At 48.7% G+C, this 57,497-nt stretch carries 55 protein-coding genes and 1 tRNA gene (2 of these 56 cut by a window edge); 28 read left to right on the forward strand and 28 right to left on the reverse strand.

From position 1 onward, the window contains the following. On the forward strand, positions 1 to 283 hold the 3' portion of the coding sequence (locus J0A65_RS09265; protein WP_206593890.1) for a DUF2867 domain-containing protein. It extends 233 nt beyond the left edge of the window; only the last 283 of its 516 coding nucleotides appear in the window; the start codon falls outside the window, past its left edge; its stop codon occupies positions 281 to 283. Here the strand turns inward: J0A65_RS09265 and J0A65_RS09270 are convergent. Beyond that, positions 273 to 1,595 (reverse strand): LysM peptidoglycan-binding domain-containing protein, encoded by a 1,323-nt coding sequence (locus J0A65_RS09270; protein WP_206593891.1) that lies wholly within the window; start codon positions 1,593 to 1,595, stop codon positions 273 to 275. The two genes, J0A65_RS09265 and J0A65_RS09270, sit on opposite strands and share 11 nt — an antisense overlap. A 162-nt stretch (positions 1,596 to 1,757) precedes the next feature. On the opposite strand from J0A65_RS09270, the gene J0A65_RS09275 reads away from it, so the two are divergent. From J0A65_RS09275 to J0A65_RS09285, 3 genes are all read left to right on the forward strand, one after another. Then, a complete protein-coding gene (locus J0A65_RS09275; protein ID WP_206593892.1) occupies positions 1,758 to 3,212 on the forward strand; it encodes an amidohydrolase family protein in 1,455 nt (484 codons plus the stop codon). A gap of 27 nt (positions 3,213 to 3,239) precedes the next feature. Further along, on the forward strand, positions 3,240 to 3,986 hold the full coding sequence (locus J0A65_RS09280; protein WP_206593893.1) for an SDR family oxidoreductase: 747 nt from the start codon (positions 3,240 to 3,242) through the stop codon (positions 3,984 to 3,986). Positions 3,987 to 4,137: 151 nt separating this feature from the next. Beyond that, a complete protein-coding gene (locus J0A65_RS09285; protein WP_206593894.1) occupies positions 4,138 to 4,881 on the forward strand; it encodes a carbon-nitrogen hydrolase family protein in 744 nt (247 codons plus the stop codon). A 220-nt stretch (positions 4,882 to 5,101) separates the two neighbouring features. On the opposite strand, the gene J0A65_RS09290 is transcribed toward J0A65_RS09285, so the two are convergent. Together J0A65_RS09290 and J0A65_RS09295 are read right to left on the reverse strand one after the other, a co-directional pair. Then, on the reverse strand, positions 5,102 to 5,761 hold the full coding sequence (locus tag J0A65_RS09290; protein WP_206593895.1) for a Bax inhibitor-1/YccA family protein: 660 nt from the start codon (positions 5,759 to 5,761) through the stop codon (positions 5,102 to 5,104). Between the two features lie 9 nt (positions 5,762 to 5,770). Next, positions 5,771 to 6,145, reverse strand: coding sequence for a hypothetical protein (locus tag J0A65_RS09295; protein ID WP_206593896.1), 375 nt, complete (start codon positions 6,143 to 6,145; stop codon positions 5,771 to 5,773). Positions 6,146 to 6,283: 138 nt separating this feature from the next. Here J0A65_RS09295 and J0A65_RS09300 point away from each other — a divergent pair, with 138 nt between their 5' ends. Next, positions 6,284 to 7,177: a LysR family transcriptional regulator gene (locus J0A65_RS09300; RefSeq protein WP_206593897.1), complete on the forward strand. Its 894-nt coding sequence runs from the start codon at positions 6,284 to 6,286 to the stop codon at positions 7,175 to 7,177. A 58-nt stretch (positions 7,178 to 7,235) separates the two neighbouring features. Here J0A65_RS09300 and J0A65_RS09305 read toward each other — a convergent pair whose 3' ends face one another. From J0A65_RS09305 to J0A65_RS09315, 3 genes are read right to left on the reverse strand one after another with little or no spacing between them, the layout of a single operon-like run. Beyond that, the gene (locus J0A65_RS09305) at positions 7,236 to 7,439 is read right to left on the reverse strand and encodes a 2-hydroxymuconate tautomerase family protein (RefSeq protein ID WP_206593898.1); all 204 of its coding nucleotides are present in this window, start codon (positions 7,437 to 7,439) and stop codon (positions 7,236 to 7,238) included. A 2-nt stretch (positions 7,440 to 7,441) separates the two neighbouring features. Beyond that, positions 7,442 to 7,834 (reverse strand): nuclear transport factor 2 family protein, encoded by a 393-nt coding sequence (locus tag J0A65_RS09310; protein WP_206593899.1) that lies wholly within the window; start codon positions 7,832 to 7,834, stop codon positions 7,442 to 7,444. After that, positions 7,834 to 8,436 carry a glutathione S-transferase family protein gene (locus J0A65_RS09315; RefSeq protein WP_206593900.1) on the reverse strand — a complete coding sequence of 201 codons (603 nt, stop codon included), beginning with the start codon at positions 8,434 to 8,436 and terminating at the stop codon, positions 7,834 to 7,836. Before J0A65_RS09315 ends, J0A65_RS09310 begins: the two co-directional genes overlap by 1 nt. Positions 8,437 to 8,550: 114 nt before the next feature. Between J0A65_RS09315 and J0A65_RS09320 the strand changes: the two genes are divergently transcribed. Then, a complete protein-coding gene (locus tag J0A65_RS09320) occupies positions 8,551 to 9,438 on the forward strand; it encodes a LysR family transcriptional regulator (protein WP_206593901.1) in 888 nt (295 codons plus the stop codon). A 33-nt stretch (positions 9,439 to 9,471) separates the two neighbouring features. Here J0A65_RS09320 and J0A65_RS09325 read toward each other — a convergent pair whose 3' ends face one another. The 3 genes from J0A65_RS09325 to J0A65_RS09335 all read right to left on the reverse strand — a co-directional run bounded on the left by J0A65_RS09325 (position 9,472) and on the right by J0A65_RS09335 (position 15,119). Beyond that, positions 9,472 to 10,944, reverse strand: a complete 1,473-nt coding sequence (locus J0A65_RS09325) for a DUF3360 family protein (protein WP_206593902.1) — start codon at positions 10,942 to 10,944, stop codon at positions 9,472 to 9,474. A gap of 344 nt (positions 10,945 to 11,288) precedes the next feature. Continuing rightward, positions 11,289 to 13,814, reverse strand: a complete 2,526-nt coding sequence (locus J0A65_RS09330) for a TIR domain-containing protein (RefSeq protein WP_206593903.1) — start codon at positions 13,812 to 13,814, stop codon at positions 11,289 to 11,291. A gap of 540 nt (positions 13,815 to 14,354) precedes the next feature. Next, a complete protein-coding gene (locus tag J0A65_RS09335) occupies positions 14,355 to 15,119 on the reverse strand; it encodes a hypothetical protein (RefSeq protein WP_206593904.1) in 765 nt (254 codons plus the stop codon). A 551-nt stretch (positions 15,120 to 15,670) separates the two neighbouring features. Between J0A65_RS09335 and J0A65_RS09345 the strand changes: the two genes are divergently transcribed. Further along, complete coding sequence (locus J0A65_RS09345; protein WP_206593905.1) at positions 15,671 to 16,057, forward strand: hypothetical protein; 387 nt, start codon at positions 15,671 to 15,673, stop codon at positions 16,055 to 16,057. A 294-nt stretch (positions 16,058 to 16,351) separates the two neighbouring features. Here J0A65_RS09345 and J0A65_RS09350 read toward each other — a convergent pair whose 3' ends face one another. The 7 genes from J0A65_RS09350 to J0A65_RS09380 form a co-directional block, all read right to left on the reverse strand. Further along, complete coding sequence (locus J0A65_RS09350) at positions 16,352 to 17,800, reverse strand: serine hydrolase domain-containing protein (RefSeq protein WP_206593906.1); 1,449 nt, start codon at positions 17,798 to 17,800, stop codon at positions 16,352 to 16,354. A gap of 269 nt (positions 17,801 to 18,069) precedes the next feature. Then, entirely contained in the window at positions 18,070 to 19,035 is a 966-nt protein-coding gene (gene lipA / locus J0A65_RS09355) for a lipoyl synthase (RefSeq protein ID WP_206593907.1), read from the reverse strand. Further along, entirely contained in the window at positions 19,028 to 19,612 is a 585-nt protein-coding gene (gene lipB / locus J0A65_RS09360; protein ID WP_232849851.1) for a lipoyl(octanoyl) transferase LipB, read from the reverse strand. The genes lipA and lipB overlap by 8 nt, the downstream gene beginning before the upstream one ends. A gap of 69 nt (positions 19,613 to 19,681) precedes the next feature. Next, positions 19,682 to 19,945: a DUF493 family protein YbeD gene (ybeD, locus tag J0A65_RS09365; RefSeq protein WP_206593909.1), complete on the reverse strand. Its 264-nt coding sequence runs from the start codon at positions 19,943 to 19,945 to the stop codon at positions 19,682 to 19,684. 214 nt (positions 19,946 to 20,159) lie between these two features. Beyond that, the gene (locus J0A65_RS09370) at positions 20,160 to 21,770 is read right to left on the reverse strand and encodes an FMN-binding glutamate synthase family protein (protein ID WP_206593910.1); all 1,611 of its coding nucleotides are present in this window, start codon (positions 21,768 to 21,770) and stop codon (positions 20,160 to 20,162) included. A 350-nt stretch (positions 21,771 to 22,120) separates the two neighbouring features. After that, entirely contained in the window at positions 22,121 to 23,797 is a 1,677-nt protein-coding gene (asnB, locus tag J0A65_RS09375; RefSeq protein WP_206593911.1) for an asparagine synthase B, read from the reverse strand. A 317-nt stretch (positions 23,798 to 24,114) separates the two neighbouring features. After that, on the reverse strand, positions 24,115 to 24,564 hold the full coding sequence (locus J0A65_RS09380) for an OsmC family protein (RefSeq protein WP_206593912.1): 450 nt from the start codon (positions 24,562 to 24,564) through the stop codon (positions 24,115 to 24,117). Between the two features lie 84 nt (positions 24,565 to 24,648). On the opposite strand from J0A65_RS09380, the gene J0A65_RS09385 reads away from it, so the two are divergent. Then, positions 24,649 to 25,230 (forward strand): Tll0287-like domain-containing protein, encoded by a 582-nt coding sequence (locus J0A65_RS09385; RefSeq protein WP_206593913.1) that lies wholly within the window; start codon positions 24,649 to 24,651, stop codon positions 25,228 to 25,230. A 277-nt stretch (positions 25,231 to 25,507) separates the two neighbouring features. Further along, the gene (gene katG, locus J0A65_RS09390; protein ID WP_206593914.1) at positions 25,508 to 27,697 is read left to right on the forward strand and encodes a catalase/peroxidase HPI; all 2,190 of its coding nucleotides are present in this window, start codon (positions 25,508 to 25,510) and stop codon (positions 27,695 to 27,697) included. 48 nt (positions 27,698 to 27,745) lie between these two features. On the opposite strand, the gene J0A65_RS09395 is transcribed toward katG, so the two are convergent. Both J0A65_RS09395 and J0A65_RS09400 read right to left on the reverse strand, forming a co-directional pair. After that, positions 27,746 to 28,423, reverse strand: coding sequence for a diguanylate cyclase domain-containing protein (locus J0A65_RS09395; protein WP_206593915.1), 678 nt, complete (start codon positions 28,421 to 28,423; stop codon positions 27,746 to 27,748). Between the two features lie 155 nt (positions 28,424 to 28,578). Beyond that, positions 28,579 to 30,207 (reverse strand): M28 family metallopeptidase, encoded by a 1,629-nt coding sequence (locus J0A65_RS09400; protein WP_416135305.1) that lies wholly within the window; start codon positions 30,205 to 30,207, stop codon positions 28,579 to 28,581. 73 nt (positions 30,208 to 30,280) lie between these two features. On the opposite strand from J0A65_RS09400, the gene J0A65_RS09405 reads away from it, so the two are divergent. From J0A65_RS09405 to J0A65_RS09420, 4 genes are all read left to right on the forward strand, one after another. Further along, the gene (locus J0A65_RS09405; protein ID WP_206593917.1) at positions 30,281 to 31,135 is read left to right on the forward strand and encodes a DUF3025 domain-containing protein; all 855 of its coding nucleotides are present in this window, start codon (positions 30,281 to 30,283) and stop codon (positions 31,133 to 31,135) included. A gap of 109 nt (positions 31,136 to 31,244) precedes the next feature. After that, the gene (locus J0A65_RS09410) at positions 31,245 to 32,024 is read left to right on the forward strand and encodes an ATP-binding cassette domain-containing protein (protein WP_206593918.1); all 780 of its coding nucleotides are present in this window, start codon (positions 31,245 to 31,247) and stop codon (positions 32,022 to 32,024) included. Further along, positions 32,024 to 33,220, forward strand: coding sequence for an ABC transporter permease (locus tag J0A65_RS09415; RefSeq protein WP_206593919.1), 1,197 nt, complete (start codon positions 32,024 to 32,026; stop codon positions 33,218 to 33,220). The genes J0A65_RS09410 and J0A65_RS09415 overlap by 1 nt, the downstream gene beginning before the upstream one ends. Positions 33,221 to 33,426: 206 nt before the next feature. Beyond that, on the forward strand, positions 33,427 to 34,731 hold the full coding sequence (locus J0A65_RS09420; protein WP_206593920.1) for a diguanylate cyclase domain-containing protein: 1,305 nt from the start codon (positions 33,427 to 33,429) through the stop codon (positions 34,729 to 34,731). Here the strand turns inward: J0A65_RS09420 and J0A65_RS09425 are convergent. The 4 genes from J0A65_RS09425 to gloB all read right to left on the reverse strand — a co-directional run bounded on the left by J0A65_RS09425 (position 34,726) and on the right by gloB (position 38,670). Beyond that, a complete protein-coding gene (locus tag J0A65_RS09425; protein ID WP_232849841.1) occupies positions 34,726 to 35,646 on the reverse strand; it encodes an ion transporter in 921 nt (306 codons plus the stop codon). The two genes, J0A65_RS09420 and J0A65_RS09425, sit on opposite strands and share 6 nt — an antisense overlap. Positions 35,647 to 35,735: 89 nt before the next feature. Beyond that, positions 35,736 to 36,101, reverse strand: coding sequence for a four helix bundle protein (locus tag J0A65_RS09430; protein WP_332874323.1), 366 nt, complete (start codon positions 36,099 to 36,101; stop codon positions 35,736 to 35,738). A 7-nt stretch (positions 36,102 to 36,108) separates the two neighbouring features. Next, entirely contained in the window at positions 36,109 to 37,767 is a 1,659-nt protein-coding gene (locus J0A65_RS09435) for a lytic transglycosylase (protein ID WP_206593923.1), read from the reverse strand. A gap of 123 nt (positions 37,768 to 37,890) precedes the next feature. After that, the gene (gene gloB / locus J0A65_RS09440) at positions 37,891 to 38,670 is read right to left on the reverse strand and encodes a hydroxyacylglutathione hydrolase (RefSeq protein ID WP_232849842.1); all 780 of its coding nucleotides are present in this window, start codon (positions 38,668 to 38,670) and stop codon (positions 37,891 to 37,893) included. A 97-nt stretch (positions 38,671 to 38,767) separates the two neighbouring features. Here gloB and J0A65_RS09445 point away from each other — a divergent pair, with 97 nt between their 5' ends. Next, positions 38,768 to 39,490, forward strand: a complete 723-nt coding sequence (locus J0A65_RS09445; protein ID WP_206593924.1) for a class I SAM-dependent methyltransferase — start codon at positions 38,768 to 38,770, stop codon at positions 39,488 to 39,490. Positions 39,491 to 39,516: 26 nt separating this feature from the next. On the opposite strand, the gene metG is transcribed toward J0A65_RS09445, so the two are convergent. Next, a complete protein-coding gene (metG, locus tag J0A65_RS09450) occupies positions 39,517 to 41,547 on the reverse strand; it encodes a methionine--tRNA ligase (protein ID WP_206593925.1) in 2,031 nt (676 codons plus the stop codon). A 108-nt stretch (positions 41,548 to 41,655) separates the two neighbouring features. Here metG and apbC point away from each other — a divergent pair, with 108 nt between their 5' ends. The 7 genes from apbC (at position 41,656) to J0A65_RS09485 (ending at position 47,658) form a co-directional block, all read left to right on the forward strand. Then, entirely contained in the window at positions 41,656 to 42,720 is a 1,065-nt protein-coding gene (gene apbC, locus J0A65_RS09455; protein ID WP_206593926.1) for an iron-sulfur cluster carrier protein ApbC, read from the forward strand. Between the two features lie 85 nt (positions 42,721 to 42,805). Then, on the forward strand, positions 42,806 to 43,399 hold the full coding sequence (gene dcd, locus J0A65_RS09460; RefSeq protein WP_206593927.1) for a dCTP deaminase: 594 nt from the start codon (positions 42,806 to 42,808) through the stop codon (positions 43,397 to 43,399). Positions 43,400 to 43,526: 127 nt separating this feature from the next. After that, a tRNA-Pro gene (locus J0A65_RS09465) sits at positions 43,527 to 43,603 on the forward strand. Positions 43,604 to 44,056: 453 nt separating this feature from the next. Further along, positions 44,057 to 44,797, forward strand: a complete 741-nt coding sequence (locus J0A65_RS09470; RefSeq protein ID WP_206593928.1) for a hypothetical protein — start codon at positions 44,057 to 44,059, stop codon at positions 44,795 to 44,797. 19 nt (positions 44,798 to 44,816) lie between these two features. Next, positions 44,817 to 45,590: a flagellar basal body L-ring protein FlgH gene (locus J0A65_RS09475; RefSeq protein WP_206593929.1), complete on the forward strand. Its 774-nt coding sequence runs from the start codon at positions 44,817 to 44,819 to the stop codon at positions 45,588 to 45,590. A gap of 10 nt (positions 45,591 to 45,600) precedes the next feature. Continuing rightward, positions 45,601 to 46,836, forward strand: a complete 1,236-nt coding sequence (locus J0A65_RS09480; RefSeq protein WP_206593930.1) for a flagellar assembly protein T N-terminal domain-containing protein — start codon at positions 45,601 to 45,603, stop codon at positions 46,834 to 46,836. 225 nt (positions 46,837 to 47,061) lie between these two features. Further along, positions 47,062 to 47,658 (forward strand): TetR/AcrR family transcriptional regulator, encoded by a 597-nt coding sequence (locus tag J0A65_RS09485; protein ID WP_206593931.1) that lies wholly within the window; start codon positions 47,062 to 47,064, stop codon positions 47,656 to 47,658. Between the two features lie 49 nt (positions 47,659 to 47,707). Here J0A65_RS09485 and J0A65_RS27820 read toward each other — a convergent pair whose 3' ends face one another. Next, positions 47,708 to 47,836: a hypothetical protein gene (locus tag J0A65_RS27820; protein WP_332874325.1), complete on the reverse strand. Its 129-nt coding sequence runs from the start codon at positions 47,834 to 47,836 to the stop codon at positions 47,708 to 47,710. Between the two features lie 80 nt (positions 47,837 to 47,916). Continuing rightward, the gene (locus tag J0A65_RS09490) at positions 47,917 to 48,822 is read right to left on the reverse strand and encodes a LysR family transcriptional regulator (protein WP_206593932.1); all 906 of its coding nucleotides are present in this window, start codon (positions 48,820 to 48,822) and stop codon (positions 47,917 to 47,919) included. Between the two features lie 106 nt (positions 48,823 to 48,928). On the opposite strand from J0A65_RS09490, the gene J0A65_RS09495 reads away from it, so the two are divergent. Both J0A65_RS09495 and J0A65_RS09500 read left to right on the forward strand, forming a co-directional pair. Further along, entirely contained in the window at positions 48,929 to 49,378 is a 450-nt protein-coding gene (locus J0A65_RS09495; RefSeq protein WP_206593933.1) for a VOC family protein, read from the forward strand. Next, positions 49,365 to 49,970 carry a glutathione S-transferase family protein gene (locus J0A65_RS09500; protein ID WP_206593934.1) on the forward strand — a complete coding sequence of 202 codons (606 nt, stop codon included), beginning with the start codon at positions 49,365 to 49,367 and terminating at the stop codon, positions 49,968 to 49,970. Before J0A65_RS09495 ends, J0A65_RS09500 begins: the two co-directional genes overlap by 14 nt. 102 nt (positions 49,971 to 50,072) lie before the next feature. On the opposite strand, the gene J0A65_RS09505 is transcribed toward J0A65_RS09500, so the two are convergent. Further along, entirely contained in the window at positions 50,073 to 51,440 is a 1,368-nt protein-coding gene (locus tag J0A65_RS09505; RefSeq protein ID WP_206593935.1) for a class II fumarate hydratase, read from the reverse strand. 719 nt (positions 51,441 to 52,159) lie between these two features. Here J0A65_RS09505 and J0A65_RS09510 point away from each other — a divergent pair. Then, a complete protein-coding gene (locus tag J0A65_RS09510) occupies positions 52,160 to 52,900 on the forward strand; it encodes a substrate-binding periplasmic protein (protein ID WP_206593936.1) in 741 nt (246 codons plus the stop codon). Between the two features lie 182 nt (positions 52,901 to 53,082). Here the strand turns inward: J0A65_RS09510 and J0A65_RS09515 are convergent, their stop codons facing one another. Both J0A65_RS09515 and J0A65_RS09520 read right to left on the reverse strand, forming a co-directional pair. Beyond that, positions 53,083 to 53,775 carry a class I SAM-dependent methyltransferase gene (locus tag J0A65_RS09515; protein WP_206593937.1) on the reverse strand — a complete coding sequence of 231 codons (693 nt, stop codon included), beginning with the start codon at positions 53,773 to 53,775 and terminating at the stop codon, positions 53,083 to 53,085. Between the two features lie 9 nt (positions 53,776 to 53,784). Next, positions 53,785 to 54,693, reverse strand: a complete 909-nt coding sequence (locus J0A65_RS09520; protein WP_206593938.1) for an NAD(P)/FAD-dependent oxidoreductase — start codon at positions 54,691 to 54,693, stop codon at positions 53,785 to 53,787. Between the two features lie 124 nt (positions 54,694 to 54,817). Between J0A65_RS09520 and J0A65_RS09525 the strand changes: the two genes are divergently transcribed. The 4 genes from J0A65_RS09525 to J0A65_RS09540 form a co-directional block, all read left to right on the forward strand. After that, positions 54,818 to 55,240 (forward strand): RrF2 family transcriptional regulator, encoded by a 423-nt coding sequence (locus J0A65_RS09525; protein ID WP_206593939.1) that lies wholly within the window; start codon positions 54,818 to 54,820, stop codon positions 55,238 to 55,240. Between the two features lie 96 nt (positions 55,241 to 55,336). Beyond that, positions 55,337 to 55,969: a CPBP family intramembrane glutamic endopeptidase gene (locus J0A65_RS09530; protein ID WP_332874324.1), complete on the forward strand. Its 633-nt coding sequence runs from the start codon at positions 55,337 to 55,339 to the stop codon at positions 55,967 to 55,969. A gap of 72 nt (positions 55,970 to 56,041) precedes the next feature. Further along, positions 56,042 to 57,097 (forward strand): agmatine deiminase family protein, encoded by a 1,056-nt coding sequence (locus tag J0A65_RS09535; RefSeq protein WP_206593940.1) that lies wholly within the window; start codon positions 56,042 to 56,044, stop codon positions 57,095 to 57,097. Next, positions 57,090 to 57,497, forward strand: partial view of a carbon-nitrogen hydrolase gene (locus J0A65_RS09540; protein ID WP_206593941.1) — the start only. Its footprint extends 480 nt past the window's final position; only the first 408 of its 888 coding nucleotides appear in the window; it begins with the start codon at positions 57,090 to 57,092; its stop codon lies beyond the right edge, outside the window. Before J0A65_RS09535 ends, J0A65_RS09540 begins: the two co-directional genes overlap by 8 nt.

Raw genomic sequence — 57,497 nt, forward strand, 5'->3', positions numbered from 1 at the left:
GAAAGGGCGGGCGGAGGCCGATTATCAGCCAGGTGATCGCGTGGGGATTTTCACGCTTTTGCACAACAGCCATAATGAAGTGCTGCTCACGGATCAGGATAAGCATCTGGATGTCATATTGTCCCTCCACATAAAAGTGGAAGGACAACAAGCCCGGCTGTTTGCCACAACGGTTGTAAATGTACATAACCGACTTGGGCGACTTTACATGTTACCCGTCAGACCCATTCATCGCCTGATCGTGCCACATTCACTCAAAACACTGGCGAACACTATTGCCTGATGACCAATATTTTGCCGGGAGCAATAAGGTCGTTGTCTAGATTATTCCAGCTTTTCAGCAGTTCTAACTTTACGCCGTGGCGACGAGCAATAGTCCATAAACTATCACCTTGCTGTACTTGATACTGCACGCTGCTGGCGAGGCTGGTTTCGGCCGACGCGGTGGCAGGAAGTGGCAGCATTAACGTCTTTCCGGCGCGTATTTGGTTAGTCTTAAGCTGATTCAAGAATTTAATGTCTTCTATTTTCAAGTCATAGCGTTTAGCTATCACGCTTAGGCTGTCGCCAGGTCGAATACGGTATTTAAGCCAGTTGTAGTCTTCCATGGGGGGGAGTTTATCCAATTGGCTGGCAAACAACGCTTGCTTGTCGGCGGGGATCAGTAAATGGTTAGCGCCTTTGGCCATGGCAGGAAAACGCTTGTGGCCAGGGTTCAGCTTGGCCAGCTGTTGATGGCTGATACCCGTCAAGCTGGCTACCACACTGAGATCCAAAGGTTGCGGTAATTCGACTAGCGTCACGGCTTGCTGGTTTTGAATGGGGGGGAAATGCATGCCATAAGACTCGGCATTCTTCAACAATGCTGCTGCGGCTAGCAACTTTGGAACGTAGCGGCGGGTTTCTCTGGGCAGATCCAGGGCAAAAAATTCTGTGGATTTACCCAGACGCTTATTCTTTTCAATGGCGCGGGCAACCCGGCCTTCACCGGCGTTGTAGGCGGCTAAAGCATGCAGCCAATTACCATCGAAACGCTGCTGTAAATAGTCGAAGAAGGCCAACGCGGCCTGAGTGGAGTCCACTACATCCAGGCGGCCGTCATACCACCAGTTAATATCAACATCGTTATGCTTGGCGATTAACGGCGTCAATTGCCACAAGCCACAGGCGCGCTCGCTGGAGCAAGCTTTAATATTAAAGTCGCTTTCAAACAGTGGGATCAGTGCCAGCTCAAGCGGGAATCCACGTTCTTCTACTTTCTCAACAATATGTAATAGGAAGGGGGCGGCACGTTGACTGATCACCTGCATATAGTTTGGATGCTGTAAGTACCAGTCAATACGTGCTTTTACTTTGGGGTGATGTGAAACCGGCATCTGCATTTGCATACGAATACGCTGCCAGACATCATCCACCTCTTGTGGAAGTGCAACGGCAATCTCTGGTTTTCTGCTAACGGGCGTTGGGCTCGGTTCTACAACGGCTGGCGCTGGGACATTGTTTTGCACCAGAGGCGCTTCTGGCGCCTGGGTGTTTTGGCAACCGGTCAGCAGCCAAGTTAGGCCACAGAAAAGGCTTAAGCGTTTGATTAACATGAAAAATTGCACCGCTTTAAAAAACGCGAAGGGCGGACTATAACATGGCTTTAATGTTTAACTGAATACTGAGGGCTTTGGCAATACCTGCTTACATCTGCTCATTTTCCCTGCTTTTGTTATTAAGGTTATGATGTTAATAACAAAAATATGGGAGAAATTATGTTTAAACGCGTTGTTGGCTTGTCTGCCTTGCTACCCTTTTCGGTTCTGTCGCAGTCCCTGCTGATTGAAAATGCCACGCTGATTTCTCCTGAGCAGGATCAGTCTAAACAGTCAGCCTATGTTCGCATTCGAGATGGTCGAATCACCCTGGTGTCTTTTTCGCCTTTAGCTGCGGAAGCTGGCGAGCAAAGACTGGATGCAACAGGCAAGTTTCTTATTCCTGGTTTGATGGACAGCCACGTGCATCTGTCGTTAATGCCGGGTTTACTGCCTAATGGTGAACCTCAGGCGTTGCAGAAGCAGTTTGAGATTCAGCAACCGCGAAGCTATCTGTACTTCGGCGTCACCCAACTGCTCGATCCTGCCCAGTCAGCTGAACAACTTAAGGTTTTTAAAAGCCAGCCACTGCATCCTGATATTTATCATTGCGGCGCTACGCCCATATTAGGTGGCTATCCAACTGTATTTACCGGGCCGGAACAGGCCAGCGAGATGTTCAGCTATATGATCATTCGGGCCGATACAGGAATACCTGTTCCTGAAGGGCTGGATCCAGCTGAGCACACACCAGAGGCGGTGGTAGCCAAGATGGCCAGTGAGGGCGCTAACTGCGTTAAAGTTTTTATCGAGGATGGCTTTGGTGAGCGTAGTGATTGGCCGAATATCAGCGCTGAGTTGCTGAGCAGAGTTAAACAGGCAGCCAAACAGCATGGTCTGCCGGTTCTGGCCCATGCCAATGCCATTGATATGCAAAAAATTGCGGTTGATGCCGGGCTGGATGTGATGGCGCATGGCATGTGGAACTGGAACCAATACCGACAAGCGCAACAAATGCCGGAAGCGATCAGTCAGGTGTTGGATAGGGTGTTGAAAACTGGCATGACCTATCAGGCAACCTTTAATGTGATGGATGGTCTTACCGCGACCATGCTGCCGGAAACACTGAGCGATCCTAACTATGCCAACGTGGTGCCGCGAGACATTCTGAGCTGGTATCAGACTGAACCGGCGCAGTGGTTTAAACAAGAGCTGTTAAGCGACTTTGGGGGTTTGCCGACTGAGCGTATTCGCCAGATTCAACAGAACACCATTGATAATGGCGAACGGGTTATCCAGTACTTGTATGAAAAAGGCCATCCTATGGTGCTTGCCTCAGACACACCCTCTTCGCCGACTTATGCCGCACAGCCCGGGCTTTCTACTTTTAATGAGCTCCAGCATATGCATAAAGTGGGCATTAGCCTGAAGGATATTCTGGCCGCGGCCACCATCAACAATGCTCGTGCCTTTGGGCTTGAGCAAGATTACGGCACCATCGAGCCGGGCAAAATGGCCAATTTACTGTTACTTAATAGTGATCCGCTGAAGAGTATTGAAGCATACGACAGCCTGGATAAAGTGATACTGCGTGGCGAAGTCATAGACAGGCAAAGCTTGGCGGCGTCACAATAACCAATTGGCAACAAACAGGAGCAGGGTTTGCGACCTATTGCATTAATTACCGGCGCTAGTCGCGGAATTGGGGCGGCTACCGCCAGAGTACTGGCTGGGCAGGGCTATGATCTTTGCCTCAACTACCGAAAAGAGACTGCCCTGGCTGAAGCCCTGGCAACCGAGCTGCGGGGTATGGGCGCTCGGGTTTTAACAGTGCAGGCCGATGTGGCTGACGAGGCGCAGGTTGTGGCAATGTTTGGGCAAATTGACCAACAGTTAGGCCCCATCAGTGCGCTGGTCAATAACGTCGGTGTGCTTAAAACCCAAAGTAAACTGGTGGATATGGATGCGGCTCGTATCAATCATATTCTAAGCACAAACGTAACCAGCGCCTTTATATGCTGTCGTGAAGCGGTTAAACGTATGTCCAGCGAGTTTGGCGGAAAAGGCGGTGCTATCGTCAACGTGTCATCAGCCGCCTCAAAATACGGTTCACCCAACGAATACGTGGATTATGCTGCCAGTAAAGGTGCCATGGACACACTCACTGTGGGGCTGGCCGCAGAGGTGGCGGGGCAGGGGATCCGAGTGAATGCAGTGAGACCCGGGTTTATCGATACCGATATTCACGCCGATGGCGGCGAGCCAAACCGTCTTGAGCGGCTAAAAAATGCCATTCCATTAAAGCGTGGTGGACAGGCCATTGAAGTGGCCGAGGTGATTGCATTTTTGCTGGGCGAAGGGGCTTCTTATATGACCGGCAGTTTGCTGGATGTGGCAGGCGGGCGATAAGCTCATTTGGTAAGTAACGAATATATTTACTGCCAATTATGGCTATTTACCTCCTACATTAATCGGGGCTGCTTTAGCTGAGTAATGTCGTGTTTTGAGACTAAGTAGTCTTTATTGAAATTATGTATAAACAGTCTTTTTAAGGAAAACTATGCGTTCTTCAATCCGCATCAGTCTGGCGCAAATCAGCAGTCGGCGCGGGCAGATTGCGGCAAATATGCAAAGCCACCTGCAGGCCATTGAGTTAGCAGCGCAGCATCACGCAGATATCTTAGTGTTTCCAGAGTTGTCCTTGTCTGGCTATGAACTGGATTTAGCCGCTGAGCTGGCACAACAGCAGGCTCACTGCGAAGCCGTGCTGTCTCAGGCCGCCAAAAAGCACAATGTACTAGTGATTGCCGGTTACCCGCTGCCGGGTGAAGATGGTAAGGCTTATATAGGTGCGTTGCTGTGTTTCCCGGATGGAAAGGTCGTTATCTACCGTAAGCAGTATTTGCATGCTGGAGAAGGGCAATATTGTTTAGCCGGGGATTCGCCCTGCTATTTTGATATCAAGGGAAATAAAGTGGCGCTGGCTATTTGTGCTGATTTTGCCAATCCCCGTCATGCTGCGCATGCCAGAATGGCTGATGTTGATATTTATCTGGCGAGTGCCTTGATAACGGCAGGCGGCTACCAAGCCGACAGTCAAATTTTGGCAACTATTGCTAAACAGGGGCAATGCCCGGTGTTACTGGCGAATTTTGTGGGTGAAACCGGCGGCTGGCAGGCTTGTGGGCAAAGCGCCATCTGGAACAGCCAAGGGAAACAGGTTTTTGCCGCCGCTGATAGTGCGTGTCTGGTGCTATGTGATACACGTGATGGACAGACAGAAGCCAGGCTCGTGCCTATTTGATGCGAGCGCAGGGAAGGGGCAGATAAGTGGGGGATGTTATGCGGAGCGGCATATAGGCAGTGATAATCGCGATTGGGCCAAGGCCTCTGAGATTTACACAGGTTATTTTCAACCAACTCTGCGCCCGCAGTGCCTTTGCCGCAGCATAAAAAAGCCCCGCAAAAAAATGCGGGGCAAACTGACGATTGGGAAGTGTCATAACAAGATAGCTTTGCTTGGGCTACTCGGATTGCATAAAGCCCAACAACTGCAGCAGACTGGTGAACAGGTTGAATATGGCCACATACAAAGAGACCGTGGCCATAATGTAGTTGGTTTCACCCCCATGCAGGATATTGCTGGTTTCGTACAGGATAAGGCCCGACATCAGCAGCACAAACAGAGCCGACACGGCCAGTGACAAGGCCGGAATGTCAAACAGCAGCGCGCCAATACCTGCAAGAAAGGCCACTAATATTCCTACAAACAGTGAACTGCCGAGGAACGAGAAGTTTTTGCGGGTGGTCAGCACATAAGCCGACAGCCCGGCAAAAATCGCCCCGGTGGCAAGCAGTGCCTGGCCAACAACCGCAGGGGCGCCAGCCCAGTAACTGCCAAGCAAAGGGCCCAGGGTGTAACCCATAAAACCGGTGAGGGCGAATACACTGACCAGGCCCCAGCCGCTATTGCGGGTTTTTACGGTTAAAAACAACAGACCAAAATAGCCAGCCAGGGTGACTAGCAGGCCCGGATGAGCAACGTTATTGACCATGCTGAACATAGCCACGCCAGCGCTGAACAGTACGGTAAGAGACAGCAGCGCATAGGTGTTGCGCAGTACCTTGTGCGAAACGGATTGGCTACTCTGAGCCGATTGTAAAATGGCGGTATGCTGAGTCATAACACTCTCCTAATTGGACGCAATGATAGCCGGGCTACAAGTTATGTCGGTCAGTGCCTGGCGCGCAGGACGACGGTCAAACTGACGGGCACGTGACAATTTTCGTTTCAATACCATACTTGTCCGCAGGACAGCCTGAGCAATGGCCTGTGTGATGGATGCACGTCTTTCCACCACCAGAATGCTGGGCATGCCATGCATATCAACTTTAAGCTGGCATTGCTTATCGTTACCGCCCTTGGGGCCATTCACATCGGTGATTGATACCTGGATCCGGCGTATTTTCCCCGACAGTTTGGACAAGCCCTTGGCTATCCTGTTACTCAGGGTACGGCGAAGCCGCTTATTAAGATTAAGATTTGACGCGTTGATGATGAGCTGCATAGTCACCTCCAAAAGTGGTTTACGCCTTAGAACGCCAATATGGTCGTCTTGGTCCGTTCCCTTTTGAGTTATAGAGCAGTTTTAATAACAAATAAATTCGAATATATTTGATTTTTAATCAGTTAAAACCTGATAACAATGCAGCTTAACTACCACCATCTTCATTATTTTTACATTATCGCCCGGGAAGGCAGTATCGCCCGCGCGGCGCAATGCCTTAATGTTACCCCACAGACGGTCAGCGGGCAGCTCACCACCTTTGAGCATCAGTTAGGTGGTTTGCTGTTTGAACGAAAGGGTAAACGACTGGTGCTCAATGCCAGGGGCAAAACCGCGTATCAGTATGCGGAGGAAATCTTTAGTCTGGGCGAAGAACTGCAGGGCCAATTACGTTTAAAAAGCCCTGGCACCCTCAATCGCATTACGCTGGCGGTCACCGATGTCATTCCTAAAATTCTGGCATTCGACTTGGTGAAACCCTTGTTCGCCGCGCTGGACAGCACGCGGCTGATTTACCGCGAAGGTGAGCTGGACAGTCTGCTGGCCCAACTGGCGCTAAACCGGGTTGACCTGATATTAGCAGACCGGCCGCTACCGCCAGGTGCCAATGTTAAAGCCTTTAGCCATTTTCTGGGGGAGAGCCCCTTGTGTTTCTTTGCTAAAGCGCAAAGCCCCTATGCCAGGCAGCCATTCCCTGCATGCCTGGAAGGCGCACCTTTGCTGTTATCCGGTGACAAATCCACCATGCGTATCAGTGTTATGGCCTATCTTGAGAATCAGGGAGTCAGGCCTAAAGTGCTGGCTGAAATCGACGATAGCGCGGTACTTAAATTGTTGGGCCAGCAAGGTTATGGGGTGTTCTGTGCTCCGGCTTGTATTGCCGGGCATGTTTGCGCGCAGCATCAGGTTAGTCAGATTGGGGTAGCAGGTAATATTACCGAGCGCTACTACCTGATTACCCCGGAGCGCAAAATTCAAAGTCCACAAGCTCAGCAGATCGCTTTATCTGCAGCTCGCTTTTTTGCTATTTAGCTTGGTTATTGCCGCGCCTGATGTCGGACAGATGTCCGACATACATAACCGTGGCAAATTAGCTGTCGGCCTGGCGCAGTTCAGTCACACTTTGATAACCGATACCCCAATTGTCGGTATTAACCTCTTCAATTAGCACAAAGGTGGTGTTGGGGTTTTTATTCAGCACCTTGACCAACAGCTCAGTCGTCCCTTTAATCAGTTGGCGTTTTTGCTCGCTGGTTACCCCTTCATCGGTAATCTTGATATTAACGTAAGGCATGGTCACTCCTTGTCGTGATATGAGGTAAACGGGTTATCGGCGTACTGTTTAGCCACAATGCGCCAGGTACCTTGCTCCTTTAAGAGGCCGAGATAATCAATAAATTGGCGTCCCAGCAGAGGGCAACTGACTTTGGCCATGGCTTGTTCGCCGCAAAGCTCAATGGCCAAAATCTGATAGTCAAAGGGATGCCCTAATTCACGAGGAACCGGCCGACTGACAACCAGTTCCAGCCACTGCGCTTTGCTGCGGCGCACGCCGGGCGCATATAACCTGGCGTCGGCATCAAAAATGCGTTCCAGTAGCTTGATGTCGGCATTATGCAAACCTTCGAAGTACTGCATCAAAAGGGCTTCGACTTGTTGCCACTCAGACATATGTTGGTCGTTCACCATCAGGCTGCCTGCTGCTCGGCGGCAACAGAGGCCTGGTAGCTGGGAAGAGCACGGATCCGGTCGATCATTGCCTGGCTGCGCGGGCCCAGTTCAATGCTAACCGGGAAGTACTGGCCCCAGCTCTCATACACGGCCAGTAAAATGTCTGCCGCTGACGGACGATAACCACCCAGATAAGGCTGGTTGGCTAATTTTGTTTCTACCCGATTCCAGAGTTTATTGATTTGTTCTGCTGCGGCGTTCAGTGCCTGGGTTTTCGCCTCGCCATCGGGGAGTGCTGAACCAATAAAGAACAATTTGCTGTAGGCCGGATGCACAGTGGCATTGGCAAAAAGCAGGTCCTCTATGGCCTGCTGGCGCGCATCACCAGCCAGGGGCAGTAGCTCGTTAGGGTGCTTATTGAGAAGGTAGAGAATAATCGCAGCGCCTTCGGTCAGAATTTTGTTATCCACCCCCAGAGCCGGGACGGCACCCAGAGGATTCACCTGCTGATAATCAGCCAGTCTGGCTTTGCTCACCAACACCACTGGCAAATTCAGTTCACGTAAAATAACTTGGGTGGCGAGCGAGCAAGCCCCTTGAGAAAAATACAATGTGTACATAGCAAACTCCTTGGTTGTGAATTCCTGCATGTGGGAACGGCTTCACTATAGGACTGTGTATTGAATTGATATATGGCTACAATGTGATAACTCTTTTTCCTGTATGGAAACAATATGGATAAGTTAAAGGCCATGCAGCTTTTTGTGCGCGTGGCAGAGCTGGGCAGTTTTTCGCGGGTCGCGGAACAAAGTGCCAGCAGTAAGTCCATGATAAGCAAGCAAATCAGTAGCCTGGAGGACAGTTTGGGAGCGAGGTTATTGCAGCGCTCCACCCGCCGTTTGCAGCTAACCCAGCTAGGGGAAGATTATCTTGTGCGCTGCCGGGAGATTCTGCGCCAAGTGGAAGACAGCGAAGCTCATATTCAGGAGCAGCAGCAAGAGCCTAAAGGCCGCCTGCGCATCAATGCGGCGATGGCCTTGGGGTTAACTGCATTGGCCCCGGCATTTGCCGAGTTTATGCGCCGCTACCCGCATATAGAGCTGGATATCCAGTTCAGTGACCAGGCGCAGGATCTGCTCGAACATAACTTTGACCTGGGCCTTAGGGTAGCCAGTCAGGCCTTCGACTCTAGTTACGTTGGTAAAACTATTACCCAATTCAGTTACAGCATTTGTGCTGCCCCTGCGTATCTTGCCGCTCATCCCCCCATCCTTAAGCCGGATGACTTGAGCCACCACCAATGCTTTGAATACAGTTATTTTCGGCATAAAAATCACTGGCCGGTGGGGGCTGACGGTGTGGCTATCAGTGGCAATATGAAGGCCAACAGCTCGGTGTTTTTGCTGGATATGATCAAGCAGGGTATGGGCGTAGGCTTTATTCCCCGCTTTATCAGTTACCCGGCTTTGCAAAGTGGTGAGGTGGTAGAGATTTTAACCGAGGCGCCTAAACCCCTGATGACACTTTATGCGTTGTACCCGGTGAGACACTTTACGCCGCCCCGGCTACAGCGCTTTATTAAATTTTTGCAGGATTGGTTTGCACAGCACCCTTATCTTTAATGCGCAGGCCGCTAAGCCCGCGCATCAGTAAAACTAAGGGTGAGCAAAAGATGCCAGAAGCGGCGGAATACCCGGAAACATGCCAATGGCGGCCATCACGGCGCAAAGCACAGCAAAGGTAATACCCGGAATAATCCAACGTCCGGCGTGGCCGAGCTCTTTGCCTCTTTCTTTACAGCCAATCAGGCCCAAATTATCCAGCAGCACCGTGAGTGACCAGCCGAATACCGGGTTAACCAGCGCCGATGAGAAAATCACGATACCGGCCGATTGGGTAGTTTTACCTTCTCGGGTCATTTGCATACCGGCTTCCAGCAAGGGCAAGAATACCCCAACAATCAGCGCAACACTTAGTACCGGTGGCCATACGGCCAGATCCATGGGGTAACCCCACAGCGCAGCAACAATACAGAGTAGGCCGGTTAAAATGGCACCGCCAGGGATAGGGCGACGGGCAATGGCGGCCGGCACTATGTAGGTTCCCCAGGATGAGGCCAGATTACCACCGCCTAAGGTACTGCCGACAATTTGTCTGGTCGAAGCTGACAGCATAGTATCGTCAATATTCATCAGTACTTTGTCGGTTTTTTTCGGATAGCTCAATTGCTGGAATACCCGGTGGCCAAGAAAATCCGGAGACCACATGGCTACCGCCAGCACCGCAAAAGGGGCCACCGCAATAAAGCTTTGTAGATCAGGTAAGCCTAATTGCCAGCCCGTATCTTCTCCCCACCAGTAGGCAGGAGACAGATTAGGAATGCTGGGGCTGGTGGTGAACTCAAAAGGTGCGCCTAAGGCAAAGGCAATTACCGCCGCCAAGCAAGCGCCCAGTGGAATGGCCAGCCAGCGCATTTTGATATGTTCAAGCCAGGCGTACATTAATATGGTGCACAGGATCACCACAAAGGCGATATAGGCCATATCGAAGCTTTCGGCCCAGCTGTATAGCTTGGTGATTTGCGCGGTAATGCCAATAAAACCGAGGTACAGCAGCAGCCCACCACATACCCCGTTACTGGTTAACCTGGCCAGCAAACTGCCGCCCTTGGTTATACCGAGAATAAAACCGAACACCCCAATCAGGATCCCCAGCGCCATGGGATGGCCACCAGAGGCAACAATCAAGGGGATCAAAGGGATCAGTGGGCCATGGGTGCCTGCCAAGTTAGCATTAGGGTTTAGAAAGCCGGATATCAGTACCACAAACAAAATCGCGGCAATCAGCATTTCAAAACGGGCATTCTCAATCACAAATTCCTGCGATAAGCCCAGTGGCCCGGCAAATGCCCCCACCACGGCCGCCACCATAACAATTTTGCCTATAGTCGCGGCCATGGCTGGCACTAAATCTTCAAATTCGAATCGGTAGTCGCGAAAGGGCAGATTGGGCCGCCAGCGACGCGGCGCCATAATTTGCAGTTCATGTTCCAGGTAGTCGCCGCGGGAAGAAAATGTACTGCTGGGTTTATGCCTTGATTGGTAAGACGTACTGCTGCTATCCGTCATGAAAGCATGCCCTCTGAGAAAAAGAAGGCAGTCTAGAAAGTGACGCCGACCAGAACAATCAGACCTTCGGTGTAGGTAGACCAATTACCTTGGTTGTATCGGGGGAGTTTGGATTTATGCGACTCGTTGATTGGATCAGTATCGTAGTTGCAGCAAAGAGCGAAAACCTGACCATCACCATCGCGTAGGCGGTGGTCTGCTTCAGACAAATAGCGGACACTCGGAATTGAGCTTTTCGAATTTCCGATTAGTGCGAGTGCCGTAACCAAGGACTTTGTTTGTTATTTCGGACTCACGCCCAGAGCGGACTAATTAATATACTTATTTTTAGCACATTGATTTAACTAACCTTTGCCTGCTTTCTTCATATCCATCCATCGCTGTCCTTGCACAGATATACAAAGTAGTTCAGACAGCTGTTGCTTTTCTTTATAATCAACTGGAAACAAATATATGTGTTGAATTATCATTTCTTTCAAAATTCGCAAGCAGACCTCATTTCCATGAAGGCTTTTTACACACTCTGATATCTGATCTATATCAATAGATTTATTGAACTGAAGTTCAATGGCTTGTCTTATGAGGTTAAACGCTGGAGTACCAGCACGCTTATCTACTTGTCTGTATACCTCTAAAGCATCTTTAGAGCCAATCGAAGACGCAATTTTTCGTGTAAAAGCATTAATAACTCCGTAAGTTAAATGCAGATATACGTTCTCAGCTTCTTTTTCTATTTCCTTATTGGACAAATTTGGGTGCTCTGCTAACTGTGCAGATATTAGCTTCAAGATTTCATTTTTTGCAGCATCGTTTATTTTAATAAAATAATCTAAAAAACGTAGCCCAGCACTGGCACTGACTTTCGCTAAATCTTCCATCGCTTGTCTTGTGAGCGTAGCGTGTCTATTTCTTATTATCTGTCCAGCGACCTCCATCCCTTTGAATGTTTTATTTATGCTTGCCAGAATGTCCAGTGGTTCAGATTCCTCGATTTCCGTACTTCTTTCAATTCGGTCAAGGTTCTCATTTTGTTCATCTCGTTCTTTTTGAATTTCTCGCTGTTCAACTATGAGTTCTGGAATAGACTTCATAAAGTCGTCCATAAAAGAGAGTTGTTTTTTATCAAGCCTCGCCTCATCCTGTTGCTCAAAAAGCGTTTGTAGAACTGTTTTAATGTTTTTTAAGACCCAAGGCTCTTTAGTATGGTGAGTAATAAAGATTAGTATGTTGGCAAAGTCTTCACGGTGGAGTTTTTTTAATAGCTCTTCAAATTGGTCTCTAGTCTCTAAATTTTCGCTATACGACTCTGCTATTTTTTTTCCAACAAAGAAGTAATAAATATAAGGGTACTTAAAACCAACTGTGAGACCGTTATCTCTTAAAACTGCATGTTCGATGAGCTTTTTTAAAACTTTTTCTCTTTTGACGGGTAAATAAACTTCGTTATATTTTTTAAAAAAAATATCAATTTGGGATAAATTCAGTTCTTCTTGGCTAGTAAATATTTTCCACGCCAACTCGGTAAGCACATTCAAATACTTGTCAAAGTCTTGTTTACTAATATTAGCATTGTCAAATGATTGATAGATGAGTTGCTGATAGCAGTGTCCGAAAGAAGTTAGTTCCAAATCAAGTTTAGAATTGGCTTCAAACATTTGTAGAAGCATCAATACATAGATTGGTTTTGGTGGTACTATATTTTTTTTAATTACAGTGTTGAGATTATTCTTTAATTCGTCACATTTTGAATAAAGTTCTTTTTCTTCAATGCTCTCTTCCACGCCTAACGAAATCCATTTTTGTATAAGTTCTTCTCTTTTTTTATTGCCTAATCCTAATAATTCAACTCGTTCATGTTCATCAAGAGACGGAATATCTCCACTGATATAACTATACGAACTATGGCACGTCACAAATGTGAATTGAGTTATTTTGTTTAATTGATCTAAAAATGCAGATTTGAATTTTTTATTAAGCCCAATTTCATCAATATTATCTACTAGCACCATAATTTCTTTGTGACTTAGAAAAGTATCGTAATCTAAGTTTACATATTGAGACCCCAAACGCTTCTTTATTTCTTCTTCAACCGATGCTTTTTTAACTTCAGGTGCGTTTATGTAAACGGGCAAGTAACCTTTCTTAAGTGAACTGCGATATATATACTTGAGTAAAGACGTTTTTCCCTGTTGTTCTTCACCTGAAATAAGATAGTGGCCCATATGGTTTAACATATAGTTTGCACTTTTAATATTGACTAGGTCATTCGTGCTCTCAAGTTCGACATCAGGTACAACGAATATACCTTCCAGCAGCACTCTATCTACTCTTCTATGAGTCAAGACAATCTCAGTATCTGATAACCATTCTAGGTTTTCTTGTGAAGGTCCTGTTAACACCTCAATTCCGGTTTGTATTTCCAGTTTAGGTTTGAATTCATTGATATGTTTTTTAATCGATTGTACGACGTTTAACCAAGCCTCATCGCGATCTTCCCATCTTGTTATTGGTTTAGCATCCTTAGGTGCAGCTTGGAATTTTGAAAACTCACAGTCTTCCCAATCACAAGGTCGCACCACAATTGAAATAATCTGCGCTGTACCTTCTTTTTGTCGCTCCATAGCTCTTTTGACTTCAACGTCAAAACAGTATTCTGACGCTAAAAAGCTCGGGCTTACAAGAAAGATAATAATATCAGCAGACTCTAAATTCTGGTCAATCTCGTTCTTCCAATCATCGCTGACATGAATCTTCCTATCATGCCAACATTCAATTACACCGTTTCTTTGCATCATCGATAAATGATCACCGAAATCTTCTCTGTGATCTTCGTCACGATGTGAATAACTGATGAAAACCTTTTTACTCATCGTATTTCCTTAAACGAGATTTTGCATTTATCCGTCAATAATTGCTTAACTAGTATGTTTTACTTTTTTTAATCAGTAAGTTGTTGCTGAAGTATTTTAATTTTTGATTTGCAAAATCACTTATAATGCTCATTAGGGTATATTCAAAAATCACAAGAAGGACAACTTTGATTCTGTTTAAATATTTACAGTATCTAATCACAACACTTGTATGATGTTCCTTCGATTTCATAACCACCCAATTTGCCGTTGAGCTCACCTTTTCACACTCACTAATCTTCATTCAATTGGGTATCGTGGTTCGTCCGCTTTGGGGCGAAACTCGACCTTAAATGAGATTATCAAACAGTTTCCGATATGTCTGCAATTTGCTCGTTGATAGAAGTGGGCTTTTTGTAATGCCAAATTCCGCTTTACGTACGGAGCAGCCCAACAGCGAGCACTGAAGGGCATCAAAAGACAAGGAACAGACGTTTAATACCGCGATTTGCGGCAAATGGAGCGCTGTTGAAAAATTGTGCGACAACAGCGTCTTCTTAACTATGTGCATAAAAGATCAAGGTGATGCAGTTTACCTTTCTCTCCTTCATCGTAACCGACACAGGAAAAATTAAACTTCTTAACTAATCTGATGCCGTCTTCGGTGACGGGGCGTGTAAATACGTCTTTTGTACCTTTTTGTTTAAGTATTTCAACTTGATTCAACATTTTATGCAGAACTGCACCTTTAGACTTAAAACCTTTCGCCGCAATAGCACCAACATATACAGACTTTGGATTCCGCTCTTTGCTTATGTGGGTTGTTGTAATTGATTGTCCTGTAATTTGTTCTTCTTTTAGAAGTTTGACTGCGTCTGCCTTGAGGGGAATAATGCAGAAGTATCCTCTTATAGGGTCCCGCTTTCCTTCACCCTTTCTCCTAAGTACCCAAAAGATATTGGGGTTTATTTTATACCAAGCTTTCATTTGATTAACTGAAGACACGCCTCCTTCAAATAGATCCTCACCCATATTGAAAATAAACTTTAACTCCATGCTGGATGCAGGCCTAGCCATATAAATAGGATCTAAAAAATCTGGAAGAGCATCTATTAAGCGGCTGTACAAAAACAAGAACACCCATAAAGCCCATCTTGAAAATATCAGCGCAATTCCAATTATGAATAATATGAAACCTAGATACCCGCACACCTGATCGATGGATAAGCCTACAATTGAAAAGCCTATATCCTTGACTGTTTGCAGGGAAGATGCGCCAAACAGACAACCTGATACTGCCAATAGTCCTAAAGCAAAAGCGGTCATAATATTCCTTATTCGATCTGTCCATAAGAGCTAACAGGTTATTACTGAGATCACATAGTAACAACCTTTTCAACTGAAAAAACATATTCTGTGTTTTTATGGGAAAGATAAAATGTCTGCTTCACGTACACTGGGGCTGCACAGACAGCCCCGTACAGCCTAGACTTCAATAGATTCCGATATTTCCAAAGCGTCGTCCACTTCAATACCTAAGTAGCGGACAGTGCTCTCTAGCTTCTTGCGGCCAAGCAAGAGTTGCACTACCCGAAGATTTTTGTTTTTTATAGATCAGATAGGGTTTGGATCGGTCAGGGTCAGAGTTGTTGAAACTTTGTTTTCCTGAATAGCAATTAACCTGACTTCGTTGATCCCAAAATAGAAGACGGCTATAAGTTAAAATGTGATCACTGTGGAACAGAATATACATTTGAAATGATTCTGCTGGGTATGCCCGTTGGGCAACAAAGTTAACAAGCGCATGTTGTCGGACTGGTTTTCCGCTGCGCTCCAAACCAGCCCCAAACGCGGGCGTTAGAGGGAAGGAGAACGTGATGAGCAAGAAGTCGATTGAACATCTCTCTTGGAAGGATGCAACACCGCCACAGAGGTTGACTTTTTATGCACGAGCGCCGAACTCTCCAGGAATCTATGAGCTTGGCGTGAAGACACAGAGCGAGTTCTCTCCAAAGTACCTTGGCTCAGCCGCCGATCAGAGCCTCAGAGATAGACTTAGCCAGCATTTCCGAAAGAGTCACAACGACAATGTCGAACTTATCAAGACACGAGTGTGGTTTCGGTGCATTCCGACAGTCAGTGGCGAAGAGGCTCGGTATTTGGAGGGGCATTACCTAGCGGCGTTCCGAGGAGATTATCCATGGAACAAACGCCATGAATGGTCACAGATGTTCATACTTGAGGACATTCGTGAATCCCTCTAACTTGGGGATCGGGATGATCAACGGGGTCAGGTTCATTGATATTCCATGCCCGCTGCTTGCTTTGTATGACTTCAGCTTCCAAAACCCGTTCTAGTGTGGCAGTTAGATTAATTTGTAAATTTTTATATTTTTATAAATTGTTGTGTTTAAAGGGTTTTGTTGCATTTTTGGAGGCTTGTATTGAATAATTTGTGCATCGTCAGCGCCTCGCTTACTGAATGCCTACATGATAAACAGAAGGCTCAAATACGAACCTCGGTCCTTCAATATGAAGTCAGCATGACCAGTTGCCAATTAATGTTTCTCAAAAATCAGTTTTTCCCCGCGAAAATCCTGAACTTCCATTTCTTGTACTTGCCCCTGCTCATTCTGGCGGAAGTGCAGCGAAAAAGGGTAGTAATTGCGGCCGCTGAAGCTACCTTTCTCTGGTAGTGGCTCAAGAGGGATTTCTTCCAGACGGAAGTGTCTGAGCCAAAGCTGTGCCCCTTTTAGTTGCACCTCAAAGGTTGAATTTAATTCAGTGCTGTAAAAATGCCCTTGGTATTGAGCTAGGTCTGTTTCAGCCACTGCTTCGGATTTCGTTGCCGGGGGCGTCGGAATAGTGGCCGCCTCTTCGTGAAGAGGGAGCATCTTGTCAGCCACGAGGATTTCTAATAGCTTCATTCCCATCGGGAAGGCGACAAAATGGGGGCTATTGCTTAATACTATGATGCTTAAATCTTCCTGTGGAAATCGCCCGAAAAAGGATCGGAAGAAAGCATCTCCTCCCGTATGAATGTAAGTTTCAATACCACGATAGTTCCGGTAGAACTGTCCCTTAGCATGTTGAATGTTCATATCTTTGGACAGCAGGGCAGGGGTACCGTCGTCGAGGGTGGCAAGTGCATTAAATTTTTGCAACAACGCCGGGTTGCCGATCTTTGGTTTCTGAAAATTGGCGTTCCATTTTGCTAGGTCTTCTGCGGTGGTATAAAGGGCCGTTGAGCCAACATAAGCGGCATTTAGTTTTTCTTTTTTAAACTTGCCATCTTCAAAATCATACGAATAGGCGCGATTTTTTATCAGCCTTTCATTGTCGTCATAAAATTGAGATTGCTGCATGCCAAGCGGCTCAAAAATATTTTTTCGCGTAAAATCGGCAAAGGATTCCCCCGAAACCCGTGCCACAATTTCAGCAAGTAAAACGTAGTTAGCATTAGAGTAACGAAAAGCGCTGCCACTCTCAAAATTCAAAGCAGTTTGTCGGCTCAGTAGCTGAAGCACATGTGCTGTACTGATGTAGTCGTCCATTCGCCAGCCGGCGAAGCTCAGCAAAGCCAGTGGTTCTTTCAAGCCACTGGTGTGGTAACAGAGGTGTTTAATCGTGATGGGCTTACCAAACTTGGGTAGTTCAGGCAGGTAGCGGCGAATATCGTCGTCGAGCGAGAGTTTTCCTTGCTCTGCCAGCAGATAGATCGCAAAAGCCGTGAATTGTTTAGAAACGGATCCAACATTAAACACCGTTTGGGGAGTTATCGGAATACCATATTCTAAGTTTGCCAGACCATAGCCTCTGCGGAAAATCACCTCTCCGTTCCTGACGATGACCACTGCTACTCCGGGAGTGTTGTCAGTGTAACTGGCAAACAAACTATCGATGTCTGTTTCAGGAACCTGAGGCTGAGCTATTACCGGGCAAAGTGGCAGATACAGAAGCGCAAGAAGCGCCATTAACTTAAGCGATGTTGTGATGGCAATGTTCATAAAAACCTTGAGCAGCCTGAATAGGTTACCGCAGAATCTGCGCACGATAATATTGCCATGTTATCGCTCGTCGCTGATTTATTAAACACTTTATGGTTTGCAGACGATCTGCAATTACTGACGCCCCCCGAAGGGCAACTGGCAGGATAATCGAGTGGACTGGCGTCTTACAAAAACAAGAATGTTATTGAAACAACATAGGAAACTGATTATACAGTAAAATCAAAAGGGGCTAAGCGCCTAGCACCTAACCCCTCACACCTAACGATTTATTTAACTTCTTCCCCGGCAGCCTGGCGGTCGGCATGGTAGCTTGAACGTACCATAGGGCCGCAGGCGGCGTGGCTAAAGCCTAGCTCGTAGGCGGTGTCACGCAGGGAGTCGAACTCATCCGGATGGACATAACGTTTCACTGGATAGTGGTGACGACTGGGTTGCAGATACTGGCCCAGGGTCAGCATATCCACCTTATGTTCACGCAGGTCTTTTAGCACTTCGGCCATTTCCTGCTGGTTTTCACCCATCCCCATCATCAGACCCGATTTGGTCATGATTTCTGGGTGCTGCTCTTTAAACTTACGCAGCAGCTCCAGTGACCATTTGTAGTTAGCGCCAGGGCGGCACTCACGGTACAAACGCGGGATGGTTTCCAGGTTGTGGTTAAACACATCCGGTACGCCGCTTTTAAAGATTTCCAACGCGGTATCCATACGGCCGCGGAAGTCCGGCACCAACACTTCAATTTTGGTGCTGGGACTGTGTTTGCGAATGGCATTAATACAGTCGACAAAATGCTGGGCGCCACCGTCACGCAGATCGTCACGGTCTACCGAGGTGATCACCACGTATTTCAGCTTCATTTCGGCAATCGTAGTGGCCAGCTTTTCCGGCTCTTCGGCGCTCGGCGGTAGCGGCTTACCATGGGCCACATCGCAGAACGGGCAACGGCGGGTACAAATATCGCCGAGGATCATAAAAGTGGCAGTGCCGTGGGTAAAACACTCAGACAGGTTAGGGCAGCTGGCCTCTTCACACACCGAGTGCAGGTTGTTCTTACGCATAATGTTTTTAATGCGATCGATACCTTCGGTACTGGAGGGCAGCTTGATTTTGATCCAGTCGGGTTTACGCAGCATCTGTTCCCGTTCGGTGGGGATGATGGTGACAGGAATATGTTTCATCTTGTCTTCGTCGCGCAGTTTTACCCCTGCTTCGACACGTACTGCTTTAGTCATCAAAACCTTCCCGATAGTCAGTCTGTTCGATATGAATAAGTCGGCAAAATGCCTGGCTTAATAGCTTGCCCGCTTCTGGCAGGTTGTCGGGCCCGCCGAGTTGGGCGGAGTGTATCATTTCCAGCCCGGCATAGCCGCATGGATTTATACGCTGAAAAGGCGACAGATCCATATTGATATTTAGCGCCAGACCATGAAATGAGCAACCTTTGCGAATACGCAGACCTACCGAGCAGATTTTACGCCCGTCCACGTATACGCCAGGAGCGTCGGCCTTGGGGTAAGCGTCGATGCCATAAGGTTTGAGCATGTCTACCACACACTGCTCAAGGGCGGTGACCAGCTCCCGTACACCCACTTTCAGGCGCTTAATATTCAGTAGAATATACATCATCTGCTGACCAGGACCGTGGTAGGTAACCTGACCGCCGCGGTCTACTTTAACCACCGGAATATCACCGGGGGCCAGCACATGCTCTTCTTTGCCAGCCTGGCCTTGGGTAAACACCGGGTTATGCTCCACCAACCAGATTTCATCTGGGGTGTCGGCGCTGCGCTGGTCGGTAAATTCCTGCATGGCGTGCCAAATCGGGGCGTAATCTTGTCTGCCCAGTTGGCGGATAATTAGCGGTTGTTCACTCACGGTTTACAGCACCACGCGAACCAGTTCCAGCTTACCCAGTTCGATATAAACGGATTCCATATGCTCCTTGCTGATCACGCGCACATCAATAGATACCGAATGGTAATTGCCCTTAGTGCTGGGACGGATACTGGGACTATAGTCATCCGGGGCCAGTTGCTGCAGGCAGGCTACCACGTCTTCGGGCAGGCGTTCATGAGCAACACCCAGCACTTTAAAGGTTTGGTAGCAGGGGAACTCCAGCAGTTCATCAAAACGGGTTTCCATTAAAGGCTCCAATCAAATCGCAATGGCCTGTAAATGGCGACGCCCAGAGGCTTTATCAAGCCCGGGTATGCCTTTACAGGGAGAGGGAGCGAATTATACCTAAAAGACCTGAATTGGCCCAGCCTGTCTCGCTGAGCCAGATAGGCGTACTGTCAGCTTTGCTTGTCGCCGTTAAGGTTGGATTAGCCTATGTAGGTAATCCTGAATTTCCCGGTTAACAGCGGTGGCAGAGGTAGTTGTCGGGCATAAAGTGCTCGCTGCTGGCTTCCTGTATATAGGGCCGGTAGCTGGAGGGATAGGGCGTTTGTAAAAACGAACCGGCCGTAGGGTAAGGGAATAGCTCATCCAGCCTGGCTACGCGCTGCTGGTCAATACGTCGCTGTACATGACTGCGGTTAACCATAGAGGGGCTGGTAAGCCCTGCAGAAGAGGCAATATCCACCGCAGCGTGCACGGTTTCCTTATGAAAACGCGCTACTCTTTGGCCTTTGTCCTGCACATCCAGCCCTTTCACCAGTTTAGGATTCTGCGTGGTAATGCCGGTAGGGCAGCGGTTGGTATTACATTCCAAAGAGTGCACGCAGCCGAGTGCCAGCATCATGCCGCGGGCGCTATTGCAAAGATCAGCGCCCAGGGCCAGATTGCGCACCAGATGGAAGGCAGAAAACACCTTACCCGAGGCGATAATGCGGATGTCTTCGCGCAGGTTAAAACCAATCAGGCAATCTTCCACAAAGGCAATGGCATCACGCAGCGGCATACCCACAGAGTTGCTGTACTCAAGCGGCGCAGCTCCCGTGCCGCCTTCACCGCCATCCACGGTGATAAAATCCGGCTGAATACCGGTTTGTACCATAGCTTTACACAAGCCGATAAACTCACTCTGGCGGCCAATACACAGCTTGAAACCAACAGGTTTACCACCTGAACGCTCCCGCAACACGCGAATAAAATGCATCATTTCGATAGGGGTGGAAAAAGCGGTGTGTGCCGACGGGGAAATCACATCGCTATGCGCTTGAACATGGCGAATACGGGCAATTTCATCGGTATTCTTACTGGCTGGTAGAATGCCGCCGTGACCGGGTTTTGCGCCCTGGCTCAGCTTGATTTCAATCATTTTGACGCTGGATTGGTTGGCCTTTTCGGCAAATGTATCGGCGCAGAATTTACCTTCACCGTCGCGACAGCCAAAGTAGCCTGTACCAATTTGCCAAACCAGATCGCCGCCATGTTCCAAGTGGTAGTCGGAGATGCCGCCCTCACCGGTGTTATGATAAAAACCACCGATTTTGGCGCCTTTATTTAACGCCCTGACGGCGTTGTTACTTAGTGCCCCAAAGCTCATGGCGGAAATGTTCAGTAAACTGGCGGAATAAGGCTGTAGGCAGTCTTTACCGCCGATTTTTATGCGCGGAGAACAGTCCAGTTCATGAATATTGCGCGCGGCAATGGAATGACTGATCCATTCGTAGCCACTTTCATAGGTGTTGATTTTGGTGCCATAGGGCAGGGTATCCAGATCGCCCTTGGCGCGCTGGTAAACAATGCTACGAAACATGCGGTTAATTGGGGTGCCGTCCAGATCAGACTCAATCAGATACTGACGGGCAAAGGGGCGGAAGCTTTCCATCAGCCAGCGACCCCGGCCAATTAACGGGTAGTTGCGACGAATGCTGTGCTCAGTTTGCAGCATATCGCGCAGGCCTATGGCAAAGGTAATCGCCAAGGGAATTAGTAACCAGACCATCCAGCTCCAGGTTTGGGCCAGCAACAATATGGCCATAGCCATTAGCAAATGGGAGATGACAAAAGCGGTGCGCATGGTCTTTCCGTATAAAGCGTTTTGTTCAGCTTAAACGCCACAGACGCTGGTTGCCAATGACTTATCGGTCAGTAACCTTGATATAAGACAATCAATAGGGTTTTGGAGTGAAGGTTGCTGGCAGAGTGGTTTTTTAGTCCATCCATCCCTGGACATTGCCACTTTTTGGCATCCATGCCACCGTGGCATACAACCGCCACGGATGGTGGAAGTGCAGAAAACGTCGGGAACAGCTTTTCTGCCTTTCATCCATGAACATCGACGACGAATGTTCCCTACAACGTCGTCATACCGTTCATCCATGAACATAAAAGCCCGCGCGAGGCGGGCTTTGGGAAGTGATGGGCGAATTACTTAGCGAGGGCGTCGCTATGTACACCGCGCATGGCACGACCGGATGGGTCAGCATTGCTGGTAAAGCTTTCATCCCAGGCCAGGGCTTCTACTGTGGAGCAGGCAATGGACTTGCCGCTAGGTACACAGCGTGCCGCACTTTCCTGCGGGAAGAAGCTTTCAAAGATAGTGCGGAACAGATAGCCTTCTTTGGTATCCGGTGTGTTTACCGGGAAACGGAAAGCGGCGGTCTGCATCTGCTTGTCAGTGACCTGGCTGGCGGCAAAATCTTTAACCGAATCAATCCAGGAATAGCCTACGCCGTCACTGAACTGTTCTTTCTGACGCCACAATACTTCGGCAGGCAGGTACTCGCCATTATCAAAGGCCGCGCGCAGTACGTGTTTTTCCATCTTGCCGTTGCCGCACATTTTATCTTTTGGATTCAGGCGCATGGCCACATCCATAAATTCCTTATCCAGGAAAGGTACGCGGGCTTCCACACCCCAGGCAGAAGTAGACTTGTTAGCACGTAAGCAGTCGAACATATGCAGACGTTCAAGCTTACGAACGGTCTCTTCGTGCAGCTCTTTGGCGTTTGGAGCCTTATGGAAGTACAGATAACCGCCGAAGATCTCATCCGAGCCTTCACCAGACAGTACCATCTTGATACCCATGGCCTTGATCTTACGTGACATCAGGCTCATTGGCGTGGCAGCACGAATGGTAGTTACATCGTAGGTTTCCAGGTGGTAGATAACATCTTTGATGGCATCCAAACCTTCCTGAATGGTGAAATGAATTTCGTGGTGCACGGTACCAATCATATCGGCCACCTTGCGGGCTGCGACCAGATCCGGCGCGCCTTCCAGGCCTACGGCGAAGGAGTGCAGACGAGGCCACCAGGCTTGCGTTTGGTCGTCATCTTCCACGCGCTTGGCAGCATACTTGGCGGCAATGGCCGATACCAATGACGAGTCCAGACCGCCGGACAGCAGTACCGCATAAGGTACGTCTGACATCAGGTGGCTTTTCACTGATTTTTCAAAAGCGTTTTTCAGATCTTCCAGACTGGTGGTGTTGTCTTTAACATTTTCATAGTCCATCCAGTCACGCTGATAGTACTTGGTCAGCTCACCGGTTTTGCTCCACAAATAGTGGCCCGGAGGGAATTCCTTGATGGTTTTACAAACCGGCGTCAAAGCTTTCATCTCAGAGGCAACGTAGAAGTTGCCGTGCTCATCAAAGCCGGTGTAAAGCGGAATAATACCGATATGGTCACGGGCGATGAGGTACGCGTCTTGCGCTTCGTCATACAGAATAAAGGCGAACATACCTTGCAGGTCGTCGATAAAGTCCACGCCCTTTTGTTGATACAAAGGCAGGATCACCTCACAGTCAGACTTGGTTTTAAACGCGTAAGGCGTTTCTAAACCCGCTTCCAACTGCTTGTGGTTATAAATTTCACCGTTTACGGCCAGGATCTGCTGATTATTATTTGAGATGAGCGGTTGGGCACCATTATCAAGGTCAACGATAGCCAGACGTTCATGGCAGAGGATGGCATTATTATTATTCCAAATCCCTGACCAGTCTGGGCCGCGATGGCGCAATAACTTGGAAAGCTCCAGTGACTTGGAGCGTAGCTCGGTGACATCCGTCTTGATGTCGAGAATACCGAATATACCGCACATAAAAAGAGGTCTCTCCTGGTTAAACAGATTGGTGCCGTTCCACTTGAAACGGCAGATTTTGGGCACATCCTGGCCCTGGCAGCAAACTTCCGTTTTGCCGGTTTTGTTACTAAAACGTGAAAAAACAGGGCGTTAGTAAAAAACTTTTGCCGAAAGCTGTCTTTTTCTGAAACAAAGCTTTCGTCCCCCCGACTGTGCCAGTCTCAGCGGAAAATGCAAGATGATTCTGTAATAAACTTTCTTATAAAGGCATAAACGTCGTGCAATGGACAAAATAAGGCGGGGGAGCGTGTTGCTCCCTGTTGGTCAGTCTCTAGTTAAGCCTGTTTTAATAGGGTTCCATCACTATCCGTGACACTGACGCTTACTTCGATACCTTGACGCACACTTTGGGTGACGACACAGAAGTCTTCAAACTGTGCTAAAGCCCTTTCTAAATGGGGGAGATGCTGAGCTGAATTGCCCAACTGCAACTGCACATCCAGTTTGCCGATTCGCCATCTGCCGTCGTGACGTTCCAAAGCGCCATTTACTGTCGCCGATACCTTACCTGGCTCTTCCTTAAACTTACGAATAGCGAACATCAAACTGGCCGCCAGGCAATTTGCTACCGAAGCGGCAAGCAAGCGCGAAGGATTGGGGCCGTCACCCTCGCCAAGAGGGGCGGGTTCATCGCTGAAGAGCTGGCCAAATTCGCCAAAGTCCACTTCAAATTTATAACCTTGCAGTAAGGTCAAAGAGACAGAAAATTCATGCTGTTCCGCCATAATCCACTCCGTTATCTGATGGTCTTATAGACTGCCTTGGGTGATATCTTATACTAAGGCAGTTAACAGGCTCGGGGAACATGCATGCAAAAATTAATACCAAGACTAGCGGTTGTGGCCATGGCAGGGTTGTCTTTGATGACATTTCAGACGACAGCAAGCGAGGTGGAGGCTTTCGATGAAGCTGCACTGCAGGCTGAAGCAAACGCCCGAATAGGCCAGTTTGCCAAACAACTAAAAGGCACATTGCAGCAAGCCATACAAAGCGGTGGTTTTGTTAAAGGTATCGAAGTATGCAGGGATGAAGCGCCACGTATCGCCAATATCTATGCTACGGACGGCTGGATGTTAGGGCGTACCAGCCACAAAGTGCGCAACCCAGCCAATCAGCCAGATGACTGGGAACAGGCCCAGATAAAAGTGTTTCAGCAAGCCTTGTCTGAGGGGCAATCGGCGGCATCGCTGACAGCCAGCGAGGTACTAAGTGGCCAATTTCGCTTTGCCAAACCCATTGTGACGGAAGGACTATGTCTGGCTTGTCATGGTAGTCAATTAAGTGATGAAGTGCAGGTGGCACTTGATTCTCTCTATCCTCAGGATATGGCAACTGGCTTTAGTGCAGGTGAACTGCGCGGTATCTTTAGCCTAGAGAAAAAACTGCCTTAATAAACCTTTATTTAATTAGGGTTATTTTACAGTCTGGTTATTTTCCTCTTTACTTAAGGCCTGTCGACTTGTCAGGTCTTTTGCGTTTTTTGCCAGGGTTAATTTAACGGAACCCCTTGTGGGCTTGGCAGTCACAACAATAAGACCCCTTTAATCTTTAAAATAGATTAACCTATCTTTATTAATCTGATTTTTAAGATGGTGAGACGCTGCTAAGGTGTATCTATCTGAGATGAACGCTGTTCATCGAACTTTGCAATACGAAGAGGAATCAGACATGGAAAAACATAACCCGTCTTCAGGTGGCCAGTGCCCATTTATGCATGGTGGTAATACCGCCGCTGGCAGCAGTAACATGGCCTGGTGGCCAAACTCGCTGAATCTGGACATTCTGCATCAGCATGACCGCAAAACAAATCCTATGGATGCGGACTTCAATTATGCCGAAGCATTCAGCAAGCTGGACTTAGCCAAGGTGAAAGCTGACTTAAATGCGCTGATGACCGACAGCAAAGACTGGTGGCCTGCTGACTGGGGGCACTATGGTGGCTTGATGATCCGTATGGCCTGGCACGCTGCCGGCTCTTATCGAATTGCCGATGGTCGAGGTGGTGGCGGTACCGGCAACCAGCGTTTTGCGCCGCTGAACAGCTGGCCGGATAACGGCAACCTGGATAAGGCCAGACGTTTGCTGTGGCCGGTGAAGAGGAAGTACGGCAACAGTTTGTCTTGGGCAGATCTGATTATTCTGGCCGGAAATGTGGCCTATGAGTCCATGGGCTTTAAAACCTTCGGCTTTGCCGGTGGACGTGAAGATATCTGGCATCCGGAAAAAGATACCTATTGGGGGTCTGAGAAAGAATGGCTGGCACCATCCGGTAGTGAGAACAGCCGTTACAGTGGTGAACGCGATCTGGAGAATCCCCTGGCCGCGGTGATGATGGGCCTTATTTATGTGAATCCGGAAGGTGTGGACGGCAACCCTGATCCACTGAAAACCGCGCAGGATATGCGTGTAACCTTTGCCCGTATGGCCATGAATGATGAAGAAACCGTTGCTCTCACAGCAGGCGGTCATACTGTAGGTAAAGCACACGGTAACGGTGATGCGGCTAATCTGGGACCAGCACCCGAAGGCGCGGATATTCATGAACAGGGCTTTGGCTGGATGAACCACACATCTCGTGGCGTTGGGCGGGATACTGTCACCAGCGGTATTGAAGGCGCCTGGACGACCAATCCGACTCAGTGGGACAACGGCTACTTTGACATGCTGTTCAACCATGAGTGGGAACTGGTAAAAAGCCCGGCAGGTGCCTGGCAATGGGAGCCAGTAAGTATTCGCGATGAAGATAAGCCGGTGGATGTGGAAGATTCGTCTATTCGTTGCAACCCCATGATGACAGACGCGGATATGGCGCTGAAAGTGGATCCTGAGTATCGCAAGATTTCGGAAAAATTCCGCGCCGACCCTGCTTACTTTAATGAAGTGTTTGCCCGGGCTTGGTTTAAGCTGACACACCGTGATTTAGGTCCTAAAAGTCGCTATCTGGGCCCGGAAGTACCAGCTGAAGATTTAATTTGGCAGGATCCTGTGCCAGCCGTTACCTACACTTTGACTGACGCGGATGTACAATCACTTAAAGCCGAGATCTTGTCCAGTGGCCTGACAACCGGTGAATTGGTAGCGACCGCCTGGGACAGTGCTCGCACTTTCCGCGGCTCTGACTATCGCGGCGGTGCTAACGGTGCGAGGATCCGCCTGGCACCGCAAAAGGACTGGCATGGCAACGAACCGGCCAGGCTGGAGAAGGTGCTGAATGTACTTGAAGAGATTCAAAGTGGCTTTGCTAAACCCGTTAGTATCGCCGATTTGATTGTATTAGGTGGCAGTGCAGCCATTGAAAAGGCAGCGCGAGACGCCGGAGTTAACATCAGTGTGCCTTTTGCGCCAGGCCGTGGTGATGCCACACAGGATATGACCGATGTGGAATCTTTCGCGGTACTAGAACCACTGCATGACGCGTTTCGTAACTACCAGAAGCAGCATTATTCGGTACAACCAGAGGAAATGATGCTGGATCGTGCACAGTTGATGGGCCTGACGGCGCATGAGATGACGGCGCTGATAGGTGGCATGCGGGTGCTGGGCACTAACTTTGGCGGCACAACTCATGGTGTATTCACTGACAGGGTTGGGGTGCTGAGTAACGACTTTTTCGTCAACCTGACCGATATGGATTACCGTTGGGTACCTACGGGGCGTAATTCCTATGACATCAAGCTGCGTAGCAGCGGTGAAGTGAAATGGACAGCAACCCGGGTTGACCTGGTATTCGGTTCTAACTCAATTCTGCGTGCTTACGCTGAGGTGTATGCCCAGGATGACAACCGCGAGAAATTTGTTCGCGACTTTGTCAAAGTCTGGACCAAGGTGATGAACGCCGACAGGTTTGACCTGAAATAAAAAACAAAAAGGCGCCGGTTAGCCGGCGCCTTTTTTTGTCGAAAAGCATCAGTTCTCCCGGATATATCTGGCATGGGACAGGTATAGTGCATCTTCCAATTGTTCTAACCCCAACTGCAACCTTTCCAGGCTTTCAACTACCACGCTGACACAGATAAAGTGGATATCTGCAGGGGCATCGGGCGTTAGGCTAATATGCAGATTGCTAATGGCTTGTTTTAGTTCTCTGCGCCTGTCATCTGAAATAGCAGGAGCGAAGACCATTAATTGTTCACTACTCCAGTGTCCGGTTAGCTCATTATGTTGGAGCTGGGCGCTGACTTGCTGCATGATTTTTTCCTGTAGTTCATCTCCCATAGACAGGCCATAGTTCATGGTGGCTTGTCGTAGTCCCAAGGCATCAATCATTAACAAGGTCAGGGGGAAGTCAGTGTTTCGCAGCTTTCCAAGCAATAATCTATCCAATGCCCGGCGGTTCGGATAGCCGGTAATGCTGTGGCGAAGGGATTGTTCCTCACTCAGGCGCGAAAGGATTTGCACGTCGTGCCAGCGGCGAAAAGAGTAAAAACACAGCGCCATAATTAAGTAGACGCCGCTGGGGACTAGTTCATCCAATTCCCAGGCTTCATGCTGGCGTGATGCATGGTAAATCATCTCCAGCATGTCGACGTTCCCCATCAGAACAAACACGATAAGGGTAGATAGAACAACAAACAGCAAATCCACAAGAAATCGCCGTCTGATTCGTGCCTTGAGTTTTTCGAGGATCACGACAACTACCTCAATGTCGGTTGTGACAGTCCATCGTTAAAGGAGACAGCGGCCTCATGCCATGTCCTGGGTATAATAGGCCGGTTGTTAGCACAACCGGCGTACTCTGGTTAGTTTTTACGCTGGAATTCGCTGGTGGGTAACCACTTAGGCCAATCCCGGCTGTCGGCGATGTCAAAACCCACTGCAAAGAACATACGCGTGTCTTGCTCAACACCACCAAAGTTCCAGCTTTCACGGAACTGATCACACACCTGATGGTAGCAACCACGGGTAATCACCTGTGTGCGTTTACGGTATTGCGCAGTGTCTTCATCCCAACTGTCAATGCCCCCTTTGGCATACAGGGCCGGTACCCCTTTTTTGGCTAGGCTGAAGTGATCAGAGCGGTAATAGTAGCCAGCTTCGGGCCTGTCTTCCTGGGTTAGATAACGTTCCTGGTCTTTAGCGGCCTTATCCAGATAGTTTTCCAATTCGGATTTGCCTTTACCTACAACAGCCACATCCTTGGTTCGCCCCAAAATGTTCATGGCATCCATATTCAGGTTAGCCACAGTTTTGTTTAGCGGAATAACCGGGTGTTCAGCATAGTAGGCCGAGCCCAGCAGACCTTGCTCCTCAGCGGTAACCGCCAGGAAGGTAATGGAACGCTCTGGTGCTTGTTGGAGTGTGGTAAAGGCTTCCGCCATTTCCAATAATGCGGCGGTACCTGTGGCGTTATCGTGGGCACCGTTATAAATATGATCGCCATTGAGGCTTTCGTCTTTGCCCAGGTGATCCCAGTGCGCAGTGTAAATTACATGCTCATCAGCATGAGTGCGACCGGGTAGGGTAGCGATAACATTGTTACTGGTTGAACGTTTCAGGGTGCTGTTAACTGTCACTGACGTGGTCACACCTAAAGGCTGAGCAATAGGGCCTTGTTGAGCCTTGGCTTTCATGTCAGCGAAGTCCATACCGGCTTCGGCAAATAGTTTCTTGGCGGCATCCAGATCGATCCAACCTTCTACGGCGACGCGACCGGCATTACCATCGGCGCTGGCCAAACTGTATTGTGGGCCGCTCCAGCTGTTACCCACTACAGACCAGCCGTAAGAGGCTGGCTCTGTTTCGTGGATAATCAAGGCGCCAGCGGCGCCCTGGCGACTGGCCTCTTCGTACTTATAGGTCCAGCGTCCATAATAGGTCATGGTTTTACCCTGGAACTTGCCGCTATCCGGATTTTCAAAACCGGGGTCGTTGACCAGGATCACTACGGTTTTACCTTTTACATCCAGGCCCGCATAGTCGTTCCAGTCGTATTCAGGTGCATTGACGCCATAACCAACAAACACCAGTTCGGAGTTGTCCAAAGACACGGTTTCCTGCTCACGCTTGGTAGCGACTACCATGTTTTCTTTGTATTTCAGGGTCTGGCTGCCTAACTTCAGGCTAACGTTGGGGTCAGCAGTAATTTCCAGCAAATTAACCGGCTGCAGGTAGCTGTCGCCGTTGCCGGGCTTGAGGCCCAAACGTTTAAATTCACTGACCAGATAGTCAACGGTTTTCTCTTCGCCAATAGTGGTAGGCAAACGTCCTTCAAATTCGTCAGAGGCCAGGGTTTTGGTATGTTGGGCCAGTTCGGCAGCGGTAATGCTGTCATAGGCTTGTGAAAAATTATTCGTCGTCGTTGAGGTAGATGTACAACCAAGCGCCATAAAAAGTGGTGCAATAGCTACAGCCAATAGGTTTTTTTTCATTATCATCTCGTTTTGCATCACGTAAAATCCGGCCCAAGTATAGGTAAATCCCTGGATCAAGACCAGTCAGCCCATGTTGGACATACGCCCAAAATCCGCTCATTTTGCGACCAGCGGTAAGAAAAATACGACCACTACCAGACGTTTTACCCAGCACCTTCCGCAAGAATGGTCCTCAGACGCATTTTTACGCCCACCATTCTCTTGGTTAGACGATCTATATGCTTTGTGCTGCATCAAAACCTGGCCGGATTTCAATTGGTTAAATGCGGACGCATCCTTGCCTGTGCGCTTTGTGTCGCAGCAGATGCTGGATGAGCAAACGCTTTGTTATGAGTCTTTTATCCATACCTATGAGCAGGTGCCTACCCGCCCTCAAAATTGGCACGACCTGTTTAATGCTCTGATCTGGAAGCAATTTCCGCGCAGTAAAAGCGCACTGAATCGCCTACATATGACGGATATTAATGCGGTTGGTTCCAATCAACGTACACCTAGGCGCAATCGTATTACTCATTTTGATGAATGTGGGGTGTTGATGATTTACTCAACCGAAGAGATCCCTAACCTTCTCAAACAGCATGAGTGGCACGCGGCATTTGTTGATCGCCGCAGTGATTGGGGAACTCGTGTTCAGGCGCTGGTATTTGGCCATGCCAACTATGAAATGTTGCTCAAGCCTTATATTGGATTGACCGGCAAGTGGCTGGGAATCCAGGTGCCAAAAGACTATTTTTCCTGGGACAACAAGCAGCAGCTCGCTTATGTTGATGAAAAACTGGTTGAGCGTCTGGAACAACAAAACTGCCTAGGTGAACGGGGAGCGTTGTGGCCTTTGCCTCTGTTAGGCGTGCCTGGCTGGTGGCCGGACAATGAGCACGCCGCGTTCTATGCTAACCAGAATTACTTCATGCCCAAAAGAAAATGAAAAAAATCTGTTATTAAATTCTACCTTGCCAGACTATTGGTTCTGTGTAGCTGATTTCTAGTTACATTCAGAATAATAAGCACTGAAGAGGGAAGGAGCACAGATAAGTATGATTGAAATTAAGGGGCTGGCCAAAAAGTTTGTGGTCGAGAATGTTAAAAAGCTCAGTGATCAGGAAAAGCAAGACCCCAGGCTGAAGGGACGTTTTTTTCATTCCGTAGAGGATGTGAATTTTAACTGCGATAAAGGCCAGGTATTAGGTTTGCTTGGGCCTAATGGAGCAGGTAAAACCACCACCTTACGCATGTTGTCTACCGCTATTAAGCCCACTGCCGGCAGTGTCAGTATAAATGGGGTGGATATTCTGGCTGAACCTTTGATTGCGCGGCGTAAAATAGGTTTTCTATCCGGTTCCACCGGCCTTTACGGGCGTTTGACCGGCCGTGAGAATATCGAATATTTCGGTAGATTACATGGTGTCAGTGAGTCAGACCTTAAGTACCGAATCGATGAGCTGGCCAACCTTCTGGATATGCAGAGTTTTCTGGACAGACGCAGTGAGAGTTTTTCCACTGGCATGAAACAGAAAACCTCTATTGCCAGGGCGGTGATCCACCAACCTGAGGTGGTAATCCTGGATGAGCCAACCACTGGCCTGGACATTATGGCTACCCAAACCGTGCTGGATTTTATTCGCCGCCTCAAGGCGCAAGGCACACCGGTTATCTTCTCTACTCACCACCTGGATGAAGTAGATGAACTTTGTGACAAGGTGACGGTGATTGACAAAGGCCGTACCTGTTTTGATGGTTCTTTGCAGGACTTTAAAGCTTTGTCTGCCGGCTCAATGCACGAGTCGTTCCTGACCACGATAAAAGGAGCAGCATAATGTGGTTGGTATTTAAAAAAGAATTACTGGAGCTGTTACGCGACCGTAAAACCTTGTTTTTTATGATTGCCTTACCTTTGTTGTTGTTTCCGCTGATTTTTGGTGCCTTCGGCTTTTTTGCCAGCAAGGCGGTGAAAGACGCCGAGACCAAAGTGTTGAAGTACGCCATTGTGGGCAGTGAATATGCCCCGGGACTCAGCGCTTCACTTGCTGAGGCCAGCGACAAGTTTGAACGGGTTGAGGTGGCGGCGGATGCAGACTTTAAACAGCTGATCCGTGATGAAACCATCGACTTTGCCCTTAAGGTACCGAGCAACTATGACCAGCCTGTGTTGGAAGGCGGCCAGGCCACTTTGGTGTTGGTGCTGAATGATGCAGGTCTGAATATGGTGCAATCCCGGATTAAGGAACTGATTGATAGTCAGATTGAGGATAAGCGCCGTCAAGCCTTTGATGCCTTGGCACTAAGTGATTTGCAGCAAGCGGGTTTGCTCAAACCCGTGGTTATTGAAAAAGAAGATGTGGCTGACAGCCGCGAGAACTGGGGTGAGAAAATCGGTGGTTTCCTGCCTTATATTTTGTTTTTGCTTTGTTTGCAGGGCGCTATGTACCCGGCCACCGATATGGGCGCAGGAGAGAAAGAACGGGGCACTCTGGAAACCCTGCTTATCTCGCCCACTGAACGATATAAACTGGTACTGGGTAAATTCCTGACTATTGCCTTTGCTGGTGTGACTTGTGCCCTGATGACCATATTGAGTATGGCGGTGTGGGGTGTGGTACTTAGTCAGGGTATGGCCATTAAAGTGGTGGGTGAGTTTATGAGTGCCATCAGCGTGCTGGATTTCATTCTGATGTTCCTGATGCTGGCACCTATTGCTGCTATTTTTGCTGCTTTGTTGCTCAGCTTGTCTATCTATGCCCGCAGTTTTAAAGAAGCGCAAAGCTATATGGGCAGCCTGATTATGGTGGCTATTTTGCCGATTGTGATGGCCATGATGCCCGGTGTAGACCTCAAAGGCGGCTGGGCCTGGGTGCCCATAACCAATGTGGCGCTGGCCATCAAAGAGCTGATTAAAGGCACTATGGATTATGTGTCGTTGTTTGCGATTTTTGGCTCTACTGTTTTGATCGCTGGCGCCCTGATCGCCTTTTGCGTGTACTGGTTTAATCAGGAAAAAGTCCTGTTTAGATAGCTATTGATGGTATTCAGGTAAGCCCCGCAGAGCTTAGTTCGGTGGGGCTTTTTTGTATGAAATGGGGTTGTCGGCACTGATTGTGTGTTTATGGCACTGCAGCGAAGTAATCTGTGCTGAAGGTTTAACTTTAGCAAGGTTCCACTAGGCAACCTCGGTCCAATACGTCATGCTATAGGCCTGTAGTAGTGGTTTTTTGTGACGACGTGACGCAACACATTCAATCTGTTCTGGCTGGCATACTCGATCAACTGATGGATGCAGTTTGCGTGGTAGACGAGCATGGGCAGTTTCTATTCTTAAGTGCCGCCTGCGAAGAGATCCTGGGTTATCAGCAGCATGAATTGGTGGGTAAACCCATGATCGAGCTGGTACACCCTGCTGATCGGCAGCGCACTTTGACGGCAGCCGGTGAGATTATGGCCGGGCAGCCTAAGCGTCATTTTGAAAACCGCTACATACGCAAAGACGGCAAAGTGATCGATATTATGTGGTCGGCCCGCTGGCTGGAAAAAGAACGGGTACGGGTTGCGGTGGCCCGTGATGTCACCCGCATAAAGCAGGCCGAAAGAGTGAGGGAAGCGGTCTACCGCATTACCGAAACCGCCTATGGCGCGCAGGATTTACAATCCATTTATCAGAGCATTCACCAGATGTTATCCGATTTGCTGGATGGCTGCTGTCTAACCTTGTTGCTTAGAGATCCTATTACTCTTCAGACTGACAGAGTGTTTCAGGCCGATAATTGTCAGCCGGTTCTGGCTGATACACTTCAGACGACGGCATTGTTTGAGGTTATCTCCGGCGAACAGGTTGTGCAGCGCAACTGCCAGCAGCCCGATAATCGCCTATGTTGTGACTGGCTGGGATTACCGCTTCGGACACAAGGACAGGTGATTGGTGCCATGGCGGTTCAACGTTGTCAGGGGGGGCTGGCTCAAGACGAACAACAGTTACTGCAGTTTGTCTGTACCCAGATAGCTGCCACTATTGCACGCAAGCAGGCAGAGGAAAAACTCTTGTACCTGGCCTCCCACGATATTCTGACTAACTTGCCAAACCGTATGCTGTTTATGGATAGATTTGATATGGCACTTAAGCTTGGTGCCAGAAACCAATTGCGTGTGGGTTTGTTATTTGTGGATCTGGATAAGTTTAAGCAGGTAAACGATGCTTATGGCCACGATGTAGGTGACATGCTTTTGGTTGAAACGTCACGACGGCTGGAATGCGCGGTACGTAATACCGATACGGTGGCGCGTATCGGCGGTGACGAATTCACCTTACTTTTGAGTTTCATTAATGACAGTCGGGATGCCGAACTAGTGGTGGAGAAAATTCTTGAAGCCATGGAAGCGCCTTTTGTGCTTGCCGATATACAACTGCAAATCACTGCCAGTATTGGTCTGGCTATCTACCCTGACCATGGGCAAGACAAAGAGACCTTATTACGTGTCGCAGACAGCCTGATGTATCAGGTGAAAAAGAACAGCACGTCGCCACTTTTATAAAGCATCTTTCCAGCGTTGTTTGCCCACATGCTGTTTAAGCAGTTGCAAGCATTCATCCACAACATTTAGCATTTCCTGATCCAGGGCTTGTTCTTGCAGGTTGCTGGCCCCCAGCCCATGTGTCATCAACTGGTCAATTTTAGCCGGCGTGACATCCAACAACAGGTTAGCCAAACTCTGTACCACAATATCGGAGACGGCATTTTCCAACATCTTTTCCACACTCCCTCCCAACACTGGTACTAAGCGCAGACGTGCTACTTGTTGATTGTCGCGTACCGCTTTAGTCACACTATCTTGCACATGCTGGCGTACCACTTCACCGCTTTGTTCATGGTTAAGGGTATGGCCGGAATGCACCAATATGGATGCCAACCACTGGCATAGCACCGGCCTGCGGGTAGCCAGTACCTTATTAATAATATCGTCCAGTAAAGGCGAGCCCTGGCGCAAGTCATCCTGAGCATCAGACAACACCTTGATAACCACTCGGTCACTGACTTCTTCCACAAAAACCTGATAATAAAAACGTAAAAAGCGGTAAGGCGCTGTGTCTTTGATATCAATGATTTTGTATTTCTGTAAGCGGTAGAGAATGGAAAAAATGCGTAAAAAACGCAGAAACCTGGCACCGCCAACCGGGATGCAGCCGACTAAATCGTACCAGTGGATAAAAGGGTAAAAGTACCAGCGCAGGTAGTCTTTACGCTTGATGGCAACCAACCAGCGCAACATAAACTCACTGAGGAATATGCCCACAAACACCAGATCAATCAAAATAAAATTGGCGTGCAGCGGTTGGTACCAGTCAAGCAAGGCGGGAGAGAGCTGATTTAACGATTGTCTCACCATATCGGTGGCATAAAGCGAGTCGAACAAAATCAGCGCCAGGTTAAGGATAAGCAAACCCAGCATAAAAAAGTCCAGTAAAAGCCAGGTACCTTCATGGCTTTCCCGTAAGCGCTTTAGACTGAAATTAAGCATAGTGAGGGAGGAGTTAAATGTTAGGTGTGAGGTGAAGAGGCGTTATTTAGTTTACGTATGAGTCCACCCAGCAGCGCAAATATTACCTCCAGGCGATCCATGTGTGGTTTGGTGTTAGAACAAAAGCCGAGTTTATCTGCAAGCATCAGTTGGGTTTCCAATTCACTCAATGAGCCTCTGGCGATAACCAAAAAATGTTTAAATTCTGAGTTACTCTCTCTGGCTGCGCCCTCGGCAATGTTTGATGGCACAGACACGGCAGCTCTGCGCATCTGCGAAATCAAACCAAATTGTTCCGAACGAGGGAAAGTATTTGTGAGTGCGTAAATCTGTTCAACCAATTCCATGGAGTGCTGCCACACTAGCAAGTCATGATGTTTCCTCACACCTCACTCAGATCCTAGTCACATCCACATGCACTTTTAGCTTCTGGCCTGGTTGCAGATGCTTCTTGGCATTAAGTTGATTCCAGCGGGTGAGATCGTCAACCCCCACTTTAAACTTACCAGCAATACGGGCCAGTGAGTCACCGTTTCTGACCGTGTAAGTGACAGTGCGCATAATGGCATTATCTGACTGGGTGCTGGACACTTTATTTACCCATATCACCAGCTTTTTACCCGGCATTAAAGGGTCGGTGGGCGCCATACCATTCCACTTGGCCAGATTTCGCACATTAACGTCATACTTGCGGCTCAGATCCCACAGGGTATCACCACTTTTAACCTGATGGCTGAGTTGATAGGACGCACGTGGTTTGGATTGTGTTTCTGCCAGGCGCTGTTCGGCTGACAGGCTGTAATAATCCTGGGATTTAAGGGCAACCGGGATCAGCAAATGGTCACCAGCGCGGATCATATTGCCTTTCATCTCGTTGACCTGCTGGATCACGTCTACCGAGGTATGGTACTTCTGCGCCAGCTTGAGCAGGCTGTCACCACTTTTAACCTGATGGCGAACCCAATTGAGGCGCTTGGACTCATCCAGATCATTCAGGGCAATCATAAAGCTGTCGACTTTTTCCAAGGGCAGCAACAACGTATGTGGCCCTTTGGGGTCGGTGGCCCAGCGATTGTAACCAGGATTGAGGGCATGTAACTCTTTAACACTGAGGCCTGCCAAATCAGCGGCCAGTGCTAAATCAATCTGAGAGCCCACATCAACAACGCCGGTTACCTGACGATTCTCAATGGGCAGCCATTTGGCATCCCACTCTTCGGCGTTTTTCAGAATATTGGCCAGTGCCAGTAACTTAGGTACATAGGCGCGGGTTTCGCGAGGCAGATCCAGAGACCAGAAGTCAGTGTTTTTGCCTTTGCGCTTGTTACTTTTGATGGCCCGGGCCACACGGCCTTCACCACTATTGTAAGCAGCCAAAGCATGTAACCAGTCACCGTCAAACATTTTGTTCAGGTAGACCAGGTAATCCATCGCCGCCTGGGTGGATGCCAGAACATCACGACGACCGTCATACCACCAACTTTGGTGCAAACCAAAGCGTTTGCCTGTTTCAGGCACAAACTGCCACATACCGGCGGCGCGGCCATGAGAGTAAGCAAAAGGGTCAAAAGCGCTTTCTACTATGGGGAGGAGGGCCAGTTCCATGGGCAGCTTGCGCTTTTCCAACTCCTCAACAATCAGGAACAAAAAGGGGGCGGCACGTTTACTGACCCTGTCCATGTATTTGGGATGTTTAAGATACCAGTCCTGCTGTACTTTAACCCGTTTGTCATCCGGCACCTGGAAAGCTAACTGGCTGGCAATACGCGACCACAAGTTAGTAATCTGCTGCACTTCTTCTGGGTGATCGATAAGTTCCGGCACGGTCTCGATAGGGTGATTGATCTCATCAACAGGATGCGTAATGGGGATGGTTCCTTCCTGCGCAATCTGGCAGGTTTCGCTGTCGTGCTCAACTTCTTCGCAGGCCTGCATAACCTGGGCGGCAATTTCCAGCTCATTGTTCTGTTGCTCGTCAACCTGAGTTAATTCTTCGGTGGTCATACAACCACTCAGTCCCAACAAAGGAACAATAAAAAGTAATTTTCTCATCGGCGTACCTGATTCTCTCGTTGTTCTGACGCAACCAAGTAATTCCTTGGAATCTTATCGGCCGTCTAGGGTCATTCTGTGAGCTACCGTTTATGGCGGTAGATAATGCTGCCATTGTAAGGCTTAAAAATGATCTTTCCAGCCCCGTAGACCGGCAAATACGTCCTCTGGGGAGTTGGCTTTTATACCCTGGTATTGTTCAACTTGTGAGCGAACCTGTTCACTGTCACAGCGTAAAAAGGGGTTAATGGCTCTTTCAAGGCCAATACTGCTGGGCAGCGTAGGCTTATTACTAAGACGCTGGGCATCCACCCAGACGCTGTAGTCCTTAAGGGCTTGATTATCTGGCTCGGCAGCTAGTGCAAAGCGCAAATTAGCCTGGGTATATTCGTGGGTGCAATAGACCTTAGTATCATCAGGTAGCGTTGCCAATTGGTTCAACGAGGCAAACATTTGCGCAGGGGTTCCTTCAAATAATCGTCCACAGCCACCACTGAACAGCGTATCCCCACAAAACAAACCAACCTGAGGGTGATAAAAGGCGATATGGTCCACCGTGTGGCCGGGTAACAACATCACCTCAAAATCCAGCTCAAGGGCCTTGATAGTGCAGGCGTTATCCGGGCTAACATAATGATTAACTAGCGGTACATGTTGCGATTGCAAGCCATGGATGGTCACATCCGGATAAGCCGTTATCAGGGCTTTTAAGCCGCCGATATGATCAGCATGGTGATGGGTGATCAGAATATCGGTCAGGTGCAGTTGCTGCTTCTGTAAAAAAGCCAGAGCAGGCGCCGCTTCTCCCGGGTCAACCAGCAAGGCTTGCTGCGCTGAATGCACGCACCATATATAGTTATCGGTAAAAGCAGGAATGGCAGAAACACTCAGCATCAACGACATCTCTCATATAAAAATCACAACGGATAACAGCGTAACAGCTATGCAATAAAACTGGTATGCTAGGGGCCTAAGACAGCCAAATAGCCTGACGGTTCCTATGAAGCCGGCTCTGATCAGCAAAAAGCCCCGTTATCCTTCCACCTGGCAAGATTTGCCCAGTGGTTTGCTATTGCAGCAAGTGGTAGCCGAACGTTTGCTGGAGCCCAGCCGACATTGGTTTGGTTACCACTTGCTTAAAGTCGGGCAATTAAGTGCGGCCATTGATTTACCTGACTGCCCCATTAAGCATCAAGTTTCAATACATAATGGTCTGGGCAAAGCGCCGGGAATAACCGCGAAAACCCGCCAGTTACCTGTTATGGAACGCTGTATTGATGCCTGTATTCTGGCCTTTGAGCTGGATTTTGCCCAGGATCCGCATCAGATCCTGCGTGAGGTTAATAGGGTGATGATGCCGGATGGGCATCTGGCCCTGATTGGCTTTAATCCGCTGAGTCTGGCTGGGCTTGCCAAATATATACCGCTGCGTGCCGACAGTCTGCTGCATGATGCCCGTTGCTTTTCCATGATGCGTATTAAAGACTGGATGAACCTGCTGGGCTTTGAAATTGTAGAGGAGCGCTGCCTGCTGCACACCGAACTGCTGTTTGACCGCCAGGTCAATCCTGACAATAAGTTTCAGCAGTGGGCCAGTCACTATTGCCGCTGGTTCGGTTCGGTATACATTCTGATTGGTAAAAAGCGAGAGATTCCGCTTTCTTTGCAAAAGCCCAAGTGGTCACCTAAACCGGCCTTTATTGCCAAGCAGGTCAATATATAAAAAAAGCGCCCTAGGGCGCTTTTTACTTATTTCACTTTCATACCCGGCTGGGCACCTTCGTGCGGCTCTAAGATCCACAGGTCTTTGCCACCTGGGCCTGCTGCCAGCACCATGCCTTCAGATAAGCCAAAGCGCATCTTACGTGGGGCCAGGTTGGCTACCATCACCGTCAGCTTGCCTTCCAGATCTTCCGGCTGATAAGCCGACTTGATCCCGGCAAATACCTGACGGGTTTCGCCGCCCAGATCCAGCTGCAAACGCAATAACTTATCTGCGCCTTCTACATGCTCAGCCTTAGCAATTTTGGCGATACGCAGGTCAACCTTGGCGAAATCATCAAATTCGATAGTGGCAGCAATAGGGTCTTTTGCCAGCGGGCTGTCCGGCGCTGGGCCTGCTGCTTTAGCTTGCAGATTTTCTTTAGAGGCTTCGATCACGGCATTTACCTTGTCGGTTTCTACACGTTGCATCAGTGCTTTAAAGGCATTGATGTTGTGGTCAGTCAGAATACGCTGGGCAGAGGTCCAATCCAACTGGTCATTTAAGAACAGCTCGGCCTGCTCGGCCAGTTTGGGTAGTACCGGCTTCAAGTACACCATCAGGATGCGGAATAAGTTGATCCCCAGTGAACAAATCTGCTGAGTCAGCAGTTGCTTGTCTTCATCCTTAATGGTCACCCAAGGTGCTTGCGCATCAATATATTGGTTGGCTTTATCGGCCAGGGCCATGATTTCGCGGATAGCACGGTTGTACTGGCGCTTTTCATAGGCCTGGGCAATAGACTCACTGGCATTTTGGAACTCGGCAATCAGTGCCGGTTCCGGCAGTTCGGCAGCCAGCTTGCCGTCGAATTTTTTGCTGATAAAGCTGGCGCAGCGGCTGGCGATATTGACAACCTTACCGACCAGATCCGAGTTGACCTTAGTGACAAAGTCCTCGAAATTCAGGTCAATGTCCGTTACCCCTTCGTTCAGTTTGCTGGCGAAGTAGTAACGCAGATACTCAGGGTTTAAATGATCCAGGTAGGTGCGGCCTTTGATAAAGGTGCCGCGGGACTTGGACATTTTGGCGCCGTTGACGGTCACAAAACCATGCACGTTAACACCGGTTGGCTTGCGGAAACCCGCACCTTCCAACATGGCCGGCCAGAACAGGCAATGGAAGTAGGTGATATCCTTGCCGATAAAATGATACAGCTCAGTGTCAGTACCTTTGTTCCAGAAGCTGTCAAAGTCCACACCATTGGCATTACAGTAGTTTTTAAAGCTGGCCATGTAGCCAACCGGCGCATCTACCCATACGTAGAAGTATTTGCCGGGTGCATCGGGAATTTCAAAACCAAAGTAGGGCGCATCACGGCTGATATCCCACTGCTGCAGGCCGTCTTCAAACCACTCTTGCAGTTTGTTGGCCATTTCTTCCTGAATGGCACCGCTTTTCAGCCAGTCTTTGAGCATGCCTTCAAATTGCGGCAGGTCGAAGAAATAGTGCTCGGAGTCTTTCAGCACCGGTGTCGCACCCGAGACCACTGAACGGGGATTCTTCACTTCAGTTGGGCTGTAAGTGGCGCTACAGACATCGCAGCTATCGCCGTTTTGATCTTCGGCGCCGCAGCTCGGGCAGGTGCCTTTGATAAAACGATCCGGCAGGAACATCTGTTTTTCCGGGTCGTATAGCTGGCTGATGGTGCGTTTGCTAATATAGCCGGCATCGTTAAGGCGACGATAAATTAGCTCGGACAGTTCACGGTTTTCCGGCGAGTGAGTGATATAGTAGTTGTCGTACTCCACGTGAAAATCCTGCAGATCCTGATGATGCTCTGCACGGGTTTGCTCCACCATTTGCTCAGGGCTGATACCCAGTTCCTGGGCTTTGAGCATAACCGGGGTGCCGTGGGCATCGTCGGCGCACACGCTGTAGCACTGATGGCCGCGCATTCGCTGAAAACGGGTCCAGATATCCGTTTGAATATGTTCCAGCAGGTGGCCCAGGTGAATGGAGCCATTTGCATAGGGAAGGGCACTGGTAACCAGAATTTTACGTTGCGAATCTGCCATAACCGCCTTAAGAATCGTAATAGAGGGTGGAGTTTGAAAAGAGGCAAATGTTACCCAAATCTGCGCCCTAATCATAGTTCTCTGTAAGTTGTAGCAAGGAGTTCGCCGTTGTTTTTTAAAAAACGCCATGCTGGCACTGATATTTCTTCCTTTGTTGCTTGCGTTGCAGGCTTTTTCTCATTGCCAGAGCAAAAGGTCAGTGGCTGGTTTACGTCTGAAGATGGCGGTTTGGTTCTAACCCTGCCGTTTGCCTGTCAGTCACAGCATCAAGGGCTGAGTCTGGCCCTGCAAAAGCTGGATGGGGGAGATAAAATCCAGATCCGTCAGAACATTGCCTTTGGTGGTGATGCCAAACGCGGTCACAGATCCATTCGAAACTTACTGGCAGTGGCGTCGGGTAAAGGTGGGGTAGGTAAGTCCACCACTACCATTAACCTGGCGCTGGCACTTGCTAGCGAAGGTGCCAGGGTCGGTATTCTGGATGCCGATATTTATGGCCCGTCTATTCCCATTATGCTGGGTAATGCCGGTGAGCATCCCAAGTCTATTGACAACCGCCATATGCAGCCGCTTCAGGCCCATGGGCTGGTGGCTAACAGTATCGGCTATCTGGTGCCAGCCGACGATGCAGCCGTATGGCGCGGCCCCATGGCCAGTAAAGCCTTGCAGCAGTTATTAAATGAAACCTTATGGCCACAGCTTGATTATCTGTTGATTGATATGCCGCCCGGTACCGGTGATATTCAGCTAACCCTGGCGCAGCAGGTGCCGGTATCCGGTGCGCTGGTGGTGACCACCCCACAAAATATTGCCCTGGCCGATGCGCAAAAGGCCATTGCCATGTTTAACAAGGTCAAGGTGCCGGTTTTGGGAGTGCTGGAGAATATGAGCTACCACCAATGCGAGAACTGCGGGCATAAGGAATTTTTGTTTGCCCAGGGCGGTGGCGAGCGCATCAGTGGGCAGAACAAAGTGCCGCTACTTGGGCATATTCCGCTGGATATCCATATTCGTGAATACACTGATGCTGGCAAAGCCCTGATTGTGGATAAGCCACAAAGTGTCATCAGCCAGGCTTATGGGGCGGCTGCCCGGCAACTGGCTAAACAGTTATATATTAGTGGCCAGGATCAGGCGCAGGCCATTGATATCAGCATAAAAGAAGCTGATTAAAAGCATTGAATCTAAGCGGGGGCACAGGAATAATGACGGCCTCACATTTTTGTGCCCCGATTTCACCTGCCAACCGAGAATCACCATGCGTTTATGCGATAAAGACATCAAAACCTGGCTTAATGAAGGCAAGATCCAGATTCAGCCTATGCCTGAGGACAATATGATCAGCGGGGTAACCGTGGATATTCGTCTGGGCAATAAGTTTCGGGTTTTTGAAGATCATGCTGCACCTTATATTGACCTAAGTGGCAAACGCGAAGAAATGGAAGCGGCATTGGAATCGGTGATGAGTGACGAGATTGAAATCGCCGAAGGCAAAGCCTTCTTTTTACATCCGGGTGAACTGGCCCTGGCGGTCACCCTGGAATCGGTAACCTTACCAGCCAACGTGGTAGGCTGGCTGGATGGTCGTTCGTCTTTGGCGCGTTTGGGCCTGATGGTGCATGTGACGGCGCACCGTATTGACCCTGGCTGGTCTGGTAATATCGTGCTGGAGTTTTTTAACAGCGGTAAGCTGCCACTGGCCTTGCGTCCTAATATGAAAATTGGGGCGCTGAGTTTTGAAGTGTTGTCTGATTTTGCGGAGAAACCCTACAACGCCCGTCAGGATGCCAAATACAAAGATCAAAAGGGTGCCACTGCCAGCCGTATCAGCTCCGACAGCAGTCGCAGTTGAGCCAGGGCGCACCGAAAATTGCACAGAGCTTGCCCAAGCTGCACAGATAATCGGCAATCAAACTTTTTTCTGTCATCTGGGCATTGCAAAGCCAGGTAAAATAAGTAAACTTTGCAGCCTCTTCAGTCGGCGTGTAGCGCAGCTTGGTAGCGCACTGTCATGGGGTGTCAGGGGTCGGAGGTTCAAATCCTCTCACGCCGACCATTTTCTCTCTTTCTGATACCCAATAAATTCTTAAATCTTCCTCAGCTTTCAACGAACCTACGACATAAGCGCGCTAGCGATAACTTTTACCTGCGTGTTTACAAGGCATACCATCATTTGGTGAACAGTGGTGGTACTCAAGCCTGAGTCTTTCTTCTTACTCAAGCATTTTCCACTCACTGCTACTCTTTAGTTTTCGAAATAGCCCTTTGGCATTCCCTTATACCTACGAGAGCCGATTAGCCTCACACACTACATGCATTAAAAAAAGCGGCAGTATGTTGCCACCTCAGCGACGTAGGTTTTTGTACTGCGGCAACATTTTTCCACCTTTCTTTTTGATTTTTTTTCAATACGATATCAAGTGGTTATTAATTTGATGTTTATATTTATGGTATTTTAATTGTGGCATGCTTATTTCATATCAAGTGATAATTTAATGTGGAGTATTATATGCCATCAATCAGCCAAGCCCAGTCCGCCATCGCTCAGTTTGCTAATACACAGACAGCTGAGAAACCGAGCGGTTTTGATCAGAACAAATTTTCCCAACTCGTAACGTTGTTGGGTGACCTCGCCCCTCCTCAGGCGACAGGGCACAGGGCCAACGGCACAGAATTGCAAGCGCCAGGGGCGTTTGCCACCGGTGATGATGTGGCAAGCATGCAAGCGTCGCTATTAAGTGCATTAAAACAGTCTGTATTTTCAGCCAACCACAGCGCACCTGAGGCCAGCATGCAAGCGACTGAGCAGGTGGCTAAGACTTATGCAAAGGAGACAGGTAAGCTTGCTGATGATATTAGAGATATTGTCGAAAGAGCCAAGACTTACAGCTTCGGAGAAGACGGTTTTCAGGCGGATGATGTATTCGATACGCTGAACATGTTGCACCATATACCCCTGGTTTCAGACGTTTATCAGCAGGTTACCGAGGATAGCATCAGTGCTGCAGCGTCCGTGGTGGGAAGCTTTATTTTCGCAGGACCACTGGGGGTAGCCTACTCTGCTGCAGATTTAATCGCCAAGGAAGTCACCGGGGACTCGATGTTTAACAACATTGTTCAATTTACCCAAGATGTGTTTTCCGGTGATTCAGACATTGCACAGAAACTTCCAGAAAAATCATCGCCACCGATCGCAAGCGATTTGATTCCATCGCAGCAAAACTTCACAACCAAGTTATCAACCCGATAGGTAGTTAAAGGGGACTGACATGTTCAATTGGCGACCTTTGCCTAAGCGAAACCTATGGGTACTGATTACCTTTGTGCTTCTGAGTGTTGGATGTAAAAACATGCCATCTCCGGAAGAAAAACTTGTTGAACAGTTGCCTACGAATCCGCAGGTACAAGTCGAGGAATTAATATTGGCCGATGACAGACAAACTGCATTGCAAGGAGACCCAAGGTATGTCCCCGTGCGCGACACTGCCGTTGAATCATTTGTGCTTCCCACTGGTTCTTTGTTTAGGGAGGACAGGTATGTTGGGTTGTTTGTGCAAAAAAGACATTATGTTATTGGCGACATGATTCAAGTGTTTCTTGAAGAAGAAACCAGTGCATCCAAGTCACTTGAAATGAAGAAAGACAAGAGCAGCGAAATGTCTGTATTGCCACTCGAAGTTAATGTCGGACCAATCCGGGTGAGTAAAGGGCAACTTAATGTCGAACATGATCAGAGTAGTGCATTTTCCAGTGCATCCCGGGCAAAACAATCCAATTCATTAGACGGAATTGTCAACGTTTTCGTCAGAAAGATTCTGAACAATGGAAATTTGGTGGTCTCCGGTGAAAAGTGGATAAAACTAAACGAGGGGGAAGAGTATGTGCGTATTGCCGGTGAGGTAAGACGCAGTGATATTGATGCAAGCAACCGCGTAAGCTCGCAAAAAATTGGTAATGCGAGGATTGAATACAGTGGTGAAGGCTCCCTGGCGGATAACCAGGCGGAGTCGGTGATCGACCGTATTTTGTCTGTGTTCAACTGAGTGGTTATTCATGACTAAGTTTCGCTTGCTTATAGGCTGCATGGCCTGCCAGTTTTTCACCTTTGCTCAGGCAGAGACACAATGGATTTACGGTGATGCGGCGATTGCTGTGCAAGATGCGCCTTTGGACACAGTGAGGGTTCAAGCAATCAAAAATGCTGTTGCAAATGCAGCTTATCAGGCTGGATCTATAGTGTCGGCTGAAGATGTCACACTTAATGGTGTTTTGGTGGGAAGTTCGGTTTCACTTAGATCCAACAGTGATATTAATCGTATCGAGGTGATTGATGAAGTCTTGAACAACGGGATACTGACGGTTTGGGTGAGGGTGGATATTCAGTCACATAATACCTGCGAAGTGAATACGCTTGGCCCATCAGTGGTTGTTTCTCAATTTAGTGTGGATGATATAACGCAAACGGTTGTCGGTGGTTTACAGGATCTGGGCGCACATCTGAGTAAGCGCTTTGAGCAACAGTTGCAACGCGAAATTCCGCTGACTAAAACGCGTATTTTACCTCAGGCATTTTCGCATTTACCTGAAGTGGCCTGGAGTTTTACCGAGAATGAGCAAGAAAAAACCACACTGCTAAGTAAAACCTTAGGCTATCAATATGTGGTTTTTGCTGCGATTAGGGATATCAGTTTATTTACGCGCAGAACTGAATCTTGGTTCTCCAGCGCTACCCAAACACAAAGAAACTTTACCTTAAGGCTTTACGTACTGGATGTATTCAATCAAACCGTCGTACTGGATGAAAGTTATCATGCTGAGGCGGAGTGGGAGTTCGGACTTTACGCTAATATTGATTTAAATAGCAGCATCTTTTGGAAATCAGCTTTTGGCCGCTCTGTCTTAAATACCATTAGCAATGCGATTGAAGACACCAAGCATGCCTTGAAATGTCGCCATACGCTAGGGCAAGTCGTGAATGTCACCCCCGACGGGGTAGTGATAAATATCGGTGCCAGGCAGGGGGTTAAAGCGAGTGAGCGATTCACGTTACTTCGACCAAGTGCGGCATCATTGACCAACAGTCAGGCACCTGTATATCTAATATCCACCCAAAGTGTATTCGATGTAATACAAGTAAATCCAGAGTCGGCGATATTGCGGGGAAATCATATTGGCTCGCAGAATCTCGCCAGACTGTTTGATCTTGTTAGAAAAGAAGAAACGCCTGATAACAGGTTAAAGGGCAAAATATTCTCAGCGCATGAAGCTATGTTAGACAAGCCCAGGTAGCCCGGGTTTATATATTTGATCATGGGTGAAACTACGTTTTTGTAATGCGATATTTAAGGCGTTGGCGCAGCATATTTTATAGCCAAGTAAGGCTAAGACCCTTTTCAGCCACTACTGTGGTTGAGCTACTTATATAGATTTTTTAAAAACCATTCAGCTGTTAGACTGCAACCGAGAGGTTAATGAGGTTGAGAGGCGCTGCGATAGCAGCGAAAGCTGAATAGTATGGCACGAAAGAAAGAGTTTGATCCGGACGTCGCTTTGACAAAAGCAATGCAATTTTTTTGGCAAAACGGCTTTGAAAACACGTCGGTACGAGACTTAATTTCTAACACCGGCGTTAATTTTTACGGTTTGTATAGCTCATTGGGAGACAAACGAGAGATTTTCCTCAAGAGCTTGGATGAATATATCAAGATGTATATGTCAGCACTGAATGCCCAGAAAGTAGACTATCAGGATGTTGATTCTGCTGTAGTTTCGGCATTTGACAATATCTTCGCGTTTCTCAATGGTCATGGTCATATAGGTTGCATGGTATGTAATGCTGCCATTGAGGTAGCGCCTACCGATGCGGAAGTCGCCCTGAAAATGCAGGCGCACAGAGAGCAAGTTGAAGCATACTGGCGAAGCCTGCTGGTTAAAGTGCTTGAAAAAGAGGAGTTGGTTAAGCCTGAAAACATAGTTCACTGTGCGGAATTTTTGTGCACGCAGGTCTATGGTCTGTCGATGCTGCTGCGCGCACAAAGCAGTCAGGCATTGATTAGTCGGCATATCAACATGTCAGCCAAGCTGGCGGACAGATTATTGAAGGGGATTTAACCTCAGGGAATACTATCAAGTCGTTACTAATCAGCGTTGCTCGACGGCTTCAGGTCGAAGTTGTTAACAGTCCATCCGCCAATACCCGAAACGCCTCAATGGCCTTAGGCAAAACTTCCATAGGTTCCGGACTGGCCGCGACCCAAAGGGCGGCGTTTAGTGCAGCACCATTTAGCAGTCGGCGGCAGCTTCGGCATCGACTTGTTACATGGTGTCACATGCCCTTGCTGCTTAACAACACTCTGCATTAGCGTTTCCCTACAAGGCACTAATACGCTGACGCAGCCGCGGCGCGGCAAAATCTAAAAAGCTGCGCATTTTCAGCGGCATCATACCGCGGGAGGTATGCAACAGATGTATTGGCTGCGGTGGCGGCTCATATTCCGGCAGAATAATCTGCAATTTGCCCTGGGTAATAGCATCGGCGGCCTGGTAATGCAGTAGCCGGGTTACCCCCACCTGACGTATTGCGGCGCAAAGGGCGGTATCACTATTAGTGACAGAAAGTCTGGATTGAATAGCTAATTCCAGCGAATTCGGTGTGCTGGGCTGGTTAAAGCGCCAGGTTGCTGGAGTGCGGTTGGAATCCTGGGTGATGCAAGGCAGTTTCAACAGATCCTCGGGGTGAGTGGGTGGCTCAATAGCTAACATTAGCAGCGGACTTACGCAGGTGATGACTCTTACGGTACCAACCTGAGTGGCCACCATAGTGCTGTCGGGCAACCGGCCAATTCTGACTGCCATATCCACATCTTCTTCGATTAAATCCAGGTTATGGTCGGCCAGTAGCAGACGAACTTTGATCTCCGGATAGATGGCCAGAAATTCACTGATAACCGGTAGTACATGCAAGCGGCCAAACATCTGGGGGGCGGTGATCACCAACTCCCCTTTAGGTTGGGTATATTCGCCACTGGCCTGGCGCTCGGCTTCTTCAACCTGTTCAAGAATCCGCTTAGACGCCGCGACATAGTGAATGCCAGCTTCGGTCAGACTGAGTTTGCGGGTTGTACGGATAATCAGGCGTGCGCCTAGTTGCTTTTCCAAGTCTGATACTTTGCGGCTTAAGGTGGCAAGCGGCACCCCTAGGGCTTTGCTGGCGGCAGAAAAACTGCCGGTCTCTGTGACTTTAACCAGCATGGCCATAGCATTAAGACGGTCCATTTTTATTCCATAATTCGGAAATATATTTTCCAAAATTACCGTATTATCTTGATATTTGAAAGCTGGCAGACTGCATCCCGTACAACCAAACGGGAGATTTCATTCCATGAACTTCACCTTGACTGATTGCCCACAGCCTGCCATTGGCTATGACCATGTGGGGATTCGGGTATCCAACCGCCAGCGCGCCTTGCGCTTCTACGCAGGCCTGGGCTTTCGCGAGACCTATCGTATACCCCATGGTGAGGCCAATGAAATGGTCACTCCATCCGGGGTGCGGATTAACCTGATTTTTAATGGTGCCACACGCCCTGGCACAAAAAATGTGTTGCTGGATGAGCCTGTCAAACTTCCGGGTATAACGCATCCGGCCTTTTTGGTGGCTGATATTCAGCAGTTTCAGGATTGGCTGGCGCAGCAGGGCATAGTGATTACCGAAGGGCCAAAGCGTATAGGACCGAGGCGGGTAGCGCTGTTTATCCGCGATCCGGATGGCAATGTACTGGAGTTTAATCAATTAATCCCCGAGGAGGGTAAGCGTAATGAAACTATATGATTTAGCGGTGTCGGGTAACTGCTATAAGGTGCGTTTATTTGCGGCATTAGCGCAGATTGAGCTGGAGTTGGTGGCCGTGGACTTTAGCCGCAACGAGCATAAGAGCGAAGCCATTTTCAGCCTCAACCCTTGGGGGCAAGTGCCGATTCTGCAAGACGATGCATTGGTCCTACGTGATGCCCAGGCGATTTTGGTTTACTTAGCCGGGCGCTACGGCGGTGAGGCTTGGTGGCCGGGAGAAGCGCACTTGCAAGGGCAGGTTATGCAATGGTTATCCGTGGCAGCCAATGAGATTCAACATGGGCCGAGTGCGGCCAGGCTGATTAAAAAATTCGGTGCCAATTTGGATGCGCCGCTGGCGCTGAGGCGCAGTGAACATATTTTAGGGCTGATAGACGAGCATTTGGCTACCCATCAATGGCTGGCCGCAGGCAGACCGACTATCGCTGAATGTGCGGTATTTCCTTATGTGGCGCTGGCCTGGGAAGGTGATGTGGATATTAGCCCTTACCAAAATATTGCCGCCTGGATTGCACGAATCAAAGCGCTACCAGGCTTTATCGCCATGCCTGGTGTTGAGTTGGCGAGCTAGCTGAACTAACGGGGATTAAAAAGTCGCTGGCGCTTAGCAGGTTATTACCAATGCAAGTAAAACAAGGCGCACCCCAATGCGCCTTGGTTGTTTTCCCTTTAGTTATTGCCCGGTTAACTTGGCCGGATCCAGCAGTTCCTGCAGCTGTGCTAAGGGGATATCGGTCAGCTCGGCGGCCACCTCTATGACCGGCCTTTGCTGCTGGTAAGCTTGCTTAGCGATAGCGGCGGCTTTTTCGTAACCGATAATGGGGTTTAACGCCGTGACCAAAATGGGATTTCTGGCAAGGGCCGATGCAATATTGTGCTGGTTAACTTTTAACCCCTTCAACGCTTGCTCGGCCATGGCGGTGCAGCTACCCGCCAGCAGACCGATACTGTCTAAAAGATTGCTGGCAATCAGCGGCAGCATCACATTTAGTTCAAAGTTACCCGACTGACCCGCCAGAGTGATGGCGCTGTCATGCCCTATAACCTGAGTACAGGCCATGGCCACGGCTTCGGGGATCACCGGATTGACCTTGCCCGGCATAATGGACGAGCCGGGTTGCAGTGCGGGTAGTTCAATTTCGGCCAAACCTGCCAACGGGCCTGAGTTCATCCAGCGCAGGTCATTGGCTATTTTCATAAGTGCCACTGCCAGGGTTTTCAGACCGCCGGAGGTGGCTACTGCCACATCCTGGCTGCCAATATTAAAAAATAAATTATCGGCGGGCTGAAAGGGCAGGCCGGTGGTCTGGCTTAGCTGTTGGCACAGCAACGCAGAGAACCTTGGATGAGCATTGATACCGGTGCCCACTGCCGTGCCGCCTTGAGCTAACTGCAATAAACGCTGTTGCTGTTCCTCAATGACCGTTTTGGCGTGAATGAGCTGGTTCTGCCAGGCACAAAATACCTGGGCAAAACTTACCGGCATGGCATCCATCAGATGGGTGCGGCCGGTTTTAACCATGTCACCGTGACTGGCGATTTGTGTTTCCAGCGCTTGATGGAGACTATGTATAGCGGGCAGTAAATCATGCTCAATGGCAATAGCGGCACTGACATGAATGGTGCTTGGGATAGTGTCGTTACTGCTTTGACCAAGATTAACATGATCGTTGGGGTGAACTTTCTCACCCAGTTTGTCCGTGGCCAGGGTTGCCAGTACTTCATTGGCATTCATATTACTGCTGGTGCCGGAGCCGGTTTGAAATACACTCACCGGGTACTGGCTTAAATCCAGGCGATTCAACTGTTGCTGGGCGGCGGTAGCAATGGCATTAGCTTGTGCCTGGGTAAGTAAACCGAGTTCACCATTGGCGCGGGCGGCGGCTTGTTTAATCAGCAATAAGGCCCGGATAAAGCCAGCCGGCATGGTGGCGGCACTGATAGCAAAGTTTTGCACCGCGCGCTGTGTTTGTGCCTGATACAAGGCTGCCACTGGCACATGAAGTTCGCCCATGGAGTCTTTTTCGATGCGATGGCTCATAGGAAGTTAGATCCTGTTCTGTAGTTGGGTCGACTTGTTGGAGCCTGAGTATAGTTCTTCACCTTATAACTCAGCTTAGCTTGAATGTCAGAAAGCCAGTTAATCGATTGTTATATATCACTTCGAAATGTGTGAGTGCACTAAAATTTATCTGTTTAAAGGGGACTATCTCTTTCACTCATCTGGGCTTTACCGGCTGCAGATTTTTCAGGAACCTTTAGTCAATCTGAGTGGCTACTTGGTAAATAACTTCGCTTGGATCCTGTCTCCGAATCTTCGACAAGGTACAAGGTGAAGACTGACCGACAGAGGCTGCTCCCCAATAGTTTGCTACGCTGTCGCCGTTGGGTTAGTAGCGAAACCACAAGTGCCTGAGCCTTTGGCAATCGTGCCGACAGCAACAGTGTACGTATATGAACCGAGGTGCGGCGCTGATGCATTATAAGGTCTCAGAGCGAACTGGTGTTGCTTGGCTTTGAATTGGGTAAAAGGGCGAAAATGGCAACTAAGTTTGTGCACTTCCGAATGGGCAGTTCAATCATCTTACTGATGTCTTATAAATGTTTCGTATGAATTTTCATCCTTTTGTTGAACGCTGAGACTCGACAAGGAATGCTCATAAGTCATACTCAAGTGTGGTTCAGTTGTATTGACTCTGGGGGCTATTGGCGTGATTTATGATGTTTTTATCTTAGAAGAAAAATTACGTTGGTGTTGGTGTGAATAAGGCTGTCTTTTACATTATTCTTGTTTTGTGTGGAAGTCTTTTTTCCTTTGCTAATGCTTGTGAACGAACGCTAAGAGTGGGAATAAATGAATTGTATTGGCCGCCATACATAATACATAAGAATGGTGTTTTTTCAGGTATGGAGGTTGAGGCTATGAGCCTACTATTTGAAGGCTCTGGAATGTGTAGCGAATTTATTGTTTATCCTAATTCTTCAAGAATGCTGGCTGAGATAAAGGATGGCAGGGTGGATATGTTATTCGCTGCAACTGAGACCGAAGAAAGAAAAGAGTATGCACATTTTTCGGTTCCGTATCGGCTAGAAATCATGTCTCTTTATATGCATGGCTCAATGTCTTATAACGAATTTGATGTCAAGGAATTTGCAAGGAAGGGAATGGTTTTTGGTATTAATTCAGGTAGTTATTACGGAGAATTTATTTCCGATCTTAAAAAAAGAAAGTTGCTTAAATATGTTAATCTTCCCAATGCGAGAAAACGTTTTGAACTGCTCAACATGAAACGTATTGATTTTGTTTTAGAAGATAGACTGGCAGGAAATTACATGATCTCTGATAATCAATACAATAATGTAGTAAATACTGGGGTTGTAATACAGAGTATTCCTGTCAGATATATGCTCAGCAAAAAGACGGTAGACCAACATGTTTTGAATACCATCAATTACTCAATACAGAAAAAAAGGCGTGACATTTTAAAAGTGTTCAACTAGCAGATATCATGACTCAAAGTTAGGGAGATACTTGCAACTTACGGAATAACAGACTTGTATCATTTAGTCGAAGATGGCAGTTAGCGCTGTTTATACTCGGCGCTAACTATCTGTTGCTCGTATATCCTTGCTTATTAGTTCACCTCTTGAAAATTAGAATTTACAGATTTGCGACACTGAATTCAGGGTTGTATCCCCGTTAACTTTGAATACCAAGCATGTATAAGCAAAGCCTGATAAAACAAAGTTGGGGAACTGAACCCAGCACTGGCTAAGAGCTGGCTTATGTCACTGGGGGCATCAACAACAACCTGATCTCCCAGATAGCTGGGATTTATATTCAGGCCCGCCAATTTATGCAGCGCGACCCAATGCTGACTGATGGTGGTGAAACTGCTGTCTTGTCGGTTCCAACTGAGTTCTGCATTTACCAGCATAGCACCGTGTTTTAGCCGTTTAGCGATATCTTTAAAGTACGCCAGACGGGCATCCGGGGAGTGAATAAAGTGCGCAACCAGCACACTGGTGGCGGCGTCGAATGCTGCATGTTCAGGTAAGTCATGCACAAAACCTGTGAAAAATTCACAGCGCTGGCTGATACCTCGTGCCTGCGCTTTTTCCTGACAGCGTGCCAGCATGGCATCAGCTGGATCGACTAAGGTAAATTGCCATTTAGGAAATACCTCAGCGAGAAATAATAGTTCGTCTCCCGTGCCAGCCCCGGCACATAAAATTCGGGCGTTTTGCGGCAGGGCTGAAAACAGCGCCTGCATCTGCAAATGCAACGCATCTTTGAGAGGTTGCAATTTTACCCGGCTGCTGTCATAGCGGGCGGCCATATCAGCACCAAAAGCGGGTTGATTTTGTGTTTGCATGACGACTCCTTATGCGTTCAGTTGCATTTGGATCAAGGCATGATGTACATGCACGCCAGCCATAACGCCCGATGCACTGGCCAGCGTGGCGTTCTGCATGGGAATGGCCAAATCGCCTGCTGCATAAACACCGGATATAGAGGTTTGCTGGCTGTCGTCTATTTTCACTATTGGCCCCATAAGGCCAGGTTCAAATTCACAGCCTAGTTGCTCTGCGAGTGGGCTGGCCATGCGCGTGGTTGGGCCGACATATAAAGCCTCAATGGCAAGCTGGCGGTTGTCCTGTAAGCGTACTACGCGTATTTGTGGCGCCTTGCCTATGAGCTCAACAACCGGGGTTTCTTCAATCCTAACCCCTCGCTTTTCCAGCATCTGTCTGGCATCAGGATCGGGAGAGAATTGCCCTTGGCTAAAATAGGTCGTAGGGCCCCAGTCCGGGATCAATTTGGCTTGATGGATTGAAAGCGGCGATGTGGCAAGTACCCCTAATGGACGATCGCGATTCTCATAGCCGTGACAATAGGGACAGTGCAGTACGGTTTTACCCCAACGTGAGGCTAACCCAGCAATATCGGGTAACTGGTCGTGGAGCCCGGTGGCCAGAATGACCTTGCTGGCATGCACTGAAGTGTTATCTGCTAATGTGGCGGTAAAGCCGTTAGCGTCTTTAACCAGGCTAACAACTTCGCCTTGATGCAAGGTAAAGTCGGGGTAGGGGAGCAGCTTGGCCAGCGCTTTTTGGTGTATATCGCCAGGGGTTTCACCATCAAGGCCGAAGAAACCATGGGAATGGGACGCAAAGCGGTTTCGCGGTTTTCCTCCGTCTACCACAACGACGTGTTTTCTGGCCCTGACCAGTTGCATTGCCGCAGATAACCCGGCAAAGCTGCCACCGATAATCAGTACTTGTGTATGCATCAATCACCTCTTTATTAAGTAACAATTATTGTTACATGAAGAGTTTGATTTATTCAACACAAGAAACATTAAATGTTACATAAGGCTGTGGTAGCATTTGCACAAATTCAATAGGTAAATTGCTATGCGCAAAGACAGTCGCCTCTCCCGCGTTCTTCATGCCTTGATCCATTTGGATCATCATGGCAAGCCAGCTACATCTGACGACATTGGTAAAATGCTGGGAACGAATCCTGTTGTGGTGCGCAGAACCATGGCGGCGCTGCGCGAGCAAGGCTATGTCAGTGCCGTAAAAGGGCATAATGGAGGATGGTCATTGGCCAGGCCTTTGTCTGATATCACCTTGTATGACATACACAAGGCCCTGGGGGACAGTTCGGTATTTACCATTGGCCTGACCGACGAGCACAACAATTGCCCTATTGAGCACGGGGTTAATAATGCGCTGCGTGACGTGATGCACGAAGCCGAAGCGCTGCTGTTAGCACGATTTAAACAAGTGACGCTGGCCAACTTGGCCAGCGAATTTGGTCAGCACAGCGTGTAAAGTAACTTCACGATGCTGTAGATATTTTTCGCCAGCATGTGGATTTTTGTATATACCTTATAGGGTGTGACAAATTTGTGACCGGCAGGTGACAGAGTGAATCGCTGGCTGGAAATGTTTTGCTTATTTGGCTTGGTGCCAATGTCAGTTGCCATTCTGGCGTCATTCTACATTGGCTGGCTGATCCCCATTTTGCTGACTATTTGTACCTTATGTTTGTGGTTATTGCTGAGCGACCCACATTTTAAGCGCTTTCGGTTGTGGCATATACAAGGACTGAAAGGCTGTCTGCGCCATCAGCTGTTGTTGTTTGTGCCTTTGGCACTGCTGATCAGCCTGCTGGTGTACTTGTGGCTGCCACAAGTGTTTTTCTCCTTACCGCAACACGATCAATCCTTGTGGCTGCTTACCCTGGCGGTCTATCCGCTGGTGTCAGTACTGCCGCAGGAACTGGTGTTTCGTACTTTCTTTTTTCATCGTTACAAAGGCATCTTACCCTCTAAAGCCGGGCGCTTGGGGTTAAGCACCGCCAGTTTTGCCCTGGCTCATGCAGCTTACGGTAACTGGCCGGCGGTGTTGCTCTCTGCCTTCGGCGGCCTGTTATTTGGTTACCGTTATCTGCAAACCCGTTCGACCTTAATTGTGGCTATTGAACATTCCATCTGGGGCATGTTTTTATTTACCGTTGGCCTTGGGGTTTATCTGGTGCAGGTAGACCTGCTGAAGTAGGGTAATTCCGGTGGATCTGTATTGCCTAACGACTATAATCGGCGGCAATTGCAACTTGTGCTGGAAATGATGATGACCACATCTCGCCGCTTACTGCCCGAATGGGCGCCTCAGGAAGCTGTGATCCTGGCCTGGCCCCATGAAAATACCGATTGGGCCCCTTGGCTGGAACAAGCCCGTAGCTTATATGTTGAACTGATCCATGCCATCAATCAGGCCGATTGTGGGGTGTTGTTACTGATAAGAGAAGGCGATATGGCCGACTTCCAGCGCCGGGTAAATAGCACCGACAAGGTGCTGCTACTTAAAGCCGACCCTAACGATACCTGGTTGCGTGACTATGGCTTTCTGACCTGCCAGTCTGACCAGGGTATGCAGCCGGTGGAATACCAGTTTAACGGCTGGGGTAATAAATTTGATGCATCCCGTGACAACAGGGCGAATCGAGAGATTCTGGCTGATTTATGCAAATTGCCGCTGATCAGCACCGATATCGTGGCCGAGGGCGGCGCACTGGAAATTGATGCAGATGGCCATTTGCTCTCCACCTCGCTGTGTTTGCTGAATCCTGAGCGTAACGGCCAGATGAGTCTGGATGACTACCGCGCCCAATTTAAGCAATACCTGGGGGCCAGTCAGGTCAGCATCTTTGAAAACGGCCATCTGGAAGGGGACGATACCGACGGACATATCGACACCCTGGTACGTTTTACCCCGGATCAGGGGCTGGTGATCCAATCTTGTTTTAATCGCCCGGATGACGGTCACTTTGCGGGATTGCAGGCGCTGGTAGAAGAATGCCGTCAGGCCTTACCACAGCACCAGATTTTTGAATTACCACTGCCGGTGATTTTTAGCGATGAAGGCGATCGCCTTCCGGCATCCTATGCCAATTACCTGATTAACAATCAGCAGGTACTGTGCCCGATTTACGGCCAGCCCGAAGACGAACTTGCTCTGGAAGTACTGGCCAAGGCCTATCCGGCCCATCGTATTGTGGCGCTGGATTGTGCAGTGCTGGTGCAGCAATATGGCAGTTTGCATTGTATTAGCATGCAGGTGCCCCAAGGTACGTTAAAAGATGAAGTGATCGCGCAGTTGCGCAAAGGAGTTAGCGTCTATGGCTAAATTAAAAGTAGGTCTGGTTCAGCAGGCCGTGGTAGGCAACGACAAACAGGCCAACTGGCGAAAAAGTGCTGAGCAGGTGCGCCATCTGGCGGCGCAGGGTGCCGAGCTGGTGATGTTGCAAGAACTGCACAGCACCTTGTATTTTTGTCAGGAAGAAAACACCGACTATTTTGATCTGGCTGAGCCTATTCCTGGCCCTGCAACCGAGTATTTTGCGGTCCTGGCCGCCGAGCTGAATATTGTGTTGGTAACCTCCTTGTTTGAAAAGCGGGGTTCGGGCCTTTATCACAACACTGCCGTGGTGTTCGACCGCAAAGAAGGCATGGTGGGCAAGTACCGCAAGATGCATATTCCTGACGACCCTGGTTTTTACGAGAAGTTTTACTTCACCCCTGGGGAT

Origin of the sequence: Bowmanella yangjiangensis, assembly GCF_017255015.1 — a bacterium.
Classification (GTDB): Bacteria; Pseudomonadota; Gammaproteobacteria; order Enterobacterales; family Alteromonadaceae; genus Bowmanella; species Bowmanella yangjiangensis.

Bases quoted from the DNA above. Each gene is read 5' to 3' on its own strand.
- J0A65_RS09405 (WP_206593917.1), top strand. From the start codon at position 30,281: ATGTTGGACATACGCCCAAAATCCGCTCATTTTGCGACCAGCGGTAAG.
- J0A65_RS09475 (WP_206593929.1), top strand. From the start codon at position 44,817: ATGTTCAATTGGCGACCTTTGCCTAAGCGAAACCTATGGGTACTGATT.
- metG (WP_206593925.1), bottom strand. From the start codon at position 41,547: ATGGCAGATTCGCAACGTAAAATTCTGGTTACCAGTGCCCTTCCCTAT.
- J0A65_RS09515 (WP_206593937.1), bottom strand. From the start codon at position 53,775: ATGCAAACACAAAATCAACCCGCTTTTGGTGCTGATATGGCCGCCCGC.
- J0A65_RS09435 (WP_206593923.1), bottom strand. From the start codon at position 37,767: ATGAGAAAATTACTTTTTATTGTTCCTTTGTTGGGACTGAGTGGTTGT.
- J0A65_RS09445 (WP_206593924.1), top strand. From the start codon at position 38,768: ATGAAGCCGGCTCTGATCAGCAAAAAGCCCCGTTATCCTTCCACCTGG.
- J0A65_RS09470 (WP_206593928.1), top strand. From the start codon at position 44,057: ATGCCATCAATCAGCCAAGCCCAGTCCGCCATCGCTCAGTTTGCTAAT.
- J0A65_RS09370 (WP_206593910.1), bottom strand. From the start codon at position 21,770: ATGCGCACCGCTTTTGTCATCTCCCATTTGCTAATGGCTATGGCCATA.
- J0A65_RS09275 (WP_206593892.1), top strand. From the start codon at position 1,758: ATGTTTAAACGCGTTGTTGGCTTGTCTGCCTTGCTACCCTTTTCGGTT.
- J0A65_RS09520 (WP_206593938.1), bottom strand. From the start codon at position 54,693: ATGCATACACAAGTACTGATTATCGGTGGCAGCTTTGCCGGGTTATCT.
- lipA (WP_206593907.1), bottom strand. From the start codon at position 19,035: ATGACTAAAGCAGTACGTGTCGAAGCAGGGGTAAAACTGCGCGACGAA.
- J0A65_RS09295 (WP_206593896.1), bottom strand. From the start codon at position 6,145: ATGCAGCTCATCATCAACGCGTCAAATCTTAATCTTAATAAGCGGCTT.
- J0A65_RS09410 (WP_206593918.1), top strand. From the start codon at position 31,245: ATGATTGAAATTAAGGGGCTGGCCAAAAAGTTTGTGGTCGAGAATGTT.
- J0A65_RS09320 (WP_206593901.1), top strand. From the start codon at position 8,551: ATGGATAAGTTAAAGGCCATGCAGCTTTTTGTGCGCGTGGCAGAGCTG.
- asnB (WP_206593911.1), bottom strand. From the start codon at position 23,797: ATGTGCGGTATATTCGGTATTCTCGACATCAAGACGGATGTCACCGAG.
- katG (WP_206593914.1), top strand. From the start codon at position 25,508: ATGGAAAAACATAACCCGTCTTCAGGTGGCCAGTGCCCATTTATGCAT.
- dcd (WP_206593927.1), top strand. From the start codon at position 42,806: ATGCGTTTATGCGATAAAGACATCAAAACCTGGCTTAATGAAGGCAAG.
- J0A65_RS09330 (WP_206593903.1), bottom strand. From the start codon at position 13,814: ATGAGTAAAAAGGTTTTCATCAGTTATTCACATCGTGACGAAGATCAC.
- J0A65_RS09350 (WP_206593906.1), bottom strand. From the start codon at position 17,800: ATGAACATTGCCATCACAACATCGCTTAAGTTAATGGCGCTTCTTGCG.
- J0A65_RS09480 (WP_206593930.1), top strand. From the start codon at position 45,601: ATGACTAAGTTTCGCTTGCTTATAGGCTGCATGGCCTGCCAGTTTTTC.
- J0A65_RS09290 (WP_206593895.1), bottom strand. From the start codon at position 5,761: ATGACTCAGCATACCGCCATTTTACAATCGGCTCAGAGTAGCCAATCC.
- J0A65_RS09310 (WP_206593899.1), bottom strand. From the start codon at position 7,834: ATGGTGAACGACCAACATATGTCTGAGTGGCAACAAGTCGAAGCCCTT.
- J0A65_RS09505 (WP_206593935.1), bottom strand. From the start codon at position 51,440: ATGAGCCATCGCATCGAAAAAGACTCCATGGGCGAACTTCATGTGCCA.
- J0A65_RS09335 (WP_206593904.1), bottom strand. From the start codon at position 15,119: ATGACCGCTTTTGCTTTAGGACTATTGGCAGTATCAGGTTGTCTGTTT.
- J0A65_RS09500 (WP_206593934.1), top strand. From the start codon at position 49,365: ATGAAACTATATGATTTAGCGGTGTCGGGTAACTGCTATAAGGTGCGT.
- J0A65_RS09415 (WP_206593919.1), top strand. From the start codon at position 32,024: ATGTGGTTGGTATTTAAAAAAGAATTACTGGAGCTGTTACGCGACCGT.
- J0A65_RS09385 (WP_206593913.1), top strand. From the start codon at position 24,649: ATGCAAAAATTAATACCAAGACTAGCGGTTGTGGCCATGGCAGGGTTG.
- ybeD (WP_206593909.1), bottom strand. From the start codon at position 19,945: ATGGAAACCCGTTTTGATGAACTGCTGGAGTTCCCCTGCTACCAAACC.
- J0A65_RS09325 (WP_206593902.1), bottom strand. From the start codon at position 10,944: ATGACGGATAGCAGCAGTACGTCTTACCAATCAAGGCATAAACCCAGC.
- J0A65_RS09490 (WP_206593932.1), bottom strand. From the start codon at position 48,822: ATGGACCGTCTTAATGCTATGGCCATGCTGGTTAAAGTCACAGAGACC.
- lipB (WP_232849851.1), bottom strand. From the start codon at position 19,612: ATGCAGGAATTTACCGACCAGCGCAGCGCCGACACCCCAGATGAAATC.
- J0A65_RS09485 (WP_206593931.1), top strand. From the start codon at position 47,062: ATGGCACGAAAGAAAGAGTTTGATCCGGACGTCGCTTTGACAAAAGCA.
- J0A65_RS09285 (WP_206593894.1), top strand. From the start codon at position 4,138: ATGCGTTCTTCAATCCGCATCAGTCTGGCGCAAATCAGCAGTCGGCGC.
- J0A65_RS09495 (WP_206593933.1), top strand. From the start codon at position 48,929: ATGAACTTCACCTTGACTGATTGCCCACAGCCTGCCATTGGCTATGAC.
- J0A65_RS09525 (WP_206593939.1), top strand. From the start codon at position 54,818: ATGCGCAAAGACAGTCGCCTCTCCCGCGTTCTTCATGCCTTGATCCAT.
- J0A65_RS09380 (WP_206593912.1), bottom strand. From the start codon at position 24,564: ATGGCGGAACAGCATGAATTTTCTGTCTCTTTGACCTTACTGCAAGGT.
- J0A65_RS09345 (WP_206593905.1), top strand. From the start codon at position 15,671: ATGAGCAAGAAGTCGATTGAACATCTCTCTTGGAAGGATGCAACACCG.
- J0A65_RS09425 (WP_232849841.1), bottom strand. From the start codon at position 35,646: ATGCTGGGTTTGCTTATCCTTAACCTGGCGCTGATTTTGTTCGACTCG.
- J0A65_RS09270 (WP_206593891.1), bottom strand. From the start codon at position 1,595: ATGTTAATCAAACGCTTAAGCCTTTTCTGTGGCCTAACTTGGCTGCTG.
- gloB (WP_232849842.1), bottom strand. From the start codon at position 38,670: ATGTCGTTGATGCTGAGTGTTTCTGCCATTCCTGCTTTTACCGATAAC.
- J0A65_RS09305 (WP_206593898.1), bottom strand. From the start codon at position 7,439: ATGCCTTACGTTAATATCAAGATTACCGATGAAGGGGTAACCAGCGAG.
- J0A65_RS09535 (WP_206593940.1), top strand. From the start codon at position 56,042: ATGACCACATCTCGCCGCTTACTGCCCGAATGGGCGCCTCAGGAAGCT.
- J0A65_RS09400 (WP_416135305.1), bottom strand. From the start codon at position 30,207: ATGAAAAAAAACCTATTGGCTGTAGCTATTGCACCACTTTTTATGGCG.
- J0A65_RS09300 (WP_206593897.1), top strand. From the start codon at position 6,284: ATGCAGCTTAACTACCACCATCTTCATTATTTTTACATTATCGCCCGG.
- J0A65_RS09315 (WP_206593900.1), bottom strand. From the start codon at position 8,436: ATGTACACATTGTATTTTTCTCAAGGGGCTTGCTCGCTCGCCACCCAA.